The 57320-nt window shown below is 64.6% G+C and carries 58 protein-coding genes and 3 pseudogenes (1 of these 61 running past the window's edge); 37 read left to right on the top strand and 24 right to left on the bottom strand.

Annotation, left to right across the window (positions count from 1 at the left end):
* The 8 genes from K940_RS0117120 to cas2e all read left to right on the top strand — a co-directional run.
* Positions 1–1523: the 3' portion of a CRISPR-associated endonuclease Cas3'' gene (locus K940_RS0117120; protein ID WP_051407284.1), read on the top strand. 1192 nt of this gene lie to the left of the window's left edge; the window shows 1523 of its 2715 coding nt (coding positions 1193–2715); the start codon falls outside the window, past its left edge; its stop codon occupies positions 1521–1523.
* A gap of 257 nt (positions 1524–1780) precedes the next feature.
* Positions 1781–3253 (top strand): type I-E CRISPR-associated protein Cse1/CasA, encoded by a 1473-nt coding sequence (casA, locus tag K940_RS28765; RefSeq protein ID WP_081706426.1) that lies wholly within the window; start codon positions 1781–1783, stop codon positions 3251–3253.
* Between the two features lie 56 nt (positions 3254–3309).
* A complete protein-coding gene (gene casB, locus K940_RS28760; RefSeq protein ID WP_051407283.1) occupies positions 3310–3951 on the top strand; it encodes a type I-E CRISPR-associated protein Cse2/CasB in 642 nt (213 codons plus the stop codon).
* Positions 3948–5087: a type I-E CRISPR-associated protein Cas7/Cse4/CasC gene (gene cas7e, locus K940_RS0117105; RefSeq protein WP_028478549.1), complete on the top strand. Its 1140-nt coding sequence runs from the start codon at positions 3948–3950 to the stop codon at positions 5085–5087. Before casB ends, cas7e begins: the two co-directional genes overlap by 4 nt.
* Positions 5084–5815, top strand: a complete 732-nt coding sequence (gene cas5e, locus K940_RS28755; protein WP_051407282.1) for a type I-E CRISPR-associated protein Cas5/CasD — start codon at positions 5084–5086, stop codon at positions 5813–5815. Before cas7e ends, cas5e begins: the two co-directional genes overlap by 4 nt.
* Positions 5812–6453, top strand: a complete 642-nt coding sequence (cas6e, locus tag K940_RS0117095) for a type I-E CRISPR-associated protein Cas6/Cse3/CasE (RefSeq protein WP_028478548.1) — start codon at positions 5812–5814, stop codon at positions 6451–6453. The genes cas5e and cas6e overlap by 4 nt, the downstream gene beginning before the upstream one ends.
* Positions 6450–7418 (top strand): type I-E CRISPR-associated endonuclease Cas1e, encoded by a 969-nt coding sequence (cas1e, locus tag K940_RS0117090; protein WP_028478547.1) that lies wholly within the window; start codon positions 6450–6452, stop codon positions 7416–7418. The genes cas6e and cas1e overlap by 4 nt, the downstream gene beginning before the upstream one ends.
* A gap of 4 nt (positions 7419–7422) precedes the next feature.
* Positions 7423–7743, top strand: a complete 321-nt coding sequence (gene cas2e / locus K940_RS0117085) for a type I-E CRISPR-associated endoribonuclease Cas2e (RefSeq protein WP_028478546.1) — start codon at positions 7423–7425, stop codon at positions 7741–7743.
* Positions 7744–8589: 846 nt separating this feature from the next.
* Here the strand turns inward: cas2e and K940_RS0117070 are convergent.
* On the bottom strand, positions 8590–8952 hold the full coding sequence (locus tag K940_RS0117070) for a DUF397 domain-containing protein (protein WP_028478545.1): 363 nt from the start codon (positions 8950–8952) through the stop codon (positions 8590–8592).
* Positions 8949–9779 carry a helix-turn-helix transcriptional regulator gene (locus K940_RS0117065; protein ID WP_196812234.1) on the bottom strand — a complete coding sequence of 277 codons (831 nt, stop codon included), beginning with the start codon at positions 9777–9779 and terminating at the stop codon, positions 8949–8951. Before K940_RS0117065 ends, K940_RS0117070 begins: the two co-directional genes overlap by 4 nt.
* Before the next feature lie 285 nt (positions 9780–10064).
* On the opposite strand from K940_RS0117065, the gene K940_RS32395 reads away from it, so the two are divergent.
* From K940_RS32395 to K940_RS32390, 6 genes are all read left to right on the top strand, one after another.
* A complete protein-coding gene (locus tag K940_RS32395) occupies positions 10065–10361 on the top strand; it encodes a hypothetical protein (RefSeq protein WP_155980923.1) in 297 nt (98 codons plus the stop codon).
* 225 nt (positions 10362–10586) lie between these two features.
* A complete protein-coding gene (locus K940_RS0117050; RefSeq protein ID WP_028478541.1) occupies positions 10587–10847 on the top strand; it encodes a hypothetical protein in 261 nt (86 codons plus the stop codon).
* Complete coding sequence (locus tag K940_RS28750) at positions 10837–11166, top strand: hypothetical protein (protein WP_036528942.1); 330 nt, start codon at positions 10837–10839, stop codon at positions 11164–11166. Before K940_RS0117050 ends, K940_RS28750 begins: the two co-directional genes overlap by 11 nt.
* Positions 11167–11317: 151 nt before the next feature.
* Complete coding sequence (locus tag K940_RS33075; protein WP_196812233.1) at positions 11318–11479, top strand: hypothetical protein; 162 nt, start codon at positions 11318–11320, stop codon at positions 11477–11479.
* 172 nt (positions 11480–11651) lie between these two features.
* Positions 11652–12899, top strand: a complete 1248-nt coding sequence (locus tag K940_RS28745; RefSeq protein ID WP_369797517.1) for a DNA sulfur modification protein DndB — start codon at positions 11652–11654, stop codon at positions 12897–12899.
* Positions 12900–12916: 17 nt separating this feature from the next.
* Complete coding sequence (locus K940_RS32390; protein ID WP_155980922.1) at positions 12917–13060, top strand: PqqD family peptide modification chaperone; 144 nt, start codon at positions 12917–12919, stop codon at positions 13058–13060.
* A 13-nt stretch (positions 13061–13073) separates the two neighbouring features.
* Here the strand turns inward: K940_RS32390 and K940_RS0117030 are convergent, their stop codons facing one another.
* From K940_RS0117030 to K940_RS0116990, 9 genes are all read right to left on the bottom strand, one after another.
* Entirely contained in the window at positions 13074–13499 is a 426-nt protein-coding gene (locus K940_RS0117030) for a His/Gly/Thr/Pro-type tRNA ligase C-terminal domain-containing protein (protein WP_028478540.1), read from the bottom strand.
* A gap of 1 nt (position 13500) precedes the next feature.
* Entirely contained in the window at positions 13501–14145 is a 645-nt protein-coding gene (locus K940_RS0117025; protein ID WP_028478539.1) for a response regulator transcription factor, read from the bottom strand.
* Positions 14142–15107: a sensor histidine kinase gene (locus tag K940_RS0117020; RefSeq protein ID WP_028478538.1), complete on the bottom strand. Its 966-nt coding sequence runs from the start codon at positions 15105–15107 to the stop codon at positions 14142–14144. The genes K940_RS0117025 and K940_RS0117020 overlap by 4 nt, the downstream gene beginning before the upstream one ends.
* Entirely contained in the window at positions 15104–16546 is a 1443-nt protein-coding gene (locus tag K940_RS0117015; RefSeq protein WP_028478537.1) for a serine hydrolase, read from the bottom strand. The genes K940_RS0117020 and K940_RS0117015 overlap by 4 nt, the downstream gene beginning before the upstream one ends.
* Positions 16547–16581: 35 nt before the next feature.
* Positions 16582–16917: a transposase gene (locus K940_RS0117010; protein ID WP_255342601.1), complete on the bottom strand. Its 336-nt coding sequence runs from the start codon at positions 16915–16917 to the stop codon at positions 16582–16584.
* A gap of 90 nt (positions 16918–17007) precedes the next feature.
* Positions 17008–18177 (bottom strand): RNA polymerase sigma factor, encoded by a 1170-nt coding sequence (locus tag K940_RS0117005; protein WP_028478535.1) that lies wholly within the window; start codon positions 18175–18177, stop codon positions 17008–17010.
* Positions 18177–18584 (bottom strand): YciI family protein, encoded by a 408-nt coding sequence (locus K940_RS0117000; RefSeq protein ID WP_028478534.1) that lies wholly within the window; start codon positions 18582–18584, stop codon positions 18177–18179. The genes K940_RS0117005 and K940_RS0117000 overlap by 1 nt, the downstream gene beginning before the upstream one ends.
* A 366-nt stretch (positions 18585–18950) precedes the next feature.
* Positions 18951–19886, bottom strand: coding sequence for an ROK family protein (locus tag K940_RS28740; RefSeq protein WP_051407279.1), 936 nt, complete (start codon positions 19884–19886; stop codon positions 18951–18953).
* 24 nt (positions 19887–19910) lie between these two features.
* A complete protein-coding gene (locus K940_RS0116990) occupies positions 19911–21152 on the bottom strand; it encodes an ROK family transcriptional regulator (protein ID WP_028478533.1) in 1242 nt (413 codons plus the stop codon).
* 315 nt (positions 21153–21467) lie between these two features.
* Between K940_RS0116990 and mmsA the strand changes: the two genes are divergently transcribed.
* The 3 genes from mmsA to K940_RS0116975 all read left to right on the top strand — a co-directional run bounded on the left by mmsA (position 21468) and on the right by K940_RS0116975 (position 25438).
* The gene (mmsA, locus tag K940_RS0116985; RefSeq protein WP_036528963.1) at positions 21468–22988 is read left to right on the top strand and encodes a multiple monosaccharide ABC transporter ATP-binding protein; all 1521 of its coding nucleotides are present in this window, start codon (positions 21468–21470) and stop codon (positions 22986–22988) included.
* A gap of 38 nt (positions 22989–23026) precedes the next feature.
* Positions 23027–24277 carry a multiple monosaccharide ABC transporter permease gene (gene mmsB / locus K940_RS0116980; RefSeq protein ID WP_231390414.1) on the top strand — a complete coding sequence of 417 codons (1251 nt, stop codon included), beginning with the start codon at positions 23027–23029 and terminating at the stop codon, positions 24275–24277.
* A gap of 63 nt (positions 24278–24340) precedes the next feature.
* The gene (locus K940_RS0116975) at positions 24341–25438 is read left to right on the top strand and encodes a sugar-binding protein (protein ID WP_028478530.1); all 1098 of its coding nucleotides are present in this window, start codon (positions 24341–24343) and stop codon (positions 25436–25438) included.
* A gap of 134 nt (positions 25439–25572) precedes the next feature.
* On the opposite strand, the gene K940_RS0116970 is transcribed toward K940_RS0116975, so the two are convergent.
* A complete protein-coding gene (locus tag K940_RS0116970) occupies positions 25573–26322 on the bottom strand; it encodes an SDR family NAD(P)-dependent oxidoreductase (RefSeq protein ID WP_196812232.1) in 750 nt (249 codons plus the stop codon).
* Between the two features lie 59 nt (positions 26323–26381).
* On the opposite strand from K940_RS0116970, the gene K940_RS0116965 reads away from it, so the two are divergent.
* Both K940_RS0116965 and K940_RS0116960 read left to right on the top strand, forming a co-directional pair.
* Positions 26382–26717, top strand: a complete 336-nt coding sequence (locus tag K940_RS0116965; protein ID WP_196812231.1) for a helix-turn-helix transcriptional regulator — start codon at positions 26382–26384, stop codon at positions 26715–26717.
* Between the two features lie 116 nt (positions 26718–26833).
* Positions 26834–27043, top strand: coding sequence for a hypothetical protein (locus tag K940_RS0116960; protein ID WP_028478527.1), 210 nt, complete (start codon positions 26834–26836; stop codon positions 27041–27043).
* Positions 27044–27237: 194 nt separating this feature from the next.
* On the opposite strand, the gene K940_RS28735 is transcribed toward K940_RS0116960, so the two are convergent.
* Both K940_RS28735 and K940_RS0116950 read right to left on the bottom strand, forming a co-directional pair.
* Positions 27238–27999 carry a thioesterase II family protein gene (locus tag K940_RS28735; RefSeq protein WP_036528938.1) on the bottom strand — a complete coding sequence of 254 codons (762 nt, stop codon included), beginning with the start codon at positions 27997–27999 and terminating at the stop codon, positions 27238–27240.
* 115 nt (positions 28000–28114) lie between these two features.
* On the bottom strand, positions 28115–30502 hold the full coding sequence (locus K940_RS0116950; RefSeq protein ID WP_028478526.1) for a cation-translocating P-type ATPase: 2388 nt from the start codon (positions 30500–30502) through the stop codon (positions 28115–28117).
* Positions 30503–30707: 205 nt separating this feature from the next.
* On the opposite strand from K940_RS0116950, the gene K940_RS0116945 reads away from it, so the two are divergent.
* From K940_RS0116945 to K940_RS28730, 5 genes are all read left to right on the top strand, one after another.
* Positions 30708–31157 carry a hypothetical protein gene (locus K940_RS0116945; RefSeq protein WP_155980921.1) on the top strand — a complete coding sequence of 150 codons (450 nt, stop codon included), beginning with the start codon at positions 30708–30710 and terminating at the stop codon, positions 31155–31157.
* Positions 31158–31349: 192 nt separating this feature from the next.
* Entirely contained in the window at positions 31350–32900 is a 1551-nt protein-coding gene (locus K940_RS0116940) for a multicopper oxidase family protein (protein ID WP_036528936.1), read from the top strand.
* 159 nt (positions 32901–33059) lie between these two features.
* Complete coding sequence (locus tag K940_RS0116935; RefSeq protein ID WP_231390413.1) at positions 33060–33506, top strand: hypothetical protein; 447 nt, start codon at positions 33060–33062, stop codon at positions 33504–33506.
* A gap of 99 nt (positions 33507–33605) precedes the next feature.
* A complete protein-coding gene (locus K940_RS0116930) occupies positions 33606–34733 on the top strand; it encodes a PLP-dependent cysteine synthase family protein (protein WP_028478522.1) in 1128 nt (375 codons plus the stop codon).
* 47 nt (positions 34734–34780) lie between these two features.
* Positions 34781–36037, top strand: coding sequence for an MFS transporter (locus K940_RS28730; RefSeq protein WP_051407285.1), 1257 nt, complete (start codon positions 34781–34783; stop codon positions 36035–36037).
* Positions 36038–36508: 471 nt separating this feature from the next.
* Here the strand turns inward: K940_RS28730 and K940_RS33070 are convergent, their stop codons facing one another.
* The 4 genes from K940_RS33070 to K940_RS0116900 form a co-directional block, all read right to left on the bottom strand.
* Complete coding sequence (locus K940_RS33070; protein WP_028478520.1) at positions 36509–36688, bottom strand: DegT/DnrJ/EryC1/StrS family aminotransferase; 180 nt, start codon at positions 36686–36688, stop codon at positions 36509–36511.
* 112 nt (positions 36689–36800) lie between these two features.
* The gene (locus K940_RS0116910) at positions 36801–37088 is read right to left on the bottom strand and encodes a hypothetical protein (RefSeq protein ID WP_155980920.1); all 288 of its coding nucleotides are present in this window, start codon (positions 37086–37088) and stop codon (positions 36801–36803) included.
* Between the two features lie 55 nt (positions 37089–37143).
* The gene (locus tag K940_RS28725) at positions 37144–37806 is read right to left on the bottom strand and encodes an NAD(P)-binding domain-containing protein (RefSeq protein ID WP_051407278.1); all 663 of its coding nucleotides are present in this window, start codon (positions 37804–37806) and stop codon (positions 37144–37146) included.
* 210 nt (positions 37807–38016) lie between these two features.
* On the bottom strand, positions 38017–38640 hold the full coding sequence (locus K940_RS0116900; protein ID WP_028478518.1) for a TetR/AcrR family transcriptional regulator: 624 nt from the start codon (positions 38638–38640) through the stop codon (positions 38017–38019).
* Positions 38641–38715: 75 nt separating this feature from the next.
* Here K940_RS0116900 and K940_RS0116895 point away from each other — a divergent pair.
* The 7 genes and pseudogenes from K940_RS0116895 to K940_RS28715 form a co-directional block, all read left to right on the top strand.
* Positions 38716–40209: pseudogene (locus K940_RS0116895) on the top strand (MFS transporter); the annotation flags it as partial.
* 404 nt (positions 40210–40613) lie between these two features.
* Positions 40614–41435, top strand: a complete 822-nt coding sequence (locus tag K940_RS0116890) for a transposase family protein (RefSeq protein WP_028478516.1) — start codon at positions 40614–40616, stop codon at positions 41433–41435.
* Positions 41436–41472: 37 nt separating this feature from the next.
* Positions 41473–42033 (top strand): annotated as a pseudogene (locus tag K940_RS28720) (MMPL family transporter); the annotation flags it as partial.
* A pseudogene (locus K940_RS33665) lies at positions 42032–42142 on the top strand (transposase); the annotation flags it as partial. The pseudogenes K940_RS28720 and K940_RS33665, both read left to right, overlap by 2 nt.
* Before the next feature lie 160 nt (positions 42143–42302).
* The gene (locus tag K940_RS0116880) at positions 42303–42911 is read left to right on the top strand and encodes a TetR/AcrR family transcriptional regulator (RefSeq protein ID WP_028478515.1); all 609 of its coding nucleotides are present in this window, start codon (positions 42303–42305) and stop codon (positions 42909–42911) included.
* Positions 42908–43459, top strand: a complete 552-nt coding sequence (locus K940_RS0116875; protein ID WP_231390411.1) for a hypothetical protein — start codon at positions 42908–42910, stop codon at positions 43457–43459. The genes K940_RS0116880 and K940_RS0116875 overlap by 4 nt, the downstream gene beginning before the upstream one ends.
* A 167-nt stretch (positions 43460–43626) precedes the next feature.
* Positions 43627–43908 (top strand): HAD-IA family hydrolase, encoded by a 282-nt coding sequence (locus K940_RS28715; protein WP_081706428.1) that lies wholly within the window; start codon positions 43627–43629, stop codon positions 43906–43908.
* A gap of 81 nt (positions 43909–43989) precedes the next feature.
* Here the strand turns inward: K940_RS28715 and K940_RS0116860 are convergent, their stop codons facing one another.
* Positions 43990–45048 (bottom strand): zinc-dependent dehydrogenase, encoded by a 1059-nt coding sequence (locus K940_RS0116860; protein WP_028478512.1) that lies wholly within the window; start codon positions 45046–45048, stop codon positions 43990–43992.
* 203 nt (positions 45049–45251) lie between these two features.
* Here K940_RS0116860 and K940_RS0116855 point away from each other — a divergent pair, with 203 nt between their 5' ends.
* Positions 45252–47222, top strand: a complete 1971-nt coding sequence (locus K940_RS0116855; RefSeq protein ID WP_036528949.1) for a PTS mannitol transporter subunit IICBA — start codon at positions 45252–45254, stop codon at positions 47220–47222.
* A gap of 319 nt (positions 47223–47541) precedes the next feature.
* Here the strand turns inward: K940_RS0116855 and K940_RS0116850 are convergent, their stop codons facing one another.
* Together K940_RS0116850 and K940_RS0116845 are read right to left on the bottom strand one after the other, a co-directional pair.
* Positions 47542–48021: a hypothetical protein gene (locus K940_RS0116850; RefSeq protein WP_028478510.1), complete on the bottom strand. Its 480-nt coding sequence runs from the start codon at positions 48019–48021 to the stop codon at positions 47542–47544.
* 62 nt (positions 48022–48083) lie between these two features.
* A complete protein-coding gene (locus K940_RS0116845) occupies positions 48084–49784 on the bottom strand; it encodes a phosphoenolpyruvate--protein phosphotransferase (RefSeq protein WP_028478509.1) in 1701 nt (566 codons plus the stop codon).
* A 147-nt stretch (positions 49785–49931) separates the two neighbouring features.
* Between K940_RS0116845 and K940_RS0116840 the strand changes: the two genes are divergently transcribed.
* From K940_RS0116840 to K940_RS0116830, 3 genes are read left to right on the top strand one after another with little or no spacing between them, the layout of a single operon-like run.
* Complete coding sequence (locus K940_RS0116840) at positions 49932–50699, top strand: DeoR/GlpR family DNA-binding transcription regulator (protein ID WP_028478508.1); 768 nt, start codon at positions 49932–49934, stop codon at positions 50697–50699.
* Positions 50696–51646: a 1-phosphofructokinase family hexose kinase gene (locus K940_RS0116835; protein ID WP_028478507.1), complete on the top strand. Its 951-nt coding sequence runs from the start codon at positions 50696–50698 to the stop codon at positions 51644–51646. The genes K940_RS0116840 and K940_RS0116835 overlap by 4 nt, the downstream gene beginning before the upstream one ends.
* A 51-nt stretch (positions 51647–51697) precedes the next feature.
* On the top strand, positions 51698–51958 hold the full coding sequence (locus tag K940_RS0116830; RefSeq protein ID WP_028478506.1) for an HPr family phosphocarrier protein: 261 nt from the start codon (positions 51698–51700) through the stop codon (positions 51956–51958).
* A 10-nt stretch (positions 51959–51968) separates the two neighbouring features.
* Here K940_RS0116830 and K940_RS0116825 read toward each other — a convergent pair whose 3' ends face one another.
* Together K940_RS0116825 and K940_RS28710 are read right to left on the bottom strand one after the other, a co-directional pair.
* Positions 51969–52820, bottom strand: coding sequence for an SDR family NAD(P)-dependent oxidoreductase (locus K940_RS0116825; protein ID WP_028478505.1), 852 nt, complete (start codon positions 52818–52820; stop codon positions 51969–51971).
* 93 nt (positions 52821–52913) lie between these two features.
* Entirely contained in the window at positions 52914–54134 is a 1221-nt protein-coding gene (locus K940_RS28710) for a hypothetical protein (protein ID WP_051407276.1), read from the bottom strand.
* Between the two features lie 276 nt (positions 54135–54410).
* Between K940_RS28710 and K940_RS0116815 the strand changes: the two genes are divergently transcribed.
* Entirely contained in the window at positions 54411–54998 is a 588-nt protein-coding gene (locus K940_RS0116815; RefSeq protein WP_028478504.1) for a TetR/AcrR family transcriptional regulator, read from the top strand.
* Between the two features lie 314 nt (positions 54999–55312).
* Here K940_RS0116815 and K940_RS0116810 read toward each other — a convergent pair whose 3' ends face one another.
* Complete coding sequence (locus K940_RS0116810) at positions 55313–56056, bottom strand: class I SAM-dependent methyltransferase (protein WP_028478503.1); 744 nt, start codon at positions 56054–56056, stop codon at positions 55313–55315.
* Positions 56057–56789: 733 nt separating this feature from the next.
* Here K940_RS0116810 and K940_RS0116800 point away from each other — a divergent pair.
* A partial coding sequence (locus K940_RS0116800) for an SAM-dependent methyltransferase (RefSeq protein ID WP_036528945.1) occupies positions 56790–57320 on the top strand: 531 nt, incomplete at its 3' end.

The following is a 57320-nucleotide window of genomic DNA, read 5'->3' as shown; positions in this document are numbered from 1 at the left end:
GTTTGTTGGCGCCGTGGGCTGCGGCGACCATCGACCAGGCATTGATGGCGGGGGTTCGAGGCCGGCACAACATGGTGCGAATGCTGGGTTTGGCCGGCAAGGTGTTGGTGGTCGATGAGGTTCACGCCTACGACGCGTACATGCAGCGACTGTTGTGCGGATTGTTGACCTGGCTCGGCAGAATTGGTGTGCCGGTTGTCCTATTATCGGCCACTGTACCCAAACGTGTTGCGCAGCACTTGGTCCAGGCGTATCTGTCTGGTGCGGGTGTCGGTCTGCGTGGCGAGTTCGACTTCTTCTACCCGGGTTGGCTGTTCGCGGACGGGAATGAAGGTTCAGTGGAGACCCACCGAACCTCGAGTCGTGCCTTCGACCTGGATATCGACCTACGTGTGGTGGGCCTGGGCCGAGAAAGATCACCGGAGCGGATGCCGGTGCTGTGTGAACTGCTGACCCCAGTGCTCGAAACGGATTCTGGTTGCGTGGGAATCGTCTGCAATACCGTTGCCGAAGCGCAGCAGGTATATCGAGATCTTTCCACCTGGCTCGCCGAGACCGTGCGCGACACCGTGGCGCCGAAACTGATGCTGCTGCATTCGCGGTTTCCCGCTGACCGGCGTGACGAGATCACCGATCAAGTAGTTGCCGCCTATGGCAAGAATGGACCCCGACCACGCGGGATCGTCGTCGCGACAGCGGTGATCGAACAGTCGATTGACATCGACCTGGACCTCATCGTCAGCGACATCGCCCCGCTGGCACTGCTGTTGCAACGTGCGGGCAGGGGCCACCGGCACAATCGCGCGCAGCGACCCGCATGGGCGGCGACGCCGAGACTCGTGGTCCTGACACCGCAACAAGGCGACGTCGGTTTCACCGGTCCGATGTCGTGGCGGTACTACTCCGAGGCATTGCTGCGCCGCACCTATGAGGCGCTGGTCGCGCTCGACGGTAAACCGGTCGCGGTCCCTTCTGCGGTGCAGCCGCTGATGGAGCAGGTCTACGACGAAACGTTCGCCGACGGAACCATGGCCGATGACGATATCGAACGTATCGCCAACGCACAGGTGGAACGCGGTCTCGCCGACATGGTTTCCATACCGGGACCCGACGACCTGATCGATCTGTTTCCACTTACCGATCGCGACCTCGACAATGCTCTGTTCAGCACTCGTCTGGGCGCCGATTCTGGGCAGGTCGTCTGGTGCTTTGCGGACAGCGGCGGACAGCGATGGCTCGACCGCCAGCACACGATCCCATTGCCAGAACGAGGAGCCGGCCCGCGGCAACGCTTCACCAAGCGGCAAGTCGAAACAGTTCTGCGCAAGTCGATTCCGGTTCCTGGTACCTGGGTATCCGATGTCACCCCTGAGCAGCAACCGCCACGCGAATGGAGCACCAACCCATACCTGAGGAAGCTGATCGTTCTCACCGAACTGCCTGGTGTGCCAGGACAAGCCGAACTCGGCCACCGGGTTTGCGAACTCGACCCCGACGTCGGGTTGTATCGACGCGAAAAGTAGCTCTACAGCATTGTATGACTGGCCTGGGGCGTCACCACAACCACCAGTATGTAGCGGCAGCACACGCCAGCTGCGGTGAACTGTCCGGATCCTCGCGGTTCTCGCCGTGGTAGGGCCGAGCCGTCTGCGTTTCACCCAATTCCACTGACATGAGGAGAGAAATTCGACATGTTTGCTCTACAGATTGCACGAGCCAGCCTGTGCTCACAGAGGGATGGTCGCCGCCCACTCCCCCGTCCCGATTGGGCTAGTGCTACATGGCTTTGAAGGCTATCGACCTACGGGTACTGAAGCACATCCCGGTCCAGGACGACGATGGCCTCGACACTGTCGGGCTCCGGGAGCTGTTCACGCGGGCGCACAAGATCTCCGACCTCGCAGTTGGTTTGCCCCCGGCAGCGGCAGGGCTACGGCGGATCCTGACGGTAATGGCTGCCCGCATCACCGGTCTGGATACCCCTGGCAAAGCATCGCGGTGGTTCGCGCGGCGCAACGACGTCTTCGCGCAGGGGCATTTCGATCTCGAACGGGTCGAAGACTATTTCGACGAGTACTCCGAGCGGTTCTTCCTGTTCCACCCGGAGCGTCCATTTCTTCAGGATCCTCGGTTGTCCCAGGACTGCTCGGCTCCTAGTGGTTTGAACAAACTCGTGTTCGGGCGGCCGTCGGGCAACAACCAGCCATGGATGAGCCATCATCACGACAAGCTGCCGGTACCCGTCCCGGTGGAGGACGCTGTGTTGCACCTGGTCGCTCAGCTCTACTACGGCGCGCCGGGACGTTGCACGACCCGTACGGTCGAGGGCAGGTCGGAGGCAAATATGACCTCGGGTCCGGCTCGCGGTCTGGTGTCGTATCACCCGACTGGAACGAACTTGTTCGAGTCCTTGGTTGCAGGCATCCCGGCCCCTGTCGGCTCCGGTGGTAGCGGGGTAGCCGTGTGGGAAGCCGAAACCCTGCACGATCCGCTGTCCGTGCCGCCCGAGGGCGGGGATGTTGGGTGGCGTCTGGCCGGCCGGTTCCGCCATGGCATCCTGCTGGTGCCGTCCGAGGACAAGACCGCGGTGATCGATGCCTATTCGACCTGGGCATGGCGGCATCCACATCCGCCGATGAAAGACCCCTTCGCGATCTATCAGACCTCGAAAAAGGGTGAGCAGTATGCGCGGCCGGCAGATGCGAGCCGGGCGCTATGGCGGGACCTGGACGGGCTGCTCCTGCACAACGTCGGGATCGAGCATCGGCAGCAGCCGCAAGTGTTCGAGGGCGCCATGCACTTCGACGTGACGGTTCTGTCGCGGCTTCGGGTGCAGGCGTTCGGTTTCGACCAGGACCGGTCCCAGGTCAACGATCGGCAGTGGTATTCGGCCTCGACGCCGCCGGTCCTGGGGCTACTCGACGATGTCGAGGCCGCAGCCCAGGTGAGTCGCATACGTGAGGCCGCCGAACAGGCGGCATGGCGTATGACAACGGCATTGCGTAATGCGTGGGTCGCGGTGAACAGTCCCGGCAACGACGGCCCGGACACGACGAAGGTGCCCGATGGACCATGGCCCGAGTTGGCCGCCGCTCGGTACTGGCCAGCGGCAGAGCGCGAGTTCTGGGCTCAGGCCTCCCAGGCGACGGTCACTTCATCGGTCCGCCCGTTCGTCCGCCTCGCTCTTGATGCTTTCGACGCAGTGACCGACAACGCCGGCCCCGCCCTCGAATTCGTCGTGCAATCGAAGTAGCCCGTAGACAGATCGACCGGGCTGCGCAGAACCCGAACACCTTTCAGGAGAAATAGGTGGCCACTACCAAACGATTTGGTCTCCCGGCGCGCGCCGAAGCTTTTGTCGGGTGGACCGAGAAGAGAATCCTCTCGAACCCCGGCGACCGCGCCGGACTACGTCGCGCGTTGGGTCGATCCCCCGAAGACATCCATACCTCGAGAGCCCACGCTGTGGTTGCACGATTCGTCCGCCGCAGCGATGAACCCGCCAGCGAGCGAGCGTTTTACGCCATCGCAGCCATGATGGCGGCGCAACCACGCGCCGCACTCGACGCTGACGCCGACAAGACCAGCCCTCCTCAACACGGCCTCGTGAGGCGACGTGAGACGCTCGGCGCCACCCTTGGACGGGCTGTTGGGGAGGGAATTCTCAACCCCGGTACGACCGAAAGCCGGTTGCATGTTTTGTGCCGTCAGCCTGTTGACGGTGTTCATCGTCATCTACCTCGTGTGATCATGCATCTTCGGGCCGAGCTCGTCCCGGTGAATTGGTCACAGCTATTGGTCGATCTCGCGTGCTGGCCACGCGACCGCGACGGGATCGTCAAACGTTGGCTGCAGGACTATTACCGCACCATCGACGCTATTGAACGGGCGAAAAAGAACTCCACCACCGGCTCCGACTCCGACTCCGACTCCGAAAGTGAACCCTCGTGACCTCTCCGCTGATCATCGATGTCCATTTACTGCAATCCCTGCCGTACAGCAATATCAATCGTGATGATCTCGGGTCGCCGAAACAGATGGTTTACGGCGGAACCGAACGCACTCGCGTCTCGAGCCAATCCTGGAAGCGGGTGACCCGGCACGCGGTCGAAGCCGCGGTGGGTCAGGAAGCGATGCGAACTCGGCATGTCCCGCAGGAGGTCAGTGAACGCTTGCAGCGGCGCGGCTGGTCCAAGGATCTCGCCGATGCCGCTGGCGCCCAAGTGCTGATATCCGCGGTCAAGGCCAGTCCGAAAAAGGAGGGCCTCAAAACCGACGAGGAGGGACGCAGTTCGGCGTTGCTCTACTTGCCGACTGCCGCATTGGATGAGCTTGCCGATCTCGCCGAGCAGCATCGCGGTGCTATCGAAGCCAAAGTAGGACAGTCCAAACCGACTGCGGCGTTGCCCTGGGACCGTGTCGCGCAAGTCCTGGCCACCACCAACGCAACGATCCATCTGTTCGGGCGGATGCTGGCCGAATTGCCCGGCGCCGATGTCGACGGCGCTGTCCAGGTGGCGCACGCATTCACCACTCACACCACCACTCCCGAGATCGACTTTTTCACTGCGGTCGACGACCGGAGTCCGGCGGAGGTACAGGGAAGCGCGCATATGAATAGCGCCGAGTTCTCCGCCGGGGTGTTCTACCGATACGCCAACGTCGATGTCCGGTCGCTGCACACCCATGTAGGGGCGACCGACCCGGATATGGCCGAAACGTTGGTTCGGCAGTTCCTGCGTGCCTTCGCCACATCGATGCCGACTGGCAAGCAGCGCTCCACCGCCGCGCAAACGCTGCCGGATCTGATCCACGTCGCAGTGCGCTCGGACCGGCCGGTGTCCTTCGCCGGCGCGTTCGAAGCCCCGGTCCGGGCCGATGAGTCCGGTTACGCCAAGCGCTCCCGCGAGCACTTGTCGTTGTATGCGACACAGATGCGCCGCCTGTGGGGCGCCGACGACATCATGTGGGACGGATATGCCGACATCGACGCCAGCAAGCTCGAAGGCCTCGGCGCCGCCAAGGGCTCGTTCCGCGAGCTGATCGACCAGGCCGTTGGGGCAGCGTTCGGGCAGGAGCGGCAGTGACCGCTCTGATCCTGCGACTTGCCGGACCGTTGCAGAGCTGGGGAGAGCACTCGGCGTTCACCAGCCGTGACACTCAACCGTTTCCCACCCGCTCGGGACTGATCGGCATGTTCGCCGCTGCACAAGGCTACGAGCGCGGCGCATCGCTGGTCGAGTTCGACCCATTGGAAATCACCGTCCGTATCGACCGTCCCGGAGTGATGATCCGCGACTTCCACACCATCGGCGGCGGCGACCCGACACTCACCCCCCGCACCGCTGAGGGCAAACGACGTGCACCCGGCAAAGGCACGATAGTCACTCACCGTTACTACCTGTCCGACGCCGCGTTCACCGTGGCGGTCGCCGGCCCCGACAACATCGTGCACCCGTTAGCCGAAGCGTTGACCCGGCCCCGTTGGCAGCCCTACCTAGGCCGGCGTTCATGCCCACCGGACCAACCCGTCCTGCTGCGCACAGGAGTCACGGAACCGCTCGAGGAACTCCGTCGCCGGGTGCCGATCAACCATCCACCGCAGGAGAGCATCGACGTCGTACTCGAAGACCCATCCGCCGACGCGGTCGTCACCGAACTGGCCGACATCCCTGAGTCTTTCGATCCACTTCAACGCCGGTACCGTCGACGCTCCGTGGCGGTGGCACGGTTCACCGGTGTCCCCGGCGACTTGTGGCACCGCGCACCGGGCTCGTATCGGACCGCGCTGCTGACCTACATGGGGGTGTCATGACCATTTGGCTCACCCGGATCAGACTCAACCTGCGCGACAAAGCGGTACACCGTGACCTGCACAACATCGTCGGGCTCCATCAACGCTTGATGCGGATGATGCCCACCGAACTCGGGCCGACTCCTCGTGCCGAATCAGGTCTGCTCTATCGCATCGACGAGACCCGCACCGGAACACACCTACTCGTCCAAAGCCGCCATTACCCCGAGTTCAGCGAACTTCCCCCAACCTACGGCGACACCGCCACCCGTGAGCTCACGCCCCTACTCGACCGCCTCGTCACTGGAAACACAATCAGTTACCGTCTTGCCGCCAACACCTCCAAACGACTCGGCCGCACCTCCGAACGCGCCGGGAAGCTCGTCGCGCTCCGAGGCGAAGACGCCCAAACTTGGTGGCAACAACGCGCCCAACGATGTGGCCTGGACTTGCATACAGTGTCCTTGCTCGACCTTCCCGATGCCCGTGGGAAGCGCATCGCCAGCACCCCGGGGGATCGCATCCGGCACGCCGTCACCCGCTTCGACGGTATCGCCACAATCACCGACTCCCACGCGCTTCGCAACGCCGTCACCGGCGGAATCGGGCGCGGAAGAGCACATGGATGCGGGCTGCTCAGCCTGGCGGTAGTCCGGTGAGCCCCCCTTCGGCGGCCCGACGCAAGCTCGGTACCCCTACCCTGGCGATGCTCCCACGCATTGCCGACTCGTTGTCGTTTCTCTACCTCGAATCGGTCCGAATCGTCCAAGACGACACCGGTGTATGCGGCCGAATCGAGACCCCCAACGGGACCGAACGCGTCTACCTCCCGACTGCTGCCTTGGCTTGCGTCCTGCTCGGACCCGGAACCTCCATCACCCAACCAGCACTGGCCACCTTCGCCCGACACGGCACCAGCCTCGTCTGCGTCGGGGCCGGCGGGGTTCGCAGCTACGCCGGAATCCTGCCTGCCTCCTTGACTACCACCTGGCTGGAACGACAAGCCCACGCCTGGGCGGACACCACCGCACGCACGGGCGTCGCCACCCGTATGTATACCCACCGGTTCGGCGATACCCCCACGGGCGCAACCATCGCCCAACTACGAGGGCTCGAAGGCCAGCGTGTCAAGGTGCTTTACCGCACGCTCGCACAGAAATACGGAATCAAACGATTCCGCCGCAACTACGATCCCACTGCGTGGGACGCTCAAGATCTGGTCAATCTTGCTCTCTCAGCGGCGAATTCCTGCATGTATGGCGTCGTACACGCCGCTGTACTCGCTCTCGGGTGCTCCCCTGCGCTTGGATTCGTTCACAGTGGCACGCAAATGGCGTTCGTCTACGACATCGCCGACCTGTTCAAGATGCGGGTTACTGTGCCGCTCGCATTCTCCCTCCACGCCTCTACCGATCCCGAACGCGAAGCACGGCGCCGACTCCGTGAAGACTTCCGACTTCTCAAACTCATGCCCGAAATCGTCACCTCCATCCAGCAAGTAGTCTCCCCAGAACATGCCGGTTCGCAAATAGACCGGTCCACCAGTATCACCCACCTCTGGGACCCGCAGCTCGGCCAACTTCCCTCCGGAACCAACTACGCAGATCTGAGCGAGGAGTCGTGAGCTCATGGCGACATTCATCGTCATTTCCACAACCGCGGTCCCCAGCCACGTCCGTGGAGCCCTCAGCCGCTGGCTCATCGAACCGACCCCAGGACTCTACGTCGGTGCGGTCTCCGCGCGAGTCCGTACCGAGCTGTGGAACGCCGTCGCGGATTCCGTTGGCGACGGTGAAGCCGTATGCATCCACCCCACCGCCAATGAACAACAATTCATCATCTCGACAGCAGGCCAACGTCGCCGTCGCGTCACCGATTACGACGGCCTACAACTCATCCGCTTCCTCCCGCCCGACCACGACATCGAACCAGCACCCTACGACTTCTGAAACCACCAAAGCGCCTACATAACACCAGGTCGCGAAGTGTCCTCCCCACACACGTGGGGGTGCGCCGTCGGGATGGTGCCTGAATCCGTAGTCCCAAAAGTCCTCCCCACACACGTGGGGGTGCGCCGCGGGCCGTCCACGGCGAGGCGCACCGGATGTGTCTTCCCACGCGCGTGGGGGTGCGCCGCCGGGTGATCAGCTGACCGGCGAAATCGTTTCGTCTTTGCGCCGGCTCGTCGACACGCCGCAACCGACCCCACATGCTCTTCCCCACGCACGTGGGGGTGCGCCGGCGCGGTAGACCTGCGGGTGTACAACGTGGTCATCGGGTTCTCCAAGGTCTGGCGAGGTGCGGGTCGCGACCCGCACCTCGATTGTTTGTCAGTTCGTCATCGGGGCGGCGGGGACCGCGCTGAAACGTCGCCGGAAACGTATCGATTGCCGGCCTTTCCCTCCAGATCAAATCGGGCAGCTTCGCCGTGTTCGAGCATGAGGTCGTGTGGAAATCCCGCTCGGGAAAATGCGCGATGAATCTGGGTCAGACGCCGGCCGGCGGGGCGTAGTGGCTAGCGATGAGATGCAACTCATGGCGGTGCTCCGACAGCGGAACCATTGCGGTATCCAGAATCCAGGTTCCATCGTCGGTAGAGTTGATCCGGAGCACGTGTCCTGGACAGCGGCACCGTCATCAAAGTCCTAGCCGGGCAGGAGGGTTACGTGCTCAGGGCTTCGGCGGTCAAGGCGACCAGCAGCTCACCTTCGGAATCGGTCGCCTCGTACAGGTCGGGCATCGCAGCCACGCCCAAGTCTCCGACATGAGTTCCAATCTTCTACATCGGGATGCGGTCAGACTGAGGCCGGGGTGAACTCACCGGCGCGGACGCCGGCGATGAAGGCAGTCCATTCGGCTGGGGTGAACTTTAACGTCGTGCCGACCGCATCGCGGACTACGGCGCCGTGGCTGTCCATAGAAATACTGGGGACAGCGAGGCTATCGCCCTGGATCTCGCTGCCGAGAGTCAGTTCAAGGAACGTCGTCCAGGCGGGCGTGGGCACGGCGATGGTGGGTTGCAGGTCTGCGGGGCCGTCGTATTTGTCGTCGCGGACGAGCACCATATTGCCGTCGAATGCTACTTCCACGCAGTTGTTCGAGGATGCCGAGAACGAGGACTTGAACCAGCCGCGGCGGGGAGTGTTGGTGCTACTCATAAGGGTGATCCTATCTGTGTGATGACGTCGCGAATCCGTGCAAGTGAGTCTTCGCGTGATAGCGACGCCTGTGCGGCAGAGCCGAACGCTGCCGTCAGGGTTTCGATCGTCGTGGGGTCTTCGATTACCTCTGCGACCACGGCTGATTCATGCCAGCCCAATGGCGCGGCCTGATCGCCGGGAAAATCCAAGATGTGGAAAGGGGCACCACCCAAAGCGGGGCCGCTGGAGCTGAAGGGAAGGACCAGCACTTCGACTGTGTCGTGTATGGTGATGACCTTGACCAGGTGCTCCAGCTGAGCGCGCAGGACATCGGTACCGCCAATTTTCTGGTGGAGTGCAGCTTCGGAGATCACTACGTTCAGGCGGACCGGGTCATCGCCGCCTATGCGTTCCTGTCGTTTCATTCGCGCTTGAACACGCCGCCGGACCTCCGGTCGACGGACTATGACCTGGTCTCCAGCAATGAGGTTGCGCGCGTAGTCGTCTGTTTGGAGTAGGCTGGGGATGAGCAGCGACTCGAACGACGAAATCTCCTCCGCGCCGTACTCGAGTCCCCACAGCCGGGTGTGCTCGGCGTTGAACAGCCCGGTGTACTCGTCCCACCAACCGCGGGTTTTCGCCAGCGCGCGCAGCTCGAGTAGCTTCTTGCGTTCTGCGCCATCCACTTCGAGCAGATCGAGCAGCGCCACGTGCTTGTCTTCGGGCAGCACCATACGGTCTCGTTCGATCTTGTACCAGTAGTTCGGCGCATAACCAAGCTGCTTGGCGATCTTGGTGCCGATCAGCCCGAGGTCGGCCTGCCTGCGCCGTAGCCGCTCGTACAACTCCCAGCGCGCAACAGTCGATGACATCGGTGCCACGGCATGTCCCCTCTCCGGTCGAGATGAGCCGATGTGAATAGACGATACAGGGTCTACACGCACCTACCCATCCACCAAATATGTTAATTAACATCAGAAGTCTTACCAAGTTTCAGCAAAACGTTGTCGCTTAAAGAGTGTGGCACTTATGGTGTGAATGTGTCGGCCATCACCTGGTTGGAACCGTCGACACACTCTCCGATGCGGAGTGCGTTGGCGCTCCGCACATCTGGATGTCAAGGGGCGAACATGGCAAACGAGAGCAACCCACATCGAGCCCGACATGCGCGGATACATCACGGCGGCAGTCTTTCCATCGCTCAGGGGCGTGTGCTCAGGGCACTGAACTGCGGCGGAATGCTGACCAGGACGCAGATCGAAGCGGCGGCGGATCTGACGAAGTGGATGGCCAAGCGCACGATTGCGGATCTGACTCGCCGCGATCTGATCTTCGCCAGTGTCCGGCAAGGTCGCTACCAGATCACTCAGTCGGGTCGAAACACGTTGGCGGCCAAATCTCCCGGATTCGGACAACTGGAGTCTTGACATGGACCATTCGCAGCACCGGGTACGGGCGCCCGGTGAGTACGCCGCCAAGTACGGCTGGGAGACAACCGCCCACGACCCACCACCAGCCGATGTGATGGCTCGTGTTGTGGAAGGCCTGAATGCGCTGGATTCCGAAACGTCCCCGCAGGCTAGTTCCTCCTCCGATGCCCGGAACGACGGAGGCGACCAGTCACCCGATCCGCTGCAAGGAGGGCTGGGGAGATGATCGAGTTCCGCACTGAGTGTGACGGTTGGACGGCTGTGTGGCGGTGGGACAACGCCCGCATCCGCATCATGCGCGTCACCACGACACCGGGTCCACCATTGATAGCGATCGATACCCCCACCGCCGCACCGGACTTGGTGACATCACGGGAACGATTCCCGAAACTCGACCGCCTGTGGGACGCGGTGCGCCGCGACTACTGGCGTCACGTCTGTGTCCCCCCACGACGATCAGGACGTCCGCGCGATGAGCACTGAACTCCACGATCTGTGGCGACACCAGTACAACGACTGCGCCCTCGAGACCGCACCAACCTCTCTCGAGCAGGCCCGATTCGTCCTCTGCATCCACCGCGGACACGGCGGCGAGTGCCTGCAGGCACTCACCGCTTCTGCCTACATCCGCAGCGCGAGACAGACACAGATGTCGCTGGGCGATCCCATCGGCCACCTACACAACATCGACGGTTCCTGGTCGATCCTCGGCGCCGACGGATGGTGCTACGACGGTGAGGAATACGCCGACCTACTCGAGGAACAGGCCATCGATCGTGCTCACGACATTCTCGAGCAGTGAAGCCGATGCCGCTCATACAACGCGGTCACGGAAATAAACATGCCCGAACTCGGCGCGGCCTTAGTGCCGCGCCCGGGAACCTTTGCCCTGTTGTGGTCGGCACGCCAACCGGTTGCGTCGCGTCTGTGGCAGAGCGGGTCACCCTGGTCGGGTGGCAGTGCGAGTGCGGGTACCAACGGGTCGCTCGGTGGGGGCAGGTGAACAACGTCGAGATCGCGTACACGCCGACGATCCCCGCTACGTCATCTGGCGCAACACGCACGCCGAAGATCAGCGGCTACGCGACATCATCGGCACGGTAAACGTTGCGTGATGCGGCACTAGGGACGGGAACACGAAGGCATGACATCGGCGGGTTCGCCGTTGTGTCCGTCGAAACATGTACGGGCACAAAGAATATTGAGCCGACCCAGGGGATCTGGATTGGACTACGCTACGTGTGACGTGCTAGCCGGCACGTTGGAATACGACTCCGGGACCCCACAGTGGCTACTTCAAATCAGGACGAACTCGGCCTCCGCTACCACGACGGTCTGGACGCAGCTTTGCAGGCGGCCTCGTCCGACGCAGCAGCTTCCGGAGCGCGAGTGTTTCCGTGCACGGTGTTCGTTCAGGGTGGGCGCACGATGATCTCGACCGCGTTTCCCTACGGGTTCCTCGCGAACCAGGTGGTGGCGGACTCGGCTGTGAAGGGAGGAGACCCGGCCAAAGCCACCAACCGCCCCCTTATCACGGACCACGTCAAGACGATCAACAGCTACGTCAAGACGAATCCAGATGACTACATCCTGCCGCCGCTGACGCTGAACGCGCGCGAACTGCCGGCACTCCACGTCCCTCGCGGGAACTTCAAGTACCGCTTGGGATTCATGGTTGTCGGCGACAACACGCGCTTTCAGGTGACCGACGGGCAGCATCGCGTCGTGGCGATCAAGGGCACTGGATCGGGCAAGACTGCGATCGTCGGGCTCGTCGATGATCCGGACCAGCGGTTCGACGGAGACAGCTTGGCAGTTGTCATCGTTGTCGAGTCGGACACCAAGCGCATTCACCAGGACTTCGCCGACGCAGCTCAGACCAAGCAGATCCCGGCGAGCCTCCTGGCGGTGTACAACACACGCGAACCGCTCAACGCGGTCCTGACCGACCTTGTCGAGAAGTCCACGCTGCTCTGTGATCGGGTCGATACGACGTCCAAGACCCTGTCGAAAATGTCTCAGTCGGTGTTCTTGCTGAACCAGATTCGGCAGTTCGCCAAGGAGTTCCTGTTCGCCGACTATGCGCTCGCCGAAGCCTCGGTTGCCAAGCAAAGCCAGCAGCTGCTCGGCACGCCCGCCCTCCGGGAGGAGTTCGTCGCCGACACGATCGCACTGCTCGACGTGCTGACGGAGCACATGGATCCGTGGCGCGACATCGTCCAGCTGCCGCTTTCGGGCGGACCAGCGAGCATGATTCCGGACTACCGGCAGAAGTACGTGAACATGACCGCCACCGGTCTTGTCGTCATTGCCCGTGTCGCCTACGAAATCCGGAAGAGCCAGGATGCTGAGTGGCGCAAGGAGCAGTACAAGCGTCTGGCAACCGCAATTGACTGGAACCGCAATGCGCTGATATGGAGAGGCACGATCGTTTCCAGTGACGGGAAGATCTCGACCAATCGTGCGCCCGTGAAGCAAGCCGCCGACAAAGTAAAGGACGAGCTTGGCCTGGTGTCTCCCAGTATGTGGATGTAGCGGGGCGACGCACGTACGTGCCGAAATCGAGGGCCGACGCGGCTCACCTGATCGCGCTTCTGCAGGCTGGATTCACCACCGATGACGCCGCGGCTACAGCCGACGTGACTGCATTCCTCGCCGAGATGATGTCCAATGGACTCATCTCGGCGAGGGAATAGGATTGGGCTCCGTTTAGTCTTTCGTCACGTGGCCAGCCCACTCGAGGCTCTTGCAGTCGACCAGTTGCCGGGTTGTCGACACGAATTCGTCCAGGGTCATCGACTGTTCGGCGCCGGACCGATAGCGGACAGTCACGCTGCGTGACTCGACCTCCCGCCGGCCGACGACAACGATCAGTGGAATCTTCCTGGTCGCCGCGGCTCTTACCCTTCCGGACAGTCGACCGTCACTCTCATCGACCTCGACCCGGAACCCGGCATCGAACAGCACATCACTGACCTCCTGTGCATACGGTGTCACCGCTGGCATCACCGGGATCACTCGGATCTGCTGCGGCGCCAACCAAATCGGAAACGCTCCAGCGAAATGCTCGGTCAGATAGGCCGTGAATCGCTCTTGTGACCCCAGTGGCGCCCGGCGCGCCGAGATCCGGGGCAAGTCAGTGCCCAGTGAGACCAGCCTCGTGCGCGAGGATGGCTGCCTGAACCCGGTTGTTCAGGCCGAGGCGCCGCAGAATGCCGCTCACATGGGCCTTCACCGTGGACTCTGCCACGAACAGTTCCGCGCCGATGTCATGGTTGGACAGCCCGCGCCCGACACCGGCGAGCACGGCCCGCTCCCGCTCGGTGAGTCCGGTGATTGTCTCCCGGGCCGAGGATCCGTTGGCGAATCCGCCTTCGTCCCAGCGTGCGATCACCTTCTTTGCGATGCGCGGTGACAGGTAGGCGCCGCCGTCAGCGACCGCGTGCACGCCGAGCAGCAGTTCCTGCGGATCGCACGCCTTGAGCAGGAATCCGGCGGCACCCGCGTCGAGTGCCGCGGTCACGTAGTCGTCTTCGTCGAACGTCGTGAGGACGATGACCTTGGCCACCTCCCGCACCTGGGCCGCAGCCGTGAGGCCGTCCAAGCGTGGCATCCGCACATCCATCAGCACCACATCGGGCTGGTGCGCGAAAGTCATTTCGACCGCTTCCCGGCCGTCACCGGCCACGGCGACGACCTCGATCCCGGGGTCGGTGGCGAGGATCGACTGGATACCGGCGCGAATCATCGCTTCGTCATCGGCGAGAACAACCCGTATCACGGTGCTGCCGAAGGGAATTGCGCACGTACGACGAAGTCGTGGCCCTCGGGGCCGGCGGTCAGCGTGCCACCGACAAGGCGCGCCTGCTCGTGCAGGCCGGCGAGGCCGCTACCGGGTGCGGCGGGCTGGGTGATACTGGCCCGCACAGGATTGACAATGGTGACGGTTGTGTCCTCCTGTGCTCGATGGACGGTGATCCGCACCGACTCGCCGGGGGCGTGTCGCGCGGCATTGGTCAGGGATTCTTGGATCACCCGGTAGATCGCGCGATCCGTCAGGGGCGGTAGGGGTGTCCCGTCTTCTGGCAGGTGCAGATCGACCCGCATCCCGGCGTCGACGGCGCGTTCCACCAGCGCGGTGACGGGATCGTCGCGCGGCGTGGACCACGCGGCACCGTCACGCAGCACCGTGACAGTGCCGCGCAGGCGATCGGTGGCGGTGACAGCGGCGGCCCGTAGTCGTTGCGCGGCAGCTCGATTCGACTCCGTGAGGTCGGTGGACAGTTCAAGTGCTCCGGCTTGAAGTGCCATGAGGGCGAGATCGTGCCCTAGCGAATCGTGCATGTCGGCCGCGATTCGGGCGCGCTCGCGCAGGGCAGCCCGCTCGCCGATCAGGGCCTGCTCCTGCTCGAGTCGGGCGGCCCGCTCGCGGCCCGCGATGATCAGCTCGGCCTGCTGCCGCCGGAACCCTCCGGCCAGCCACGGCAGCACGACGAACACACCCTGACTCAGTATCGCCCCGATACCGACGGAGAAGTTCACGGCGCAATAGACCAGGGCGGGCACTGCGACGACGGCCTGCACCAGCCAGCCCCTGGTGACCGGCACCTGGCGGCCGTACAGATACGCGGCGACCGCAAGTCCGGCGAACACTGCCTGGCGCCAAAGGGGCAGGGCGTCGAGGAAGAGGCCGTTCAGCGCGCACGCGCCCGCGATCAGCGCGAGTCCGGCGTATTTTCTCATCGGAGCGATCCTAGCCAGCGCACCTGCAACAGGCGGGCAGCCAGTGTCCCCGCACCCGCGAACGCACAGGTCAACAGGGCTATGGTGAGCGGCGCGGGGAAGAAGGTGAGCTGTGCCCAGGTGACAGTGCGCCCGTTCGTCAGCACTGACAGCGCCTGCGGGTAGCTCGCGAACAGCACGATCGGCGCGGCAGGGGGGACGCAGCCCAGCACAGTCCACCACCACCGGGTGCGCAGGCGCCGTGTGGCCCATCGTCGCGACCGAACCACCCCGGCGACGCCTAGGCCGAGCGCGCCCGCCAGGACCGCCGCGAGTCCGGTTTCGATGCGCAACCGGGTGTTGACGAGCGGTGCGGGCTGCTGGCCCCGGCCCAGCGCAACGAGCCCGTTGAGGATCTCGTATGCGCTGTCGTGCAGGGCGGCGCTGTTGGCGAGGACCGCGAAGCCATGGCCGGTGGACGGGTCCAGCGCAGCGGCCGAGGTGTAGGTGAACAGATTGCCGGAATGGGTGAGCAGCGGTTCGTCATGCTCGGTGTCCAGGCCCCAGCCCATGCCGTAGTCACGCACCGGAGTCGGGGCGTGCATCAGCGCCAGGCTCTCGGGACCCACCAGCTGCGAGCCGTGACCGGACTGGGTGATCAGCCAGCGGCCCATATCGGCGGCCGTGGTGATCACGCCGCCGCTGCCGCTGTTGTCGAGGAAGCCCGGCAGTTCGTCGCGGGCGATCCAGTGGCCGAACAGAGAGTTGAAACCTTGCGCGGGAGTAATAGTGTCGTCGTCTACCGCTGAGTCGGGCATGTCGAGCGGCGCGAAGATCCGCTGCCGCAGGAACTCCCCGAAAGTCGTGCCGCTCGCCACCTCGACCAATCGCGCGGCGACGTTGTAGTTGACGTTGGTGTATTCCCAGCGGGTGCCCGGCTCGGCGGTGAGCGTTGCGGTCCGCAGGGTGGCGGTGTACTGCTCGAGTGACTCCGCGGTCTCGGTAGCGCGGATGTCGGTGCCGCGGTCGGAGAGCCCCGAAGTCTGATTCAGCAGCTGGCGCACGGTGATTCGAGCCGAGCGCGGATCACCAGTGCGGAACTCGGGTATCTGGTCGGCCACCGGATGGTCGAGCCCGATCGCGCCGTCCTCGACCAAGGCCATCACCGCCGTCGCCGTGAACGCCTTGGACAGCGAAGCGATCCGCATTGGCGTTCGCGCGGTGATTGCCGCCCCGGTGGAATCGCGTCCGTATCCCGCCGCGTGCACGATCTCCCCGTCCCGGGTGATCACCGCCGAGACACCCGGCAGACCGGTATCGGCCACCGCCCGTGCCAGATACTCGTCGAATGCCCTGGCGAGCACGGTGTTCCGTGCCGGTGCGGGCACGGCCGTTGCCGGCAGGACGAGCCCGCTCACGACCCCGGCCAGCGCGACCAGCACCCCAACTGTGTATCGCATGCACCGAACCTAGGTATCCGGCCCACCTCGGCGATTCAGCCGAACGGATCCAGCCACCCCCTACGAAAGTCGATCAGAGCTGGGCACGATACCGTCGGGTCCTCATTCCAGGTAGCGACCCAGTCACGGATCGATTTCTCCAGCGCGGCAACGCTTCTGTGGACGCCACGGCGGAGTTGCTGGTCGGTCGGCAGCCCGAACCAGCGTTCCACCTCGTTCAACCAGGAGGAGTAGGTCGGGGTGAAATGCATATGGAATCGTGGATGTGCGGCAAGCCATTCAACGATGATCGGCGCCGTGTGAGTGCCGTAGTCGTCACAGATCAGGTGCACGTCCAGCTCGGCCGGCACGTGCTTGTCGAGCCTGGTCAGGAACTTCCTGCGCTATCGGGTAGATCGAAGTGCGGCAGTCCTCCTGAACGTCGGGCTCCCCGGAAATTCGCCGAGACCGTGGGCTCGTCCTCAACCGCCTTCATTTGAGAGTCGGTGGCGCAGCGTAGCTGCCTGAAGCGTGAGATGGTTTCGCTCGGGCAGATTTTGCGCCTGCGCGGCAGCCGCGACATAGAGCTGTGCTGCCGTAACAACATCCCCGGCTCGCTCGTGGAGATAGGCGGCGGCCGCGGAATACCGGGGCAAAGTCGGGTCGATTTCGGTGAGCGCGGTGAGCCCCGCCTGCGGCCCATTCGCCTCACCAACGGCGACAGCGCGATTGAGCCGTACGATCGGACTATCGGTGAAACGGAGCAGCTCGTCGTACCATTCGACGATCTGAATCCAGTCGGTCTCGTCGGCAGTCTGCGCGTCGGCGTGTAGCGCGGCGATAGCGGCCTGCGCCTGGTACTCCCCCAGCTGATCACGGGCCAGCGCAGTTTGGAGCACCCCCACGCCCGCGGCGATCAGGTCGCTCCGCCACAGGCGGCGGTCCTGGTCGGATAGTGGCACCAAACTGCCGTCGGCGCGTGTACGGGCCGGTCGTCGCGCGTGGTGGAGTAGGAACAGGGCGAGCAGTCCCGCTGCCTCCGTGTCACCGCTGGCCGTGGCCAGCTGCCGTGCGAGTCGGATCGCCTCTGCGGCGAGGTCGACGTCACCGCTGTACCCCTCGTTGAACACTAGATACAACACGCGAAGCACCGTGCGTAGGTCGCCGGGACGATCCAGCCGCACAGTGCTCACGATACGTTTGGCCCGACTGATTCGCTGGGCCATTGTTACCTCTGGTACGAGGTATGCGCGCGCGATCTGGCGCGTGGTGAGGCCACCGACAGCCCGCAACGTCAGGGCGACGGCCGACGCCGGGGTGAGCGTCGGGTGCGCGCACCGAAAGTACAGCTGCAACGATTCGTCCACCGACGAGGTCGGTCCCGGTGGAGGCTCGTTGAAGACCCGAGTCTCACGGCGGCGGCGCGAGACGTCGGACCGTGCGAGGTCGACGAAGCAACGCCACGCGGTAGTGATCAGCCAGCCTTTGGGATCGTCGGGACGCTTGTTCGGCCATGTCTCGATGGCCCGAACCAATGCCTCCTGGACGGCGTCCTCGGCGGTAGCGAAGTCTGCGCCGCGGCGGACGAGGGCTGCCAATACGTCGGGGATCAGGTCCCGCAGCTGGGTCTCGTCCACCACGCCGGCGGCCATTACTCGGTGCCGGTCGGGCGTGCGCTCAGCATCGGACGAACTTCGATCCACTCGTGGATCGGCTTGCCGCCTGCACCGGGCGCTGCGGACAACTGGCCGGCCACTTCCAGGGCGCGCTCGTAGGAGTCGACCTTGATGCTCATCCAGCCCCCGATCAGGTCCTTGGTCTCGGCGAACGGACCGTCGGTCACGGGAAGCGCACCCTCGCCGTCGTAGCGGACCCATGTGCCCTCCGGCGCCAGGGCATTGCCGTCGACGAGCTCGCCGCTACGTGCCAAGCTGGCCGCGAGATTTCTCATGTACCGCATGTGCGCCTCGGTCTCCTCGGGCGTCCACTGGTCCATCGGTACGTCGTTGACCGGCGCAGGGGCGCCTCGGTAGTGCTTCAGAAGCAGGTACTTCGCCATGTCGTTCTCCCTTCCGGTCTGCGACGATAGTCGGCCGCTCGCCTTGGGACGGAGCCGTCACGCCATTCTCGACATCCGACACGAATTTTATCCCGCCTTTTCGAGGCCTGGTCGTCTCGTCGACAGCCGCCCACGAGTGGGTTCGACAAATTCGCAGCTCAGCAGCGACGTCCCGCAACATCGGCACTGCGCGGCACACCGCGGCGGACCAAGGCGACACGAAGCCGGGCTGCTCGCATCCCGAAGCCGACTCCCACGTGGCACCGCCCGAAAGGTAGAGGTCACGTTGCTGCCAGTTCGCCTCCTGACGGGGCAACATACCACTCGAGCCCGACGAAAGGTGTGGCCAGGGTTGTGGGTCAGCAGTCAGCGAAGGAGGATGTCGGAGGGTCGGGGTGCCGTCCTGGCAGCCGACAGTGCGTTGTGCGCAGCGCCGAGTAGACCGGCGTGCCCCCCGAGTGCGGCGGGATAGACGGTTGTCCGTCCCGCGAAATCACTCGTGGACAGTCGGTCGAGGTGTCGCTGCAGCGGCGCGAACAGCACTCGTCCCGCACCCGATACGCCGCCGCCGATCACGACGCGGTCGAGATCGCAGAGCGTGGCGGCTGTGGTGATGGCGCGCGCCAGTGCTTCGGCGCCGCGATCGTATGCGCGCTGGGCAACGGTGTTTCCGCCGGCAGCGTCGGCGGCGAGCGCGCGGGCATCGGGTCCGCTCCAGCCGTGCTCACGGGCCCACCGGGCCATGGAAGGCCCGCTGGCATAGGTCTCGACGCAGCCGGTTGCCCCGCAGGAGCAGCGCGGACCTGCCGGGTCGACGACGATATGGCCGAGATGGCCCGCGTTGCCGCTCGGTCCCGGGTACGGCGCCCCGTCGAGGACGAGACCGCCTCCGACTCCGGTGGATACGACAATTCCGAGCATGGCGGTTGCGCCGCGCCCGGCGCCGACCCAATGCTCCCCCACCGCGGCTGCGATGGCGTCGCCGACCAAGGTCACCGGGAGTTCCGGCACGGTAGCGCTCACCAGGTCGACCAACGGAAAGTTCCGCCATGCCGGGATGTTGATCGGGCTGACCGTGCCGTGCTGTGGATCGACCGGGCCTGCCGAGGCCACTCCGATGGCGGCGGGACGTGTGTAGTCGGTTACCGAGGTGAGCAACCCTTGCAGGGCATCGCCGATGTCGGGCTCGTTGGCGGGTGTGGAGATCACGATGTGCCTGCGGACCTTTCGGTCCGGTCCGACCAGGCCGGCACTGATCTTGGTACCGCCGATGTCGACCGCGAGCACGACTTCCTGCACCATGGAATTGTCCTTCGTGGCGTGTGGTCAGTTGGGAAGAAGCACCGAGAGTTGTGGTGAGAAGATATGGTGCAGAACGAGTGCGGCGCCGCCCACAACAGCGGCGTCCGGCCCCAGCGGTGAATGCGTGACCTCGACGACACGGATGTGTCGGGACAACGGTCTGGTGGAAACCGCGGTCGCGACGGCGTCGACATAGCGTTGCTCGACATGGCGGATGCCGCGGCCGCCGAGCACGATCAAGTCCACGTCGGTCACATTGACGACATTGACCACGACCGAGGCGACCCGTTGGGCGGCCTCATCGATCACCGCGGCGGCAACTGGATCTCCGTCGGCGGCAGCCACTCGCACGACGGCGTGGTTGAGCATGTCCGGATCGCGGCGGAACGGTTCCAGCAGGACGGTGTCGGTCGGCTGCTGCTGCAGTCGCCGGTAGGTCTCGGCGACGATTGCTTCAGGGCTGACCAGAGTTTCGAGGCAGCCGCGGTTGCCGCAATAGCACTGCGGGCCGTCCTCGAGGACCGATGTGTGACCGAACTCTGCCGCGTTGAGCGAGCCACCCCGGTAGACCTGATGGTTGAGAACGAGTCCGCCGCCGACTCCGGTGCCGATGCAGAAGTATGCGAAATTCGCGACGCCACGCCCGGCGCCGGCCCACCGTTCACCGATGGCGGCTGCCGTGGCGTCGTTGTCGATCGTCACCGGTAGGCCTGTCGCCTCGCACAACATCCGCTGGAGCGGCACCCGATTCCAGCCCACGAGCCGGGGCGGCTCGACGACGAAGCCCAGTTCCTGGTCGATCGGGCCGGGACAGGCGAGCCCGAGGCCGAGTACTCGGCTCCTTGGCAGGTCCGCCTCGGCGAGTACGTCCCGAACCAGGTCTGCCATCGCTGCGACCACATCTGCGGGCGCGGTTCCCAGCGGAGCCGGGCGGCGCTGGGTGATCAGTGGCCGACCGAGTAGATCGACTACGGCGCAGGTGAGTTCAGCGGGATCGAAGTGCAGTCCGACCGCGTTCCCAGCACCGGGATTGATCCGCAGTCTGGTGCGCGGTCGCCCACCACCGCCGCTACGGTCGACGCCGTCCTCGCGCACAATGCCCTCGTCCAGCAGCTTGCGCACGATTCCGGAGACCGTCTGCGCCGTCAAGCCGGTGTGCTGAGCGATCTCCTGTCTGCTGATCCCGTCAGCAAGCTGAATTCGGTCGAGCACGACTGCTCGGTTGTACCGCCCTACTTTGGGCAGATTCGTGCCTGATTGCCGCACTCGGATCCTCCTGCTGTCCGCCGCTCATCTTGCCCAAAGCCACTTAGTAAGGCAAATAGATTTACAAAATGGGATGGGCTGCTGCTGGATCGACCATATACTCCGATCTACGGGTTGACTTCATAAAGCAAATAGATTTACAGTCGGCCCCGTTGGTGTGAGACCGCTCACTCTGAAGTGCAGGGGATCACTAGAGCAAGGCCTTCGGAGGAGATCGATGTCACCGCCAAACCGCGTCTCTCGGAGGCCGATTCCGTCTGGTCGTGACGTCTCGAGCAGCGAGCCTCGGTCGTGACCGCCCCTGCGATCCTGCAGATGCGTTCGATCACCAAGACGTTTCCCGGTGTCACCGCCCTGGCCGAGGTCGACCTGGCGGTCCGTGCGGGTGAAATCCATGCCATCTGCGGGGAGAACGGCGCCGGAAAGTCGACGCTCATGAAGGTTCTCAGCGGTGTGTATCCACACGGAACCTACAGCGGCGAAATCGTCTACCAGGACCAGGAAGTCCGGTTCGGCGACATACGCGCCAGTGAGCAGGCCGGCATCGTCATCATCCACCAGGAACTCGCACTGGTGCCCGGTATGTCGATCACCGAGAACGTGTTTTTGGGCAACGAACCACGCAAGCGTGGAAGGATCGACTGGCGAGCCGCGCAGCGCCGGGTGATCGAGCTACTGGCGCAGGTGGGTCTCGAGGAACATCCCGATACCCTCGTCAAGGACATCGGCGTCGGCAAACAGCAGCTCGTCGAGATCGCCAAGGCCTTCGCGAAGAACGTGAAGCTACTGATCCTCGACGAGCCGACGGCAGCACTCAACGAGGACGATTCTGCGCATCTGCTCGATCTGCTGCGCGAGTTCCGACGCCGCGGCATGACATCGATCATCATCTCGCACAAGCTCAACGAAATCGAGGCGATCGCCGACTCGATCACGATCCTGCGCGACGGGCGCACGGTCGACACCCTCGATATCCGCGACAACGAGGTGAACGAGGACCGCATCGTGCGCGGCATGGTGGGCCGCGAACTGAGCAGCCGGTTCCCAGAGCGCACACCGAACATCGGCGAGGTGTTCTTCGAGATCCAGGATTGGACAGTGCGCCATCCGATCTCCACCGAGCGGCTGGTGTGCAAAGGCTCGAGCTTCCACGTCCGTCGAGGCGAAATCGTCGGCTTCGCGGGACTGATGGGCGCCGGCCGAACCGAACTCGCCATGAGCCTGTTCGGCCGCTCGTACGGGGTCTGGCTCGGCGGCCGTGTCTACAAGAACGGCACACAGATCCAGCTCAGGTCGGTCTCCGACGCCATCGAGCACGGCCTGGCCTACGTGAGCGAGGATCGCAAGGCGATCGGGCTCAATCTCCTCGACGACATCAAGACCTCGGTCGTGTCCGCCAAGCCGTCGAAGATCTCCCGGCACGGCGTGGTCGACGCGGTCGAAGAACACCGAGTCGCCGACGACTATCGCAAGAGTTTGCGCATCAAGGCGCCGACAGTCGACGAAGACGTCGTGAAGTTGTCCGGTGGCAACCAGCAGAAGGTCATTCTCGCGAAGTGGATGTTCACCGGTCCAGAGCTGTTGATCCTCGATGAGCCGACACGCGGAATCGATGTGGGCGCGAAATACGAGATATACAGGATCATCCAGCAGATCGCCGACCAGGGCGCGGGCGTGATCGTCATCTCCTCCGAGCTGCCCGAGGTCATCGGCCTGTGCGACCGCATCTACACCGTGTTCGAGGGAACCATCACCGGCGACCTGCCACGCCACGAGGCCGAGCCGGAACTCCTGATGAAGCAGATGACCTCTACCAAGAAAACGCGCACTTCATGAGTCACTTCTCCGTTCTCAGACAGCATCTCCTCGGAGGTGTGACCTCCAACGCTCGCCAATTCGGCATGATCTTCACGCTGGTGGCGATCGTGTTGCTGTTCCAAGTCCTGACCGACGGTCTGACATTGACCTCCAGCAACCTCATCGCGGTGGTCAGTCAGTACTCCTACATCCTCATCCTCGCGATCGGCATGCTGATGGTGATCGTCGCTGGGCACATCGACTTGTCGGTCGGTTCGGTCGCGGCCTTCACCGGCATCGTCGTCGCGAAGTCGATGCAGACGTTCGACCTGCCGTGGCCGGCGGCGTTCGTCCTGGGTCTGCTGGTCGGCGCGGCTATTGGCGCCTGGCAGGGCTTTTGGGTGGCGTATGTGGGAGTGCCGGCGTTCATCGTCACGCTGGCGGGCATGTTGCTGTTTCGTGGTGGCAACCAGTTCATCGGCAACGCCGACACCGTTCCGGTCCCGGAGGGGTTCCGGGTCCTGGGCGCCGGATTTCTGCCCGAAGTCGGTCCCAGCACCGGCTACAACAACCCCACTCTCCTACTGGGCGCGGCCGCGTGTGTCGCGGTGGTGTGGCGCGAGTGGCGTGCGCGGCAGATCCGGCGAGAAATGGGTGCGCAGCCGGTGCCGATCTGGGTGACCGGAATCAGGCTCGCCGTCATGATCGGGGTCATCGTGTTCGCCACGCTGCGTTTCGCCGGCGGCCGGGTCGGAACCAGCTTTCCCGTGTCGGGAATCATTCTGGTGGGTTTGGTCATCGCCTACTCGTTCTATACGCGTAACACCGTGGGAGGACGCCACATCTACGCGGTGGGCGGCAATAGCCGCGCCGCCGAACTGTCGGGGGTGAAGCTGCAGCGGGTCAACTTCTTCGTCCTGATGAACATGTCGATCCTCGCCGCACTCGCGGGCATCATCTTCGTGGCGCGTTCGGCAGCCTCCGGACCGCAGGACGGACTCGGCTGGGAACTCGACGCCATCGCCGCGGTATTCATCGGTGGCGCAGCGGTTTCCGGTGGTGTGGGTACCATCAGCGGCTCGATCGTCGGTGGCAGTGTCATGGCGCTGCTCAACAACGGCCTGCAACTCATGGGTGTCGGATCGGATTTGGTACAGATCATCAAGGGTCTGGTGCTGTTGCTCGCGGTCGCCATCGATCTGTGGAACAAGAACCAGGGCCGGTTCTCGATCATCGGCTCGATCATGCGAATGTTCGGTCGAGGGGACTCACCCGCGACCCGCCCGCCCACACCCGTGCGCCAGACCCAGAAGGTCGCGGCACGCTGACTCGCTTCTCCCCTGGCAAGAACTGCGGGCACCCCTGCAGTTGGTCAAGAAAGGTCACGAACTATGTACAGACGCCTCACGAAGGCTTTCGCGGTCGGCGCCGCGGCAATGCTGGCGCTCGGCGCTGCAGCGTGTTCCAACGAACGCGACAGCGGCGGCGGCTCGGGTGAAGGCTTCGCCTCCGACGCGGTGATCGGTGTTGCGCTGCCGTCCAAGACATCCGAGAACTGGGTGCTCGCCGGAGACCTGTTCACCAATGGACTCGCCGAAGCTGGATTCCAACCCGATGTGCAGTACGCGGGCGCTTCGTCCACGGTCGCCGACCAGCAGGCGCAGATATCGGCCATGATCACCAAGGGCGCGAAGGTCATCGTCATCGGCGCCGCCGACGGTGCGCAGTTGTCCACCCAGGTGGCGCAAGCCAAAGAGGCGGGCGCCATCGTCCTCGCCTACGACCGGCTCATCACCAATACGCCGGACGTCGGCTACTACGTCGCTTTCGACAACCGCGAGGTCGGGAGGCTCCAGGGGCAAGCCCTGGTGGATGGCATGAAAGCGAACAAGCCCGAAGGGCCGTGGACCATCGAGCTGTTCTCCGGTTCGCCCGACGACAACAACTCCGGCGTCTTCTTCAGCGGTGCCCTGGATGTGCTGCAGCCACTCATCGACAAGGGTGACGTCATTGTCGGATCCGGCCAAACCAGCCTCAAGCAGACCGCGGTCCAGGGCTGGAAGTCAGAAGTCGCCCAGCAGCGTATGGATTCGCTGTTGACCTCGACCTACTCCGGTGACAAGACCCTCGATGGGGTGCTGTCACCGAACGACACTCTCGCTCGCGCGATCATCACCTCGATCAAGGGCGCCGGCAAGCCGCTGCCCATCGTCACCGGCCAGGACTCCGAAGTCGAGTCGGTCAAGTCGATCATGGCCGGCGAGCAGTACTCCACGATCGACAAGGACACCCGCAAACTGGTCGCGCAGACCGTGAAAATGGTCCAGGCGCTGCAGGGCGGTGAAATCCCGGAGGTCAACGACGAACACTCGTACGACAACGGCGTCAAGATCGTTCCGGCCTATTTGCTTCCGCCGGTCATCGTCACGAAAGCCAACGCGGCCGAGGCATACGCCACCGACCCGAAGCTGTCGGCCCTCACCAAATAGCTACTGCCGGAGTGCCGCCACCACGCAGGGCTCATCGAACCCGGTTCGAACACTGCTGTCCCGGTGGCGGCACTCCGATTTCACGGGACGGGCGCCCTCGTCTTCATTCCCATCGAACGAGGGTCGTTTCGGTCCTACACGAGCTCGAGACCACCGTCCACGGTGACAACTTGACCAGTTATCCATGACACGGCCGGATCACTCAGGTGCAGTATCCAATCGGCGATCTCGGCCGGGACACCGCGGCGCCCCAACGGGATACGTTCTGCCTCGTCTCGTTCGACCTGTGCGACCACGTCGTCGGCGAGCCCGGCTGCGGCCAGGGCTTCGCTCTCGGTCGGGCCGGGTGCCACGGCGTTGACCCGCACACCCTCGGGGGCCAGTTCGAGGGCCCAGCTGCGGGTGAGTTGCTCCATGGCGGCCTTGGAGGCGGCGTAGTGCGCAGCGCCGGGAATCGGACGATGCCCATAGGTGCTCGACACATTCACGATGCTGCCGTGGGTCCGACGGAGGTGCGGCAACGCAGCACCTGCGAGCACACTGGGGGCGATGACGTTGAGGGCGAACAGGTCGGCAACGCGTTCGGCCGTCACGTCGGCCAAGGGCATCAACATCGTCGCCCCGGCGTTGTTGACCAACACATCCACCCGGCCCCACCGTGCGACGGCCGCGGCGATCACTGCGTTGGCCTCGCCGTCACGGCGCAGATCGTGCGCTGCGACCTCGATCGCCGGATGATTGGCTGCCGTGTCGGCCAGTAACGCTTGCCGGCGGCCTACACCGAGCACCTGGGCGCCGGCTCGGGCGAACGCGATCGCGGTCGCCCGCCCGATCCCCGTCCCCGCGCCGGTCACGATCACAACCCGGTCGTCGAAGCGACCCATTCGCATACCACCCTTATGTTCGATGTTCGTGGAACATCGAACAAGATAGCATGCTCGGTATGCGCGAACCACAACATCCGGAGGTGTCCGATATTCGGCTGACGGCGGTGCTTGCCGCGTTGAGCGATCCGATCCGGGTCGGGGTGGTCCTGCAGCTGGCCGACAACACCGAACGCGGGTGGGGAGAACTGCAGGTTCCGGTAGCGAAATCGACGCTGAGCCATCACCTTCGGGTGCTACGTGATGCCGGAATCACCCGAACCCGGCAAGACGGCACCCGGTGTTTCGTCATACTGCGTCGCCACGAACTCGACCAGCGATTCCCGGGACTACTGGACACGGTCTTGACCGCGGCGTCGATCGACGGAGTGGGACGCGACGTCGGACGTAGGTGAAAGGCGTGATCACAGCAGCCCACTCGTCCGCACCGGGTACGACCGATCGGTGAGCGAGCGCCCGTGCCGATCTGCTGGCGCTGCGATAGAACCACAACGTCGATTACTGTGGCGGGATGGGGTCTACGGAATACGGGCCGGGTGATGTCGTCTATTTCCCGGAGGGGCCGTTCAGCGGTGTCTGTGCCGTCGTGCGGGAAGTCGACGTCCGCCGTTCGCGGCTGCGCATCGATTTCGGCGAGGGTCTTCTCCACCGTGAAGGAGGAATATTGCAGGAGAAGCGGCACAGCCTGACCGTAGGATTCGACGAAGTCGAGTTGATGTAGGTGCGTAATCCGGTGCACGGGAGACGGAGCGGCAATTCCCTGGCCGTCGGGAATCGTCCTGCGAACGCATATCGATTGCGGTAGCGCTGATCCAAGATCGGCCACCCAGCGGGAATTTCTCCCCTGGCCTTCGCCCCGGCCGTATTATCCGCCGTACATCCGATGTGTCGCTTCGACATACGGTAGCGACTCGTTCAATGGGCCGCTTCGAGCTTCTGTTCGATGAAGTCTGCAATCTCGCGACCGAGCCTGTCCAGATAGAAGTGGCCGCCGTCGAACAGGCGAAGCTCGAAACTGCCGGTAGTGTGTTTCGACCATTCTCCGATTCGTCCTGGAGTCGTCGTCGGATCCTGGCGCCCGAGCAACGCGGCGATGTTGCAGCGCAGTTGCTCACCTGGCTGGTATCGATAGGTCTCGACGGCCTGGTAGTCATTGCGGACAGCAGGCAGGACGACCTCGGCGAGACTGGGTTCATCACGCAGAATCCGGACCGAGGCGGGGTCGTCTGCGAGCCGCTCGAGTTCGGCGATCAGGTCGCTATCGGACGCGCGGTGCAGCCTTCCCTGGTCGGCGAAGACCGGATCCGGCCGGCCGGATACGAACAACGCCGTAATCGATTGCCCGCGGCCTTCGATCCGACGAGCAGTCTCGAAGGCGACCGTGGCGCCCATGCTGTGCCCGAAGAGCACCAGGTTGTTGCCGAAGAGAGGGGCTATCGCATCGACGATGTGATCGGCCAGTTTCGCGATCGAGGGAATCGGATTGTCGCCGAGTCGATCCTGCCGGCCCGGGTACTGGACGGCATACACGGTCAGGTCGGGCCTGAGGTGCTTGGCGAGGCTGTTGTAGCTCGTTGCCGATCCGCCACCGGGAGGAAAACACACCACCGTCGGCTTCCGGTCTCGCCCGGTGCGAAGCTTGCGCAGCCAAGGCGACAACTCTTCACTGCTGTGCATTGGATCTCCTATCGTGTCCTGCCCGACGCATGCTGCCGTCGATCATCGTCGAGCATGCCACGAAGGTTGGTGGTAATGGCGCTTGGTGGTAACGGCACTGAGCAGCGCCCCCGGGTCAGCTCGAGGAGCTTTTCGGCGCTCCTGGCAACCGTAGACCTTTGAGCGCCAGTGCATTCACCGCGACGATGATGCTAGACCCCGACATGGATAGGGCGGCTATCTCCGGCCGCAGCGTGAACCCAGCGATGGGTTCGAAGATACCTGCGGCGACCGGCAAGGCGATGCTGTTGTAGCCCACGGCCCACGCCAGGTTCTGGCGCATCTTCCGTACGGTACCGCGGCCGATGCGCAGTGCGATGGGCACGTCGAGCGGATCCGATCGCATGAGCACCACATCGGCGGTTTCGATGGCAACATCGGTCCCTGCGCCGATTGCGATACCGAGATCGGCCTGGGCCAGGGCCGGGGCGTCGTTGACTCCATCGCCGACCATTGCGACCGTGCGGCCTCCCGCTTGCAGCGCTGCGACTTCTGCGGCCTTGTCTCCAGGTAGCACCTCGGCGATCACCGAGTCGATGCCGAGCGCTGTTGCAATGCGCTCGGCGGTGGCGCGATTGTCGCCGGTGAGCATCACGACTTCGATACCGAGAGCGTGCAATTGCTCGACAGCGGCGGCTGCGGACTCCCGGGGAGCATCGGCGATGCCGATCGCGGCGGCAGGTTGGTCATCGATGGCGACCAGGACGCCGGTGTGCCGGTCTGTGGTCAGTCGATCCCATGGCGCAGCCAATGCGCCGAGTTCGATGCCTTCCCGATTCAGCAATCGAAGATTGCCGACCACGACTCGGCGACCATCGACGACCGCGATCGCGCCGTGGCCTGGGACGTTCTCGAACTGCGCGGTGGACAGGCCGATCCCTGCGCGGTCTCGGGCGTCGCGCACGATGGCTTGGGCCAGCGGATGCTCGGATTCGCGCTCCACTGCGGCCGCCAGTGACAACACTGTCTCTGGGGCGAAACCGCCGGCGGTGACCATGTCGGTGACTTCTGGTTCGCCCTTGGTAAGGGTGCCGGTCTTGTCCATCACGACAACGTCGATACGCGCGGAAGACTCCAGCGCGAGGGCATTCTTGAACAGCACGCCGCGTCCGGCGCCCAGCCCTGTGCCGACCATGATGGCGGTCGGGGTTGCCAATCCGAGCGCGTCGGGACACGTGATGACGACGACGGTGATGGCGAACAACATGGCCGTGGCGAAGGCGGCTCCCGCCAACAACCACGCACCCAGCGTGAGCGCGCCGCCGAGCAATGCGACCACCACCAGCCAGAATGCCGCGCGATCTGCCAGCTTCTGTCCTGGGGCCTTCGAGTTCTGCGCTTGTTGGACCAACTGCACGATGTGCGCCAGCGCCGTGTCCGCGCCGACCTTGGTGGCGCGCACCCGCAGTACGCCATCGATATTGATCGTCGCGCCGATCACCGATGAGCCGGCTTCCTTGTGCACCGGCAGACTTTCGCCGGTGACCATCGACTCGTCGACCTCGCTGTCGCCGCCTTCGACGACACCGTCCGCCGCAATCCGTGCGCCCGGACGTACCAGCAGCAGATCACCGACCACGACCTCTGCGGTAGCCACCTCGGTTTCCCGATCGTTCCGAACGACGACGGCCTTGGGTGGTGCGAGGTCGAGGAGAGTGCGGATCGCATCGTTGGCGCCACCGCGGGCGCGCATCTCGAACCAATGCCCGAGCAGAACGAACGTCGCCAGCATCGTCGAGGCCTCGTAGAACACCTCCCCGCCGCCGGTCGCGCTGATCACCAACGAATACAGCCACCCTGCACCGATGCCGACCGCGACCAGGACCATCATGTCCAGCGTGCGTGCCCGCAGCGCCTGCACGGCCCCGGTGAAGAAGATCACCGCCGAGTAGAAGATCACCGGCAGACTCAGCACCAGCGCCCAGAGGTCCTGACGCAGCCCGAAAGGTGTCGCCACGTGTAGGCCGAACATGTCGCTGGCCATCGGTGACCAGACCATGACCAGCAGGGAGAACACCAGCGCGACCAGGAATCGGTTGCGCATGTCCGTGGCCATCGCCGCCATGGACATTCCCGCGTGTCCAGCGTGACCGCGGTGTGTGTCCTCCATCCGAGATTCGGGGGTGTGGCCGGCGGAACCACGATCGATATGCGTGTCTTCGGTCACCACCGACGACTCGAGGACGGCTGCTGGATCGGGCTCGGTCATCGGATCGCACAAATGGGCGGGCACGGACTGGCCGTCGCAATGGAAGCCGCAGTCACGCACCCAGTCGCGAAGCTCGCTCAGCGAGGTTCGTGTCGAGTCGAACTCCACCGTGGCGGTCTGTGACACCGGGTTGGCTTGCACCGACAACACCCCCGGACGGCGACTCAGCACCCTGGTCACCCGGTTCTGCTGACTGGCCCAGCCGGGGCCGCTGACATCGAGCACGGCGGTGCTGAGACCGGATTCGTCGGTCATCCCGCTCCTCCTCTGCCTTTGTATATACCGGGTAGGGGTAGGTTCTGGTAGCGATACGTGTGCCCCAATCGGCGTATTGTCAGAGTTGATACCTGGTGGATCAGGGCATCGTCGACTGATGGCTGCACATTGCGCATGTCCGAAAGGTCGTGTTCCGCATGATACCCCCGCTGGGTTTATGTGGTCGGGTCGCTATGCTGGCAGCGTGATCGACCAGCCTGTGCCCCTGCGAGCGTCCGGAATCGTCCGGCCGCATGGGGTGCGCGCGCTGTTCCGGGGTTTCGTTCCCCCTGTGCTCCTCCTGCTGGTGTTGGGCATCGTCACCATGCACGTCGGTGTTTTCTCGATCGGCTCCGCACCCCATCATCGCTCCCTTGAAGCCACCAGCGAGGTGGTCACAGCGCCGCGGGATCTCGCCGCGGAGGCATCGGACACGGCGGCCGCCGATCACGGCCCTGGAAACCACTACGCGCACGGGTGCGTTTTCATTCTCTCCGCGGTGCAGTTCGGTATCGATTCGAGGTTGCTCACCGATTGTGCCGTCGGTGTCGGTGAGCGATACCCGCCCGATCCATGGTTGGGCCGCGCGCACGGCGGGCGTGCCCCACCGTGGGCCATCCGGACCCATTCCGAGCCGTCCGTCCTGCGAATCTGATCGGTCCCATCCGCCAAGTCACACCATGCAGAGGCCGCTTTGGGGGGGATCTTGCGACATGACGAGCACGCGCCCGCCCCAGAATGTGGCGAGTGGTGCCGCACGCCCGAGCCTTTGCGTGGAACCAGGATCGGACCATCCCACGGCCGTGTGCCGCACCGGCAGCAGCCGACCAGACCAGCAGGAGAATCCATGTCCGCCAGACAGATTCGACGCCTAGCGCCGATCAGCCGCCGCGGGTTCCTCGCCCTCGGCATGGGCGCCACCACAGCCGCCGCGCTCGCAGCCTGTTCTGCAGGTCCTTCGCGTCCCCGAGCGCTCGTCGAGCCGGATTCCGAACCGGTCCGTGCCGCGGAGAACGCCCGCCGCGCGGCGGATGCCCGAATTCGGCCGGTGTCGCTGCGCGCGGCGCCCGCCACCGTGGACCTCGGCGGAGTCCAGGTTCGAACATGGACCTATGGCGGGGACCTGCCCGGCCAGGCGATTCGCGTCGATCGCGGTGACGTCCTGCGCGCCACCCTCTCCAACGGACTGACCGAACCCACCACCGTTCATTGGCACGGCATCGCGCTACGCAACGACATGGACGGTATGCCCGGCCTCACACAGCCCCCGGTCGAACCCGGAGCCGGGTTCGACTACGAGTTCACCGTCCCCCATGCGGGGACCTACTTCTTCCACCCGCATGTCGGTGTGCAGCTCGATCGCGGCCTGTACGCACCGCTGATCGTCGAGGACCGGGCCGACGGCCGAGATTACGACATCGAGGCCGTCGTCGTGCTCGATGATTGGCTCGACGGGGTCGACGGGCGGGATCCGAACCAACAGCTACGGCAGCTGCAGGCACAGGGTATGAGCGGGATGGGCCACGGCGGTATGCAGGACATGCACCACGACGGCGCGCCGTCGATGGTCGTGCCCACCCACCCAGACACGCCTTTGGGGTCGGACGCCGGTGACATCGCCGACTATCCGTACTACCTGGTCAATGGCCGCATCGAGGCCGATCCTGTCACGTTCGCGGCCAAGCCTGGCCAGCGTATGCGCCTGCGTATGATCAACGCTGCGTCCGACACCGCGTTCCGTGTCGCCGTGGCGGGGCACCAGTTGCGTGTCACGCACACCGACGGCTACCCCGTGCAGCCGGTCACAACCGCAAGCCTGCTCATCGGTATGGGCGAACGCTACGACGCGATCATCGAATTGGGTGACGGCGTGTTCCCGCTCGTCGCCTCCGCCGAAGGAAAAAGCGGACAGGGATTCGCTCTGATCCGGACCGGGAGCGGCGCACCGCCGCCTGCTGCGGTGCGACCGGAGGAGCTGTCGGTGGCGCCGCTCACCGCAGATCGGTTGACCGCCTCGGACTCGGCGCGACTCGACCACCGTGCCCCGGATACGACCCTCGACCTCACTCTGGGGCAGCATATGCGCGACTACGTCTGGACGATCAACGGCAGGGTCTTCGATGAACACACCGCTCTCGACGTGGTCGAGGGGCAGCGCGTCCGGCTGCGCTTCATCAACGAAACGATGATGTTCCACCCGATGCACCTACACGGTCACACCTTCCAAATGGTCACACCGACCGGCGTCGGGCCACGCAAGGACACCGCCATCGTGCTGCCTCGGCAAACGGTCGAGGTCGACTTCCACGCCGACAATCCCGGCCAATGGATGGTGCACTGCCACAACGCCTATCATGGCGAGGCCGGAATGATGAGCGTCCTGTCCTACGTTCGCTGACCACGGATGTGCGGATACCGCGGATTCGGCCAGCATGTGCTGCCGGCCTCAGGGCCGGCATCGGCCCAGCCCCCGCTGAGGATCTGTGCGCGCCAGTGCGCGACACGCCACGGGCGCCCCTACTTGCCGTTTATACCCCTAAGGGGTATAAACGCTAGGGTGTCGGGAGAACTGCGATCGGCCGCGGTGAGACTCGCCAGCCGATTCCGACCTTCTGGCTCCGCGGTGGCGCTGCTCGCCGCGGTGCTGCTCGCCGTGCTGATGGTCGATTGTTCGATGGCGCACGATGACACACACAACCATATGCCGAGGTACCCAGCCGTCGAGCACCTGGCAGTGTCGGTTGCCGACGGTCCTCTACCCGCTGCGATCCGCTCGGCTTCCGATGACCACTGTCCATCCCATTTCGATCACTGCCTCGCCAAGACGGTGTTGCGCGGTGTCACCGGGAATCCCGGGCCGCAACTGCTGATCTTCGCGCTGGCATTGGCCGTTCTTCCCTCTGCCCTGCGCGCGTTCGCCGGGGTGCGCGGTCCGCCGATCTCGAGGCCACCGGCCTCGGATGGCCGGACCACCCTCACGCGGTTCTGTATCGCTCGCTGCTGATCGGGCAGCGCCAGGCCGACGACTTGCCGTTGGCCGGTGTCCGCTGCCCGTTCACATCAGTACCGCCGTCTCGGCGGTCCGACACAGAAAGCGAACGTGATGGACAAGGTCGTTCTCGACGCATTCAACGATCGCTCGGCAGCTCTGGTGAGCGCGCCAGGACCTGCCCATTCCCCGCACTCGCTGGTCGGCAACACCCCGGTGTTGTGGGTCGGTGCGCCGATCGCGCCCCAAGGGCGGGGATTTTGGGCCAAGCTCGAAGGATTCAATCCCGGCGGGATGAAGGACCGGCCCGCACTCCATATGGTCCGCAGGGCCGAGGAGCGTGGTGATCTCGTTGCGGGGGCTCGGATCGTCGAATCCACCAGTGGCACGCTGGGCTTGGGATTGGCGCTGGCGGGGATCGTCACCCACCACCCGGTGACCGTGGTGACCGACCCAGGGCTGGAGCCGATGGTCGCGCGCATGCTCACCGCCTATGGGACGCAGGTCGACATGGTGGGCGAACCTCATCCGACCGGCGGCTGGCAGCAGGCTCGCCGTGACCGGGTCATGGAGCTGCTCGCTCACGAGCCCGATGCGTGGGGCCCGGACCAATACCGCAATCCGGACAATGTCGATGGCTACGAGTCGCTGGCGCTCGAGCTGGTCGAACAACTCGGCGGGGTGGACGTGCTGGTGTGCGCGGTCGGCACCGGCGGTCATTCCTCCGGGGTCGCCCGGGCATTGCGCCGGTTCGAACCGGGGATGGAGCTGATCGGCGTGGATACCGTGGCCTCCACGATATTCGGTCAGCCCGCAGGTCCACGGTTGATGCGGGGGCTCGGATCGAGCATCTATCCGGTCAATGTCGACTATCGCGCTTTCGACGAGGTGCATTGGGTTGCGCCGTCGGAGGCGGTCTGGGCGTGCCGAACCTTGGCCGCTACGCATCACGCGACCGGAGGGTGGAGCGTGGGCGCTGTCGCCCTCGTCGCCGGCTGGGCCGCCCGAACACACGATTCCGACGCTCGGATCGTGGCGGTCTTCCCCGATGGACCGAACCGCTACTTCGACACCATCTACAACGACGCGTACTGCAATAATCACGGCCTGCTCGACTCGCCGCCCCCGCTCGAGCCGGACACCATCGAATATCCCACCGAACGCATCGTGCAGTCGTGGACCCGAACCACCACGGTTGTCGACCCGAGGCGCCTCGCCCACAGCGGGGGACCCGCGCGGTGACCGTACTTGCGAAATTCCGCGGCTTCGATCCCGCAGCGCGGTTGCTGATGATCAACCAGTTCGGGATCAACCTCGGCTTCTACATGCTGATGCCCTACCTGGCCGGCTATCTCGCCGGGCCACTGGGCCTGGCAGCCTGGGCCGTCGGACTGGTGCTGGGGGTACGGAACTTCTCCCAACAGGGAATGTTCCTGATCGGCGGCACCCTGGCCGACCGCTTGGGCTACAAACCATTGATCGTCGCGGGCTGTCTGTTGCGCACAGGTGGGTTCGCGCTGTTGGTGTTCGCGACCTCGCTGCCGGGGCTGCTGATCGCTTCGGCGGCCACCGGATTCGCCGGCGCGTTGTTCAACCCGGCCGTGCGCGCCTATCTGGCAGCCGATGCGGGTGAGCGGCGAGTCGAAGCCTTTGCGATGTTCAACATCTTCTATCAGGCAGGCATTCTGGCCGGACCGTTGGTCGGCCTGGCATTGATGGCGATCGACTTCCGGGTGACCGCTGCCGTCGCAGCGGTGGTATTCGCAATCCTGACCGCAGCGCAACTGTTCGCCCTACCGACGAGGCGCATGGACAGCGACAGCGAGCGCAACTCGGTGCTCCAGGATTGGCGGATAGTACTCGCCAATCGCCGGTTCGTCTGGTTCGCCTTGGCGATGGTCGGTACCTATGTCTTGTCGTTCCAGGTCTATCTGGCACTGCCGCTGCACGCGGAATTCATCGCAGGTGCGCGGGCGCAGGTTCTGGTCTCCGCGCTGTTCGTGGTTTCCGGTGTTGTGGCGGTCTTCGGCCAGCTGCGGATCACGGCGTGGTTTCGGGCCAGGTGGGGTACCGGGCGAAGCCTGGTGGTCGGGCTGGGGATTCTCGCAACCGCGTTCGTCCCGCTGGTGATCGTCCCCGACCCGCACCGGTTCGGCCCTCCGGTCGCGGCTGGGGCGCTGCTGATGGCCGCAGGGTTGTTGGCGGTCGGGACAGCGGCGGTGTTCCCCTTTGAGATGGACACCGTCGTGGCCCTTTCGGAGGGAAAGCTGGTTGCGACCCACTATGGGTTCTACAACACAGTTGTCGGCGTGGGCATTCTTTTCGGCAATCTCACCACCGGAGCTGTGGTCGGCGCCGCGCGCGACGCGGGACTCGGTTGGGCGCTGTGGGCCGGCCTGACCATGGTCGGTGGGGCCGCAGCATTCGCACTGCATCGTCTGGATCGCGCCCGAGCCACGCACGACAGATACCCGCAACCGACCGAGGCGGACGCGGCAGACCCCCTGCCCGAGGGTGACAGCACCGTCGCGCGGGCACAGCGGTAGTCATCCGGTGGGGGGTCGGAGGGGATGGCATGCTACGCCGCACTGAGAGGAGGAGGTTCTATCGGATGTACCCAGCCGGTTGTTGACCGCGTCTGAGGCGTCGCTGGTCAGAATGCGGGATCTTGTGCGGTTCGGTGGAGGTGAAGAGTTCGGTTGCGGCGGTTCGGACTTTGCTGAGTGCTTTGGTGGTGCAGGCGGAGTTGACGGTATGCAGGATCGGTAGCGCAGACCGCCACATTTTCAGTGCGTCGGTGTGGTTGCCGAGTTTCCAGCGGAGCAGACCGGTTTCGGTGGCCTCGAGGGCCCAGACGCGGGCGTGGGTGTGCTGGTTCCAGATGCTGGTGTCGACAGTGTAGTAGCGTTCGGCATTGGGGAGGTCACCGAGCGCTAATCCTGCGAGCGGATGCGGCGCAGCAGGTTGCCGCCGATGAATCCGGCTTCTCCGGTAATGATGATGTTGGGAAACGCATTTCACCACTTCAGGCAGGTGTGGATGGTCTCGATGACGCGGGTGACCGTGTCCTTGGTCATGGATCGCCACAGTGGTAGGCACAGATGGCGAGCGGCGAACTCGTCGGCGAGCGGGAATCGGTCACCCACATCCAGTTCGGAAAACACCGGCTGGGTGTGCAACGGCTGCTCGTAGACCACCGCGCCAGCTCGACCCGGCGGCGGACGCCGTGGTTCCGGTCGATGCCGGGGGCGAGGAGCGTGATGGCCTTGTGTCCGCTCACCTGTCCGTGCCTGGCGGGGAAGGAGGGAATCATCGCGTGCTCGCTTCGGTGTGCGCGGTCCACGGGGTGACCTCGACCAGATCATCGATCTGGCATGGCGCGACGGCAGCCCGAGGTCGCAACCCGAGGTGCGGTTCGACGCCGGTGACGGCAGTGGCAGTTGCCTGGGAGGCGTGCAGGGCGAGGGTCATTTTGCCGGGCAGCACCGTCCACCAGCCACTGATGTTGTTGCGGACTCGGTGGTCGATGAGCGTGAAATCGGGTTCGGTGCCCCATTGGTCACTATTGCCGCGCAGGTGCTCGGTCTTGCTGCACACCCACCCCACCCCCGCGGTGGTGTCGATCAGGCCGGACCGCAACCAGGTGGTGAGTTCACCGACCAGCGGCGAGCTTGACCATCTCGGCGGCTTCCATCGAACTGCACTGGATGATGTCGACTCCGACACCGCGGCGCCAGAACGCCTCGGCAGCGGCAGCGCTGTCGACGCACCAGCCACCGACGACAATGGGGAAACTGCGCAGTTCCCGCAGCGCCGTTCCCTCGGACAACCGCTCCGGGTAGAACGCGAGCCCGAAGTCGACGCCGCACGTCAGGCCGCTGCGTTCGAGCAGCGGAACGACCAGCTCGCGGTTCATGCCCGGCGGCACGGTGCTCTTGAGCAGGACCAGCTGCCCCTCGCGCAGGTGCCCGCTCAGGTTCTCGCAAGCCGCCCTGAGCTGGGTGTCCTCCAGGACGCCGCCCTCACGGATCGGCGTGCCGACGGCGACGATGACGACATCGACGCCGGCGATCTCGGCGTAGTCGGTCGTCACCCGCAGCGCCCCCGAGTCGAGGCCGCTGAAGAGCAGCTCCGGCAGGCCCGGCTCACTGAATCGGCAGTGCCGCTCGGCGAACTCGCGGGTGAGTCTCGCGTCGGTGTCCACACCGACCACGCGTACGCCGCGCTCGGCGAGCGCCCCGGCGACACACGAACCCACGTATGCGAGCCCGATTACGGCCGCGCTGACGTCTTCGCTTTCCGGCAGGAATCGCATTCTCGCTCCATTCGGCGTCCAGCCCCGATCATCCGGCGACAAACATGCGAAGAGTCAACATCTGCGCAGCACAGTAGACCGGAAATGCGTTGGAAGACGAGATGCACGCGATTCCCGATCGGCCACGCCGCGTTCTTCAACAGCGTTTGTGCCGCGACACTATGGCGGCCGGGACGGCAGCGAAAACCCCTACGGGCCCCCTAGAGAAAACTAGCTCCCCTGAGCGGCGATGCCCACCCCGACGTCCGTGGTGCCGCTGTCGAGGCCTTGCAGAATGGTCCGGATCGCATCGCCGAGGTCCGCACCGGTCGGCGCACGGTCGGGGTCCAGCAGCCACTGCAGCGCGAGCCCGGGCAGGAGTCCGAGCACGAGCGAGCCGATGTTGCGCGCGGACCTCTCGTCGATATTCTCGGCGACGCTCATAATCATCGCGGCCATGCCGGCCCGGGTCTCCTCGAAGCTCGCCGAGAGTTGCTCGCGGAGCTCGGGGATGTGCTCCGCCTGGGCGAACGCCTCGACACTCGACACCCACAGCGGACGGTGGGTGACGAACGAGTCGATCAGCCGGGTCCAGGCCATCTCGAACTTCTCGATCGGTTCCGCCGTGGTGTTCCACGACAGCGACTGCATGACGGCGTCCAGCTCGACACCCCACTCCGCGAACGACTCGATGATCGCCGTCGTGAGCAGCGCTTCCTTCGAGCCGAAGTGGTAGCCGATGGAGGCGAGGTTGGCGCCGGAGGCGGCAACGATGTCGCGGGCGGTCGTACGCCCGTAGCCACGCTCGTAGAGGCAGATCTTGGCGCCTACCAGCAGGGCTTCCCGGTGTCCCATGGTCGCCATCTTCCCGTTCGAGAATCTATACGAACATATAATACGAATGTATAATACGAATGTATAGTATCCGCCATGGCTGACACGAGGATGGCCGGCAAGCGCGAGTGGATCGGCCTCGCAGTGCTGGTCATACCCACGCTGCTGATCTCCATGGACATGACAGCGCTGTTCTTCGCGCTGCCCAACCTGAGCGCGGACCTCGCACCGAGCAGTGCGCAGCTCCTGTGGATCATGGACATCTACGCTTTCCTGCTGGCCGGCTCCATGATCACGATGGGTAGCCTGGGCGATCGGATCGGCAGGCGAAAGATTCTCCTCTTCGGTGCCGGGGCGTTCGGTGTCGCCTCGGCGCTCGCGGCGTACTCGGACAGCGCGGAGATGCTGATCGCGAGCCGCGCCGTGCTCGGCCTCGCCGGCGCCACGCTGGCACCATCTACGCTGTCATTGATTCGCAACATGTTCCACAACGACCGGCAGCGTCGCACGGCGATCGCCGTGTGGACCGCCGGTTTCTCGGGCGGCGCCGGCTTGGGCCCGCTGCTCGGCGGCCTGCTGCTGGAATACTTCTGGTGGGGCTCCGTCTTCCTCATCAACGTGCCGGTGATGCTGGTGCTGCTGATCCTCGGCCCCCTGCTGCTGCCGGAGTTCAAGGCGCCGAATCCGGGCCGGTTCGACCTGCTCAGCGCGGCGCTGTCACTCGCCGCCGTCCTGCCGGTCGTCTACGGCGCGAAGATCCTCGCCGAGGACGGTTTCGCGCCGCTGCCGGTGCTGACGGCGTTGTTCGGGCTCGTGGTGGGCACGATCTTCGTACGCCGCCAGCGCCGCCTGACCGATCCGCTGATCGACGTACGGCTGTTCGCCGGGCGCGCGTTCAGCATGTCGGTCCTGGCGAACGTGTTCAGCATCTTCGCCCTGGTGGGCTTCGGCTTCTTCGGCACCCAGTACATGCAACTGGTGGTGGGCATGCGTCCGCTGACTGCCGCGCTGTGGACGTTGCTGATCGCCCCCGCGATGATCCTGTCCGTGACGACCGGCACGCTGCTGGTCCGCCGAGTGCGCCCCGGGTACGTGGTCGCGGGCGCGATCGGGGTGATGGCGGCGGGCTTCGCCGTCCTGACCCAGGTGTACGTGGAGGACTCCCTCCTCGCCCTCGGCGTGGGCTTCATCCTGCTGGTGGGCGGGTCGGGCGCGGTCGGCGCGCTGGCCGTGGACATGATCGTCGCAGCGGCCCCGCCCGAGTCGGCGGGCGCGGCATCGGCGTTGTCGGAGACCGGCTCCGAGTTCGGTGGTGCCATAGGCATCGCCGTGCTGGGCAGCATCGGCGCGGCTGTGTACCACTCCCGCATGGACACAGCCGTACCCGCGGGCCTTCCCTCCGACGCCGCGGAAGCCGCCCGGGACACCCTCGGTGGCGCCATGGAAGTGGCGATGCACCTGCCGGCACAGCTCGGCGGCCCGCTCCTGCAGGAAGCGCGTGAGGCGTTCACCGAGGGCATGCGCCTGGCCGCCGGGGCGGGAGCGGTGATCATGGTGATCATGGCCGTGCTGGCCGCGATCATGTTGCGGCACCTGCGCCCGGACACCGGCACGGACACCGACGCGGACACGAGCACCGCAACCGGCGCTGACACCGGCGCGGACACGAGCACTGCAACGGGCGCTGACACCAGCACTGCGACCAGCGCTGACGCCGGCGTTCATCCTCAGGACCGTCCGGCGGAGATCGTCAAGGAACACCGACCCTGAGCTGTGCACACCCCCGAGCGCAGAGGTAGGCAGGCGGCCCCTCACCTGCCTACCTCTGTTTCACTGAGCCATTCCGCGCAAGCGGGTGGTAGCAGTCGGTAGCTGTCTGGAATGCCGGGAAGGCGTGAGACGCGCCAGATCAGGTCCGGTACGAAGAGAAGACGCAGAACCTCGATACGAAGTGGTCCTTCCACAGATCAACTTCATAGAGGTCCTGCGTCGACATGAGTGTCACATACACCGCTGTGCTGCCGGTACGCGAGGAGACGGTGAACCGCCTGGCCGGGCTACTGGACGCCGAACGCACCCGCCGCGGCACCCGTGCCCGAACCCGGTCACTGACCTGCCGTGACCAGGCGATCCTGACCCTGCGCTGGTTCTACGACGGCACCCGGATCAAGCAACTCGCCGCCGACAACAAGATCAGCGTGTCCACCGGCTACGACTACCTGCACGAAGCCATCGACGTGCTCGCCGCGCAAGCACCCAGCCTGCACGGCGCCCTGCTCGCTGCCAAGGCCGCCGGCTACTCCCACGTCAACATCGACGGCACGCTGATCGAGACCGACCGGTGCCGCACCCCCGGACCGACACCGGGCGTGGATCTCTGGTGGTCGGCCAAGCACGACAACCATGGCGGCAACATCCAGGTGATCACCGTCGGCGACGGCTGGCCCATCTGGACCTCGCCCGTACGACCCGGCCGCGAGCACGACACCACCGCACTACGCACCCACCCCGAACTCCTGCCCTGCCTGCGAGAGGCCGGCACCGATCTGCGCCCCCTCGGCGATCTGGGCTACGAAGGCGAGTCCAGCACCATCACCGTGGCGTTCAAGAAACCGAAGAACAGCTGGCTCACCGCCATCCAGCAGCAGTTCAACAAGGCCCACAACAGCCTGCGAGCCATCGGCGAACGCGGAAACTCCCTGCTCAAGACCACATTCAAGGCGCTGCGCAACATCAGCCTCGACCCATGGCGCATCGGCAAGATCGTGGCCGCCGCACTCGTCCTGCTCCACAGCGAACACGACCGCACCACATGATCACCGCTTGTGATCAAAACGTTGCGCGGAATGGCTCATTGTGCTCAATTGCCTGAGTCTCAGTGCTACCTTCGGCGCACTCGTCTGGGGTTTTCAGGACGGTCACCTCGAGGGGATCGTCGGCGAGTTCGAGGCCACGGGCACCATCACCTGGACGGTGCCGATCCTGCTCTTCTGCATCGCGTTCGGTCTGTCCATGGACTACGAGGTGTTCATTCTTTCCAGGATCAAGGAGGAGTACGACCGCACCGGCGACAACACCCTCGCCGTGGCCCGTGGACTGGAGCGGATTGGCCGTCTGGTGACCGCAGCCGCGATCCTCCTGGCCGTGGTCTTCCTCGGGTTCATTATCTCCGGCATCGTCTATCTGAAGGCTATCGGTGTCGGTCTGGCGTTGGCGATCCTCATGGATGCGTTCCTGGTCCGGGGGGCACTCGTGCCCGCCTTCATGCGACTGGCCGGTCGGTTCAACTGGTGGGCTCCCGGACCCTTGCGTGCTCTGCACCGCAGGATCGGCATCAGCGACTCCGATGGTGACGGCCGCACACGGCACATCACCGCAGTTCAGACAGCCACAAGATCAGAAAGCTCAAGATAAGGGCCGCAAACGCCACATCGCCACCGACACCAACGGCCTGCTGCTGGTCGTTGTGGTCACCGCGGCCTCGATCGTGGACCGTGACGCCGCACACCGGCTCCACACCAGCCGATGTCCCGCCATAGTGAACTGGACACCAATCGAGATAGTTGCACCAGACACCGACAGCCCGCCATCACCGCTGGTCCACACACGTTCAGGAGGCATTGACCGGTGCGCGTCGATGCTCAATAATGACTGACTAGTCAGTCATTATTGAGGAGGTTGTGATGTCACCGCGGAGAGTCGATTCCGAAGCACGGCGAGCGGAGATACTCGGTGCAGCTGTTCGAGTGTTCGCGCGTAAGGGGTTCGCGGCCAGCCGGATCGAGGATGTCGCTATAGAGGCGGGTATCGCCAAAGGTAGTGTGTACCTGGCGTTCGACAGTCGAGAGGCTCTACTACGGGCCGCGTTCGACGAGTTCGCCGAGCGTTCTGCAACCGGATTGCACCGCGCCTCGAATGGCCACGAGCCGGCACTCGATCGCCTCGAACACCTCATCCGTGCCATGCTCTCGATGCTGACCAGCGAGCCCGAATTGTCACGGATTCTGCTGGACCTGTGGACGGTTGGCCGCGACGGTGGCAGTGGGATGCCTCTGGACATCGCCGGCGTCTACGCACGCTATCGCTCCACCATCGCCACGCTCCTCGCCGAGGCCGCCACCGACGGCGCGCTTCGAGCGGAGTTGGGCGAGTCCTACGCCACTGTCGTCGTGGGTGTCGTCGAGGGATGTCTGCTGCAGTGGCTGATCGATCCAGCACTGCCGGTTTCCGACCTGGCCGACACGATCATCGATGTGTGTTTCAACGGCCTTCGCTCTCAGGAGAAATCGTGAACATCTCCCCTGCACTCCAGCGCGTCGACGCCAACCTGATCGGCCCCGATGCGACTACCCCGGATCGACTTCTCGGCTACGGCGCGGCCACGACCGGAACGCTGGTTGCCGTTGCCGCCGGCGCACATGCGGGTTACAGCTCCTGGGTACTGCTCGTACTCGGCCTGGTCGGTTTCGATCTGTTCGGCGGGGCGACCACGAATGCGATGGATGCGGCCAAGCGTTGGTGGTACCGCCCTGGACAGACCTCTCGGCACCATTTCGTGTTCGTTGCCCTGCACATCCAACCATTCGTGGTGGCGTGGACAGTCCCCGGGTTCGGTTGGTGGACAGCGCTGGCCACGTATCTGACCGTGCTTGTGGGCGCTGTTGTCGTGCTTGTCGCGCCACCATCGCTACGGCGGCCGGCAGGATTCACGGTGACCACCGTGGCCTCGACCGTCATCCTGACTGTGGCAGACGTCCCTGCGGCGATCGTGTGGTTCGTTCCCGTGCTGCTGATCAAACTTCTGCTCGCACATCTACAACCCGAAAGCGCCTCACGATAAGGGTCGCTGCCGTCTGCAAAGCACCGAGGTCTCCCTGGGCGCTGCCATGGTGTCCCAGGGGCGTGGATGCTTCGCTACACTGCGCGCAATGACGGATTCGATCGACCTTGTCATCTTCGACTGCGACGGCGTACTGCTGGACAGTGAACGCCTCGCAGTTCGGGTGGATGAGTCGGAGTTTCAGCTCCTCTACGACGAGTAAACCGGCACCAGATCTCTTCCTGCATGCCGCCTCTCGGATGGAGGTCGACCCCAGCCGATGCGTGGTCGTCGAGGACAGCCAGTACGGGGTAGCAGCCGCCCGCGCCGCGGGCATGCGCGCGTTCGGCTTCGCGGGAGGGCTGACGCCCGAGGGCTGGTTGGCGGGGCCCGACACGGTCGTCTTCACAGAGATGGCCGAGCTTCCCGGCCTCGTTGCTCGTGCTCAGGAAGTAGGCGCCAGCTGGTGAGGTCGGGGCGTTCGCTGTCCTGACGGCGTCACGACCGAGCTGTTCGACCGCCACCGCGGCGGCGGGGCTCGGGGACTTCGGTCACGGCTCGATGGTGACTTTGATGGACCTGCCGTTCTTCACGATCGAGAAGGCATCCAGCACGCTGTCGAGGCCGATGCGATGGGTGATGAGGTCTTCGACGGGCACCTGCCCTGTCGAGATGTATTCGAGGGCGCGCTTGTTGTGTTCGGGCGCAGACCCGTTGGCCCCATGGATGTGCAGCTGACGGTAGTGCACCACGTTGGAATCACAGCTGATGACCGGGTTGGCTTTCGGTAGCCCTCCGAAGAACGAGATGCGACCATTGCGTGCAGCCATGGCTATGGCCTGTTCCTGGGTGATGTTGGCCGCGGTCGCGGTGATCACCACGTCGGCCCCGCGACCACCGGTCAGCTCCATGACTCGCTCCACGACGTCGACTTCGGCGGCATCTATCATCACGTCGGGCTGAACCACTTTCGCCGACAACTCGAGGCGTTCGGCGTTGACGTCGACGAGAAAGACCTGGCCGCAACGGTGTACCCCGCGTGCCACGCGAACGTGCATGCATCCGATCGGTCCGGCGCCGAAGACGACCACCGTGTCCCCCTCCTCGATCCCGAGGAGCTCTTGGGCGTTGATCGCACAGGCGAGTGGCTCCGCCGCGGAGGCCTCGTCGTATCCGACGTTGTCGGGGATTCGATTCAAGCCGCCGACCCGCAACACCTGGTGGGGCACCACGATGTATTCGGCGAACCCGCCGTCGTACTGGTACCCCACCGATGTCTGATTCTGGCAGACCGCCATCCAGCCCTTCGCGCATTCGTGGCAGTGGCCGCACGGCACCGCCGCAATGACCTGTGCGCGGTCGCCGACCTGCCAAGTCGTTCGGTACGGCTCGGCTGCCGACGAGCCGATCTCGACGACCTCCCCGGTGATTTCGTGACCGATGGTGCGTGGCGGAGTGAGGTTCTGGTGGCCGTTGTAGAAGATCTTGACGTCCGTTCCGCAGGTCGAACAGTTGCGGACTCGGAGCTTGATCTCATCCGGACCGCACTCCGGCTCGGGGATCTCCTCCAAGCGGACATCCTCGGGTGCGTAGTAGCGCAGCGCCTTCATGGATCGGTGTTCCTTCCGCCGTGGTATCGCCTGGTGGGCGATGTTCGCTTCGGTCTACCGTAGCGGCGATTCGGGCGCGAATCCACATGATTGGGTACCCGTTTATGCCCGATCGCTTGTCAGCTTGCCCGATTATGCGGTCTACTACAGCCTACGAAGTGGCTCACACCACATGGCTTGTCAAGCTGCGGCTAGGAAACGAGATGACGATCACCCCAGCGGAGTCCCGGGTCGGTGCTGCCCGGGCGCGTGTGCAGAGATTCGGCACGTTCCTGTCGAACATGGTCATGCCGAACATCGGCGCCTTCATCGCCTGGGGACTACTCACGGCGTTGTTCATCGAGAAGGGCTGGATCACGGCCTCGACCGATCGATGGGCTGGCGACAGTTGGGTCGCCCGGATCGGCGGGTGGGGCGACTACGACTCGGGCGGCATCGTCGCGCCGATGATCACCTACCTTTTGCCGATCCTCATCGGGGCGACCGGTGGTCGCATCGTCTACGGCACGCGCGGCGCGGTCGTGGGTGCGATCGCCACCATGGGTGTGATCGCAGGCGCAGATGTGCCGATGTTCCTCGGTGCGATGATCATCGGTCCGTTCGGTGGCTGGGTCATCGAGAAGCTGGATGCGTTGTGGCACGGTAGGATCCGTCCCGGTTTCGAGATGTTGGTGAACAACTTCTCGGCAGGGATCGGCGGCGGGGCCTTGGCTGTAATCGGCTTCTTCGGTATCGGTCCGGTGGTATCCGCATTCAGCCGGTTCGCCAGCAATGTCGTGGATTTCCTGGTGAGCCACAGCCTGCTGCCGCTGACCTCGGTGTTCATCGAACCCGCGAAGGTGCTGTTTCTCAACAACGCTATCAATCACGGCATCCTCACGCCGTTGGGTACCAGCCAGGCCAGTGAGAGCGGCCAGTCGATTCTGTTTCTGTTGGAAGCCAACCCAGGTCCGGGATTGGGCCTGGTGTTGGCTTTTGCGGTGTTCGGTCGGGGTGCGGCGAAAATGTCGGCTCCCGGCGCTGCGATCATCCACTTGTTCGGTGGCATTCACGAGATCTACTTCCCCTACGTGCTGATGAAGCCGAGGTTGATCCTGGCCGTCATCGCCGGTGGGATGACCGGTGTCTTCATCAACGTGCTGTTCGACTCCGGGCTCCGCGCGCCCGCAGCGCCCGGATCGATCATCGCGGTGCTCGCGCAGACCGCCAGTGACAGCTACCTCGGAGTCGTCCTCTCGGTCATCGCTTCGGCCACCGTGACCTTCATGGTCGCAGTTGTGCTGCTGAAGGCCGAGCGAGTGACCGGCGAGCCCGACCTCGCCGAGGCCACTGCCGCCATGGAGGTGATGAAAGGCGGGCGATCCATTGCCTCCGTCGCGCTCGCTTCCACCGATGTGGTCACCAAGCCAGCGGTGTCCCGCATCGTTTTCGCCTGTGATGCTGGCATGGGGTCCTCGGCCATGGGGGCCTCCATGCTCCGTAGGCGGATCCGGCGTGCAGGATTTTCCGAGGTCAGTGTGGTCAACCAAGCAATCTCGAATCTCACCGACAGCTACGATGTCGTGGTCACCCACCGGAACTTGGCCGAACGAGCCCGGGCGCGAACGCCTTCGGCTCGTCATGTTTTCGTCGACGACTTCATGAACAGTCCGGCATACGACGAAATCGTCGGCCTGCTCGCGCAGGGCGACGACTCCCCCGCAGAGGGTGAGGCGGTCGCCGGCAGCCAGATCGGGGGGAACGGTGTGCTCTCACCTCACTCGATTGTGCTTTCAGGTCGGGCTGCCACGAGGGCCGAGGCGATCACCGAGGCTGGTGAACTCTTGGTCGACGCAGGCGCGGTCGACGCATCGTATGTCGACTCCATGCACGAGCGAGAGCGGTCGGTATCCACGTACATGGGCAATGGTCTCGCGATTCCACACGGCACGAATGCAGCGAAAACTATGATTCGTCGGACCGCGATCTCGGTTGTGCGCTATCCGGACCCCATCGACTGGAACGGCACGTCGGTCGAGTTCGTCATCGGAATCGCCGGAGCCGGAGGTGATCATCTGGCTCTGTTGAACCGTATCGGCCAAGTCTTCGTGGACGAGGATCACGTTGCGCGCCTGCGTGCGGCGCGAACTCCCGACGAGATCGCGGCAATTTTCCACATCACCAGCCACAACTGACGTGCACTCGCCCCTGTGAGATGCGATCCTCCAGGGGCGGTCACATGAGATGACCCCGGGGTTCACCGCGCCCCGGGGGGAGAACCCGGTGTGCAATGAGGGGCTCCGGGTCTTCGAGAGGCGGCTCGGGGAAACCGACCGGCGGTAGTGCCGGGCCTGTGCACCCCGGGTCGGCCTCTCCACAGTGACCCGCGGCGGTGTCGCGACCACCCGGTCACCTGTCCCTCGGCGCTGCACCTCGACAGGGCTGCGTTCGATCCGCGGGGTTCGATCCGCGGGGTTCGATCCGCGGGCCAGCGCTCTGGAGCGGTGCCTCAGGTCATCCGACTCGACCTCGACGAATCCCGCTGGCCCCGAGCGGTAGTTGGAGTTGCCGCGCGCGGATTTCATCGACCATGTCCGCATAGCCCTCGCGTGCTTCACCGAGATGTGACCACGCCCGATGGCGCAGTTCGACATCCGTCGAATGCAGTACCGTCCACCAGGCCTCGGCGTAGGTCTTGGCGATATGGCTGATCACCTCGCCCAGCGAGTGCGTATGTTTGCGGGCGCTTTTCGTGCGTGGAATATTGTGTGCGGCCCACGCATCGATCTCGTCGACGACCTTGTCGATCAGTGACCGAATGTGCTCGCAGTCGACGGTGCGTGACTGCGTCGCCTGATCGAGCTGCGGCGGTAACAGTTCGGCGTGCAGGTCGCCGAGTTCGCGCGCCCACCCGACCAGCGGTAAGGCGCTGGTGGTGCGACCGGAGATCGCCGGAAACAGCTGTGCGGGTTCCGGTAGAGGAACGGTGGACATCGGTCGCCCGCGTAGGTGCTGTGGCGCCGATATGAGTCCGTTCATATACATCGTCGGCCGCCCTACCAGGATGCATCCCCCACGATGATGGATCTCGCCACCGCACGGGCCGCGCGCGGATCGGTCGTCGATAGCGTTGCCGCGGCAGCGCGGCGGCAGTCGTCGATCGTGACAGTGGCCAGCGTGGCCCCCACGGCGGCGATCGCAGTGGCGGCCGCCGAGAGCGAGGTGATGCCGAAACCCGCGAGCACACAGGCCAGTAACGGGTCGGCCGCGCCTTCGCCACACACGCCGACGGGTTTGCCAAGGCGGTGGCCGGCAGCCGAGGTGCGTGCGACGAGGTCGAGCACTGCGGGCTGCCAGGGGTCGGTGAACGAGGCCAGTCGCGGTGACATTCGATCGGCGGCCATGGTGTACTGGGCGAGATCGTTGGTGCCGATCGAGGCGAAGTCCACATGCTCGAGGATGGCTTCTGCCATCAGCGCGGCAGCGGGTACCTCGATCATGACGCCCGGCACGAGACCGCGGGCACGGACCGGGTCGGCGAATGCCTTCGCTTCGGCCGCGGTGGAAATCATCGGCGCCATGACCCAGGGGGCGTGTCCGTTGTCGGCTGCGGCCGCGGCGACCGCGTCGAGTTGACGTTCCAACAGGCCGCTTTCACGCGCGGCAATTCGGTATCCGCGCACACCGAGCGCGGGGTTGGCCTCGGCAGAATGGCCGACGAACCGCAGCGGCTTGTCGGACCCGGCATCGAGCGTTCGAATGATCACCTTCGCCTCGGGGTAGGCGTCGAGCACCTCGCGATAGCAGGTCATCTGCTCCTCGACCGTTGGCTCCGATTCGCGATCGAGGAAACACAATTCGGTGCGAAACAATCCGACACCTTCGGCTGGAACGCGACGAGCTGTCCGCGCTCCAGCGCCGTCTTGGACGTTCACCAGAACCTCGACCCGATGTCCGTCCGCGGTCGCGCCGGGTCCGGTCCATCGGGTGGTCCGATCCACCGATGCGCAGTAGGCGGTGACGGCCCGTGCCGCGGTCTCGGGATCCGGATTCAGGAGTAGGCGGCCGGTCGATCCGTCCAGCAGCACCTTCATTCCGGCGGCGATCTCATCGAGACCGTCGACCGCGACAACACACGGAATGCCGAGCTGGCGGGCGATGATCGCGGTGTGGCTGGTCGGTCCACCGAGTGAAGTAGCCAGACCGACAACGAGATTCGGATCGAGGCCGGCGGCATCGGCTGGCGCCAGGTCGTCGGACACGAGGATCGAAGCTCGCTCGGGGGTGGGAATCCCGGGCTCCGGTGTACCAGCGAGTTCGGCCAAGACCCGGTCGCAGACATCGCGCAGATCGGTTGCGCGTTCGGCCATCGAACCCCCGAGCGTACGGAACATGTCGACGAACTGGTCGGTAGCCGCGACCAGTGCGCGGGCGGCGTGCATTCCGGTTCCGATCAGATCTTCTGCGGTGCCGAGCCAGCCCCGGTCGGCCGCCATCGCCGCGTTCGCGGACAGTACCTCGGCGGCTACTCCGGTGGAGGTCGTTGCTCGATCGTGCAACCGTTCGGCGACACTGCGCGCGGCTCGATGTAGCGCATGAACTTCTGATTCTCGATCGGCGACGGCGACCGGCTCGGTGTCGGTGTCGATTCGTATGCGCGGCGCCGGGCGGACAGTGGGCGCGGCGACAACCCCGGGCACCGCCGGAGTGCCGTGGAGCGTCGATATATCGGCACTTTTCGGCATCGGTCGCGTCATGGGGCTGCTCTTCTACGCTGTAGTCGCGCGAGCACGGCGCGAGGCCGGTCGCGGGTGTGATGTGATCCATAGTACGTGAATTTCTTGACAAAGCAACATATTCAGGCATAAAACAAAATAAACAGACACCGAGTCTGGAGGTTTCGGATGTACGCCGAGGAGCGGCAGCAGGCCATCGCTGTCTTGGTCGGGCAACGCGGTCGCGTATCCGTCACCGAACTGTCGGAGCAGTTCGGCGTGACGACCGAGACCGTGCGTCGCGACCTGGCGGTCCTCGATCGGGGCGGACTGCTCCGCCGGGTGCACGGCGGAGCAGTGCCGGCGGCGACGCTGACGGCGGTCGAGCTCGGCACCACCGAGCGTGAAGGTAGCCGAGCGGTGGAGAAGGATCGGATCGGCAAGGCGGCACTGGATTTTCTACCACCCTCCGGCGGGAGCATTCTGCTCGATGCAGGTACCACCACCCGACGCATGGCAGCCCATCTGCCCACCGATCGTGAGTTGGTCGCGGTAACGAACTCCGTCCCGATCGCGGCCCGACTCAGCATATATGCCAATGTCCGGCTGCACCTGATCGGTGGTCGCGTCCGCGGAATCACCCAAGCGGTGGTCGGTGCCGACGCCATCCGCATGCTGGGCGAGCTCCGTCTCGACGTCGCTTTCATCGGGACCAACGGGCTCACCGTGGCGCATGGGCTGTCCACTCCCGATGCGGACGAAGCCGCGATCAAGCGCATGATGGTGGCCAGCGCGCATCGTGTTGTCGTGGTCGCCGACTCCACCAAAGTCGGTCGAGAGGATCTGATCCGGTTCGCGCCGATCGAACAATGTGACGTCCTGGTCACCGACGACGACTTGCCGCGGTCGGCGCGCAGCGCACTGTCCGACTGCGGCGTCGAGGTAGTGATCGCGTGATCGTCACTCTCACTGCGAATCCGAGCATCGATCGAACGGTCGACCTACCTCGGGCATTGCGCCGCGGCGAAGTGCAGCGCGCGCTGGCCGTCACGAGCCATCCGGGCGGCAAGGGTGTCAATGTCGCACGCGTGCTGACTGCAGCGGGTACTCCCGCAACCGCGGTGCTGCCTGCCACCGGCGACGACCTGCTGGTGCGCGCCCTGTCCGAAACCGGCCTCGACTATCGGGTGGTACCGTGCGCCAGCCCGGCGCGCATCAACCTCACGCTCACCGAAATAGACGGCACCACAACGAAGATCAACGAGCCAGGACACCCGTTGACCGCGGGTGAACGGCGGCAGTTGGCCGATGTACTGGTCGAACTGGCAGGCAATGCGCGCTGGGTGGTGCTGTCCGGGTCGCTACCGCCGTCTGTGCCCGACGATTGGTATGTCGAATTGCTGCATCGTTTGCGCGGTGTGCGGGTCGCTGTCGACACGTCCGACGCCCCGCTGCGTGCGTTGGCGAGGCGTCTCGAATCCACTGCGCCGCAGCTGCTCAAACCGAACGCCGACGAACTCGCCCAGCTCACGGGGCTCGACCCGGCGCGCTTGCACGGGCCGGTCACCGTGGTACCGGCGGCTGCGTCCGTTGTGGCTCGCGGTGTCGACGCCGTGCTCGCGACGCTCGGCGTCGCCGGCGCGGTGCTCGTCACCGCGCAGGGCGCCTGGCATGCCACGCCGCCCGCCATCACTCCCCGCAGCACGGTCGGCGCCGGCGACGCCGCACTGGCGGGCTATCTGTTGGCGGATCTGGCCGGCGCCGCACCCGCCGACCGATTGCGCCTCGCGGTCGCCTACGGCAGCGCGGCAGCGGCCTTGCCGGGCACCGAATTGCCCAGCCCCCACCACGTCGACCCGGGCGTCGTGTCCGTCACGGCCCTGGATGTCGTGCCGTATCACTGACCCCTGCTCGCCGTCGTGCGCACTGTCGTCACAGATAAGGAGTTCACCACCATGGGCCATATCAGCGTCGAGGTCGGCTCTGCACTCGGTTTGCATGCCCGACCTGCGACCATCATCGCCGACACCGTACAGGCAGCCGGAATCGCGGTCACATTGTCGTTACCCGGCGGGAAGCCCATCGACGCTGGTTCGGGACTCATGATCATGACGCTCGGTGCGAGCAAGGGAACCACGGTGATCGTCACCAGTGAGCACCAGCCCACTCTCGAACGGATCGCCGATCTCGTTGCAGCCGATCTCGACGCCGACTGACGGCATGTACTCAGCGCCGTGTTTCGGCTTCGAGGCGTCGAGTGAGCGCGGCAAAGGTGGTATCGCGGTCGAGCCAGGCATCGGTTGCGGTGGCGAAGACGCCCCTCATCAGTGAGATCGGCACCCAGACGCGGGGCTCGACGATCCGTGCGCCTCGTCGTTCCATTCCGGCGGTGACCGCGCGGGCGATCCGATCTGGTTCGATCGGCTTTCCCAGCGGGCCTTTGAAGGCGCGTTTGGCCATGGTGGTGGCGGTCCGGTTGCCGCCGTAGGCGGCATGTGCGATCGGTGTCGCGACCCAACCCGGGTAGAGCACACCGGCGCGGGCGCCGGTGTGTGCGAGTTCGGCACGCAGGGATCGGCCGAACATTTCCACTGCCGCTTTGGAGGTGGCGTAGGCGGAGTTGACGACGCCGTTGACGAATGCGTAGGTCGAAGCGGTCACGAGAATGTAGCCCTGGTTGCGGATGACCTCGTCCAGGCAGGCTTTGACGGTGCGCCAGACACCGAGAAGATTGACTTCGAGGACCTTCTCGTAGGTCGAGACATCGGCCGTGGCGACGGTGACCGGTGGATCGGCGGCGATACCTGCATTGGCGAACACGACGTCGATGCGTCCGAATCGGTGGACTGCCTGGAGAGCGACCGAGCGCATCTGCTCGAGCGAGGTCACATCGGCGGCGACCGCGAGCACGGTGTCGGTGCCGAGGTCGACGGTGAGTGCGTCGAGAGCGGACTGGTTCAGGTCGACCAGGACCAACCGGGCTCCGCGGCCGCGCAGGCGGCGGGCGCAGGCGGCTCCGATGCCGCCGGTCGCGCCAGTGATCAGGACGACTTTCCCGCGCAGGCTGTAGCGGTTCATGGTTCCCTTTCGGGTATGGCCACCGGCCGGAACGCCCGAGCGTGCGATGTGGTGGTTGCGGTGTCGTCGCCGAAAGTCGCTACGACGGACCCACTATCTCAGAGTCGATAGGAACCCGCGCAGAAGTGACCCGAAAATGCTCATCCGGCGTTGATATTCTTCAGTGGCCTTCTCGTCGTGATGCACTTCCAGGCTCAGCCGACCGAGAAACGTGGTGACGACGTACGTCGCGGGCCAGGTCGGCTGGTTCGCTGCGAGATCATCCGCGGGCCATGAAATGTCGAACGCCGATCGGAAGTCGCCGATGTGCAGGTCCGGAGGTGTGCGCAGTGCCGGCACGCGCCCCCAGTTCGTTGCCCACAGCTGTCCGGGTCCTGGCGGCAGGCCCTGGGGGGCCGTTCCCGGAATATAGGGTGGATTTCGCTGAATCAGACCGCTGTCCAACCCTGCGCGCAGCTGATCACACACTGCGCGTCCCAAGTCGACGACGGCCGCGGCCACGGTGTCGGTGGGCACGTAGTTGGCTATTCCCAATACGTTCGTGCCCTCGGTTGCCCCGACCGTCGGACTCAGCCGCGGCCGCAGGTTCACCGGGAACATGAATGTCAGGCTCGTCAACGGTAGGTCGTGGAGTTTCGCCTCGGCGATCAACATGGCCCCGGACAGCAATCCGTGAACGGTGACGCGTTCGCGACGCGAGTATTCGATCAGCGCGGTCGTTTCCGGCTCGGTCAACCTGAGCCTGAGCCCTTTGTGCAGGGGTTGCTGCGACTCGTCCTGGTATTCGATCGCGACGGGCGCAATGATGTCGTCCGGCGCCTCGGGCACCGGGGTCGGTACGAACCCGCGTGCCGCCAGGAGATCCTCGACCGCGATCGGATACGGCTGGGGTTCGACCACTCCGATGCCACCACCGGACACGGCATCGGTGTAGAACGACCACAGCTGCGCAAGGAGCTCCAGTGAATGGGTTGCGTCGGCGATGCTGTGATGTGTGAAGAGCGTGACGTCGGAATAGTCACCAAAATGTCGAACCGTCAATACTGCCAGCGCCTCGCGCTGATCCGGATTGACTCCGGTGAGCAGCGATTCGGCTGGTCCGTCGAGCACTTTGATAGCGTGCGATTCACCAGCGGATTCGACCAGGAAATAGCCGCTATCGGTCGTTTCGATGTGCGCCGCCAGCACCGGAAAGCGCCGCCGCAATGCATCGTATGCGGTGGCCAATGCGGCCGGATCGAGCCGACCGTATACGCGGACCGAATAACCTACGTAGATGTTTCCGCGCGCAAATCCCTGCTCGCTCTGCATCATGGGGCGAATATGTGTGCTCGCAGTCACGGCTCTTGCCTCTGTTCTGTAATCCAATCTATTGCACCGAGGATTCTCGCCATTGAGTCATCCGCCGAGGAACCGGCAACGGGCGGCTCCACCAGCCCACGTACTGCTGCTGTCGACACGATCTCGGGCCGAGGCTCGCAGGGATGTGCGAGCGCGATAGTTATTTGTCGGCCTGTGCGCGACGATACCCGCAGATCCTGAATATGCCACGGACTATTTATCGAACAGGTAGACCAGTATGGTTATCGAGTGGATACTGCGCAAGCGTCTCCAGGGCGTCCTCGCAACCAACGCACCCACCAGGCGATCCTGCGTGCCACGACAAAGCTGATCGAGGAAGTCGGGTATGCCGCTACCTCGATCAACGCTGTCGCCGCACGAGCCGGTGTGGGGAAGGACACCATCTATCGTCGCTGGTCGGGCAAAGCGGAGCTGGTCTACGAGGCGGTGTTCACGACAGTGGATACCGCACCCGTACCCGACACCGGCCGGATGGAGGCAGACATTGCGGCGCTGTCGCAGGCATTGATCGCCGAGTTCGGCGCGCCTGCTGCGGCCGCAGCACTACCTGGGCTTCTGGCGGACTTCGCCGCCGACCCCGCACTGCGCCGGCGTGTGCGACCAGTGTTGCTCGCATCGGCCAAGGCCCGCTTGGCCGAGGTCGTCGACCGCGCTCGCAGCAGGGGCGAGATCATCGGCAGCGTGCCAGTGGACTTGGTACTGGACATGCTGGCCGGCACGGTGTTCTTCCATGTCGGGCTACTCGGCGAGCCGCCGACTCCCGCCATGGCCGAGGAGTTGGCCCGGATGGCGACGATTGGGATCGGTGCTCGATGAACAGCTGGTGGCTGGATCGGCGCCCTGCGACCCGGCGGCTGTGGTCGGCGGGTATATCTACGATTTCTGCACTGCCGGGGTGATGACGGCATTAGTCTGCGTGGCGGGTCGGGCTTCGCGGGGGACGCTCAGTGTTTTCGCTTCCGTCGGTCGAGTCCCGATGCTGCCCGCGCCTGCTGCTGGTTCAGCCGACGCCGTGGCGCGAAGGTGGATACGCCCCAACCCCTCCCGGCGTATCCACCTTCCCGGTCACGCGGTGGTGTCCGCGCTGCCCAGAGCGACTCCTCGCGCAACTCGGACAGGGCCGTCGGGCGTCAATCGATGCGCGTGGCGTGCACGGACCAGCACGGCATATGGACGACATGGTTTTCCAACAGCGGACCGATGACCTGGAGTCGAGCATGCACAGCAGCCATTGCCGCGGCCCATTGCTGTTCGGATTGCTCGGACAGTTTGGCGAAGAACTCAGGCAGTAGGCGCCCCTGGTAGGTAGTGGTCCCCAGATAGTCCAGCCGCCAGCCCGACGCGGGCAGCACCCGTTCGAAAGTCTCTGCCGACAGCCCTGGTAGCTGCACGCCGTTGACGTTGTGGCGGCCGAATTCGAACATATACAGGCGGGCCCCGGGTTTGGTGGCTCGATGCAAGGCCCGCGCGTACAGTTCCTGGGTGTCTTCGTCATCGACGAACGTGTGATAGCACCCACCGTCGACGACGGTGTCGAATCGTCCCTCGTACTCGTCGAGTGCGGTCACATCGGCCAGGCGGAAGTCCACTTTCACCCCGGCCCTGCGCGCGTTGTGTTCGGCGTGTTCGATCGCCGTGGGCGACGCGTCGATCCCTGTGGTCGAGTAGCCTTTCGAGGCGTAGTAGATCGCATGGTGGCCTGGACCGGTTCCTGGGTCGAGAACTTCGCCGCGCACGGCGCCGTGGGCCACCAACTCCCGTACCACCGGCTGCGGACCGCCGATATCCCAGGGGGTCAACGCCGACGGCGCGTCCCCCGGCGCCTCCTCGCCATAGAGTTCTTCGAACATCGGTTTGACAGTTTCACTGGACATCCTGCACCTCGATTCTCGGTGGCTATCCTGAGCCAGTAGGTGGTCTCTGCCCCATTGTCAACCCCCAGTATTTCGCAATGTTGGAACCATTGAAAATACCGGAAGCGAACAGAAAATAACGAAGAGTGTTCCATTGTGACCGTTCCCCTTCTCGAAGCAATGAAACTGCATCGTCGGTACGTATTCGATACTCGATATCCCCGCCCCGGGGTCGCCGAGAAGCCGCCGGATATCGAGGTGTTCGTCTCGGCGCTGAAGGGCCGACGGTCCCGCAGTGGCGCACACTGCGTGCGGACAGGGTGAAGAACCGGACCGGCCGAGGAGGCCAGCCGCACGGCGCGCCCCGTAGGCCACTCGGGCCGAATACCCGCCAGGGCGCCCGAATCGCCTTGATGAAAGCTCGAGTTCACCTGCAACGAGCAGTACATCGAGCCACGTGGTGAGCGTGGGCGGGCCTCCGAGGTCGCGGTCGCGCGAGAGGACATATTGCTTCAGGAATGCTGCATTGCTCGATGTGGGAAATGTAGTCGTAGAATCGCAGGCAGTTGAGCAAATCCGACTTGGTGTAGACGAGTAGCTCGAGGCTCGAGTAGCTCCAGGCTGAGGCTCGAGTAGCTCCAGGCTAAAGACGAGTGGTTCGAGGCATAGGCGTCGAGCGTCAAGGTATGGGTCGCCGTCGTTCCTGGTCGGGGTTACATCCGAGTCTGTCGACATGATCGGTAGGTGTTCTGCTATGCGTACTGAGGGAGACGCGTGGGATATCGTCAGCAGTGTGGGGCGCACGGCATTGGCGGCTGCTACGTTTCGGGCGTTGGAGGCGTCGATTCCCGACCCGCTGATACGCGATGATTTCGCGCCATGGTTCGTCGAGGCGGCTGGCGAGCCGTTTTTCACAGGGCTGTTGGCCGACCCTTCGCAGCTGACTGGAAGCCCGTTGTTTCCGGGGTTCATGGGGATCCGTACCAAATTCTTCGACGAGTTCTTCCGCTCGGCCGTGGCGACCGGAATCCGGCAGGCGGTGATCGTTGCCGCGGGGTTGGACGCGCGAGCGTATCGCCTCGACTGGCCTGCGGATACCGCGGTGTTCGAAATCGACCAGTCGAAGGTCTTGGAATTCAAACAGGTGGTGCTCACCGAGCATCACGCCCAACCCACGTGCGACCGGCGACCGGTGACGGTCGATCTGCGAGAAGACTGGCCCGCCGCCCTTCGCTCGGCAGGTTTCGACCCCGAGAAACCGGCAGCGTGGTCGGCGGAAGGGCTG

The organism is Nocardia sp. CNY236, assembly GCF_000482385.1.
GTDB lineage: Bacteria > Actinomycetota > Actinomycetes > Mycobacteriales > Mycobacteriaceae > Nocardia.
Note: the sequence above shows the minus strand (reverse complement) of the source record. Positions and strands in the feature narration are given on the sequence as shown.

Bases quoted from the DNA above. Each gene is read 5' to 3' on its own strand.
- casA (WP_081706426.1), top strand. From the start codon at position 1,781: ATGGCTTTGAAGGCTATCGACCTACGGGTACTGAAGCACATCCCGGTC.
- cas6e (WP_028478548.1), top strand. From the start codon at position 5,812: ATGACCATTTGGCTCACCCGGATCAGACTCAACCTGCGCGACAAAGCG.
- cas2e (WP_028478546.1), top strand. From the start codon at position 7,423: ATGGCGACATTCATCGTCATTTCCACAACCGCGGTCCCCAGCCACGTC.
- K940_RS0117070 (WP_028478545.1), bottom strand. From the start codon at position 8,952: ATGAGTAGCACCAACACTCCCCGCCGCGGCTGGTTCAAGTCCTCGTTC.
- K940_RS32395 (WP_155980923.1), top strand. From the start codon at position 10,065: ATGGCAAACGAGAGCAACCCACATCGAGCCCGACATGCGCGGATACAT.
- K940_RS0117050 (WP_028478541.1), top strand. From the start codon at position 10,587: ATGATCGAGTTCCGCACTGAGTGTGACGGTTGGACGGCTGTGTGGCGG.
- K940_RS28750 (WP_036528942.1), top strand. From the start codon at position 10,837: ATGAGCACTGAACTCCACGATCTGTGGCGACACCAGTACAACGACTGC.
- K940_RS0117020 (WP_028478538.1), bottom strand. From the start codon at position 15,107: ATGAGAAAATACGCCGGACTCGCGCTGATCGCGGGCGCGTGCGCGCTG.
- K940_RS0117015 (WP_028478537.1), bottom strand. From the start codon at position 16,546: ATGCGATACACAGTTGGGGTGCTGGTCGCGCTGGCCGGGGTCGTGAGC.
- K940_RS0117005 (WP_028478535.1), bottom strand. From the start codon at position 18,177: ATGGCCGCCGGCGTGGTGGACGAGACCCAGCTGCGGGACCTGATCCCC.
- K940_RS0117000 (WP_028478534.1), bottom strand. From the start codon at position 18,584: ATGGCGAAGTACCTGCTTCTGAAGCACTACCGAGGCGCCCCTGCGCCG.
- K940_RS28740 (WP_051407279.1), bottom strand. From the start codon at position 19,886: ATGGTGCAGGAAGTCGTGCTCGCGGTCGACATCGGCGGTACCAAGATC.
- mmsA (WP_036528963.1), top strand. From the start codon at position 21,468: ATGCGTTCGATCACCAAGACGTTTCCCGGTGTCACCGCCCTGGCCGAG.
- K940_RS0116975 (WP_028478530.1), top strand. From the start codon at position 24,341: ATGTACAGACGCCTCACGAAGGCTTTCGCGGTCGGCGCCGCGGCAATG.
- K940_RS0116970 (WP_196812232.1), bottom strand. From the start codon at position 26,322: ATGGGTCGCTTCGACGACCGGGTTGTGATCGTGACCGGCGCGGGGACG.
- K940_RS0116965 (WP_196812231.1), top strand. From the start codon at position 26,382: ATGCGCGAACCACAACATCCGGAGGTGTCCGATATTCGGCTGACGGCG.
- K940_RS0116960 (WP_028478527.1), top strand. From the start codon at position 26,834: ATGGGGTCTACGGAATACGGGCCGGGTGATGTCGTCTATTTCCCGGAG.
- K940_RS28735 (WP_036528938.1), bottom strand. From the start codon at position 27,999: ATGCACAGCAGTGAAGAGTTGTCGCCTTGGCTGCGCAAGCTTCGCACC.
- K940_RS0116950 (WP_028478526.1), bottom strand. From the start codon at position 30,502: ATGACCGACGAATCCGGTCTCAGCACCGCCGTGCTCGATGTCAGCGGC.
- K940_RS0116940 (WP_036528936.1), top strand. From the start codon at position 31,350: ATGTCCGCCAGACAGATTCGACGCCTAGCGCCGATCAGCCGCCGCGGG.
- K940_RS0116930 (WP_028478522.1), top strand. From the start codon at position 33,606: ATGGACAAGGTCGTTCTCGACGCATTCAACGATCGCTCGGCAGCTCTG.
- K940_RS28730 (WP_051407285.1), top strand. From the start codon at position 34,781: ATGATCAACCAGTTCGGGATCAACCTCGGCTTCTACATGCTGATGCCC.
- K940_RS28725 (WP_051407278.1), bottom strand. From the start codon at position 37,806: ATGCGATTCCTGCCGGAAAGCGAAGACGTCAGCGCGGCCGTAATCGGG.
- K940_RS0116900 (WP_028478518.1), bottom strand. From the start codon at position 38,640: ATGGGACACCGGGAAGCCCTGCTGGTAGGCGCCAAGATCTGCCTCTAC.
- K940_RS0116890 (WP_028478516.1), top strand. From the start codon at position 40,614: ATGAGTGTCACATACACCGCTGTGCTGCCGGTACGCGAGGAGACGGTG.
- K940_RS0116880 (WP_028478515.1), top strand. From the start codon at position 42,303: ATGTCACCGCGGAGAGTCGATTCCGAAGCACGGCGAGCGGAGATACTC.
- K940_RS28715 (WP_081706428.1), top strand. From the start codon at position 43,627: ATGAGTCGGAGTTTCAGCTCCTCTACGACGAGTAAACCGGCACCAGAT.
- K940_RS0116860 (WP_028478512.1), bottom strand. From the start codon at position 45,048: ATGAAGGCGCTGCGCTACTACGCACCCGAGGATGTCCGCTTGGAGGAG.
- K940_RS0116855 (WP_036528949.1), top strand. From the start codon at position 45,252: ATGACGATCACCCCAGCGGAGTCCCGGGTCGGTGCTGCCCGGGCGCGT.
- K940_RS0116850 (WP_028478510.1), bottom strand. From the start codon at position 48,021: ATGTCCACCGTTCCTCTACCGGAACCCGCACAGCTGTTTCCGGCGATC.
- K940_RS0116845 (WP_028478509.1), bottom strand. From the start codon at position 49,784: ATGACGCGACCGATGCCGAAAAGTGCCGATATATCGACGCTCCACGGC.
- K940_RS0116840 (WP_028478508.1), top strand. From the start codon at position 49,932: ATGTACGCCGAGGAGCGGCAGCAGGCCATCGCTGTCTTGGTCGGGCAA.
- K940_RS0116830 (WP_028478506.1), top strand. From the start codon at position 51,698: ATGGGCCATATCAGCGTCGAGGTCGGCTCTGCACTCGGTTTGCATGCC.
- K940_RS0116825 (WP_028478505.1), bottom strand. From the start codon at position 52,820: ATGAACCGCTACAGCCTGCGCGGGAAAGTCGTCCTGATCACTGGCGCG.
- K940_RS28710 (WP_051407276.1), bottom strand. From the start codon at position 54,134: ATGATGCAGAGCGAGCAGGGATTTGCGCGCGGAAACATCTACGTAGGT.
- K940_RS0116810 (WP_028478503.1), bottom strand. From the start codon at position 56,056: ATGTCCAGTGAAACTGTCAAACCGATGTTCGAAGAACTCTATGGCGAG.